Genomic DNA, 56,651 nt, shown 5'->3' with positions numbered 1-56,651 from the left:
AGGCGATGCTGGAACGCGCCCCGGGTCCGGCGCAGCATCCGACGTTCCGGTCGCACGGCGCCACCACCGAGGCCGTCGCCGAGCGCACCTATCTGCAGGAGTGGCACTTCTTCTTCGAGAACACGCGCCGCTGGCGGGATCTGCGCAAGATCACGATCGCGCAGGTGCAGGGCAACGCGATCTCGGCGGGCCTGATGCTGATCTGGGCCTGCGACCTGATCGTCGCGGCCGACAACGCGAAGTTCAGCGACGTCGTCGGGGTCCGGATGGGCATGCCCGGCGTCGAGTATTACGCCCACCCCTGGGAATTCGGTGCCCGCAAGGCCAAAGAGCTTCTGCTGACCGGGGATTCGATCGACGCCGAAGAGGCCTACCGGCTCGGCATGGTGTCGAAGATCTTCGCGCGCGACGAACTCGAGGACAAGACACTCGAGTTCGCCAGGCGTATCGCCGAGCGCCCGACGATGGCCGCGCTGCTGATCAAGGACTCGGTCAACGCCGCCGCCGACGCGATGGGTTTCACCGAGGCCCTGCGCCACGCGTTCCACATCCACGAACTCGGCCACGCCCACTGGGCCGCGCACAACGAGAACCGCTATCCGGTCGGCCTGCCGCCGAACGTGCCGGACTGGCGCACCCTGGGCCCGCCGAAGCCGGCCCGCCGCGACGAGCCGTGACGTATAACTAGAACCTGTTTCAGTCGGGCGAGAGGGGCTGCGGTGGAGTTGTCGTTGACGGGCCGGACCGTGCTGGTCACCGGCGGGGGCAGCGGGATCGGCAAAGGGGTGGCCGCCGCGGTGGTCGCCGCGGGCGGTAACGCGATGCTCGTCGGCCGCAACGCCGACCGGTTGGCCGCCGCCGCCGACGAGATCACCGCCCACGGCGGTCCCGGCGCGGTGCGCTACGAACCCGCCGACGTCACCAACGAGGACGAAGTGGCCCGTGCCGTCGACGCGACCACCGCCTGGCACGGCACCCTCTACGGCGTCGTGCACTGCGCGGGCGGCAGCGAGACGATCGGTCCGATCACCCAGATCGACTCCGAGCTGTGGCGGCGCACCGTCGACCTGAACATCAACGGCACGATGTACGTCCTCAAGCATTCGGCGCGCGAGATGGTCCGCGGCGGCGGCGGATCGTTCATCGGCATCTCCTCGATCGCCGCGAGCAACACCCACCGCTGGTTCGGGGCCTACGGCGTGTCCAAGGCCGGCATCGACCACATGATGCAGTTGGCTGCCGACGAACTCGGCGCCTCCTGGGTGCGGGTCAACTGCATCCGGCCCGGGCTGATCCGCACCGAACTCGTCGCACCCGTGCTCGAGTCGCCCGAGCTCAGCTCCGACTACGCGGCCTGCACCCCGCTGCCCCGCCCCGGCGAGGTCACCGACATCGCGAACGCGTCGCTGTTCCTGCTCAGCGACGCCTCGAGCTTCATCACCGGCCAGGTGATCAACGTCGACGGTGGGCAGTTGGTCCGGCGCGGCCCGGACTACTCCTCGATGCTCGAACCGCTGTTCGGCGCGGAGGGGCTGCGCGGCGTCGTCGCGACCTGAGGGTCGGGTGTTCGGACCCGCCAGCTTGTAACGTCGAGCCCGTGGTGACCCTGGACCGGTTGGTCAATGTGCTGGGTAGCTACGGCGTGCGCCTGCGCTTCTGCCCGATCCCGCGCTCCAAGGAGCTGGGCAGCGTGGTGATGCACGAGGTCAGCGGAACCCGCACCGTGACCGGCGACGTGCTGATGGCCATCGGCGCCCGCTCGGTCGCCGAGGCGCTGCAGTGGGCGGTGGCCGCCCGCGCGGTGGTGGTGCTGCTGCGCGACGAGGGCGCCACCGAAAGCACATTCGCGGGGATGGGCGAGGGTGTGGCCGTCATGGTCGTCGACCCGTCGGTGTCGTGGAGCGAACTGGCCGCGGTCGTCTACGGGCTGGTTCTCGAGGGGCGTGAAACCGAATCCGGCCGCGGCCCAACGGATCTGTTCGCGCTCGCCGACAGCCTCGCCGAGATGACCGGCGGCGCAGTGACCATCGAGGACCCGCTGTCGCGGGTGCTGGCGTACTCCTCGATGCAGGAGAACGCCGACGCGGCCCGCGTCGCGACGATCATGGACCGGCAGGCGCCCGAAGAGTTGCGCGAATTCTTCCGGCAGCGAGGGGTGTTCGAACACCTCGCGGACTCCGACGAACCGGTGTTCGTCGCCCCCGACGAGGAGCACGGGCTGTCCGGCCGGATGGCCGTCGCCGTGCGCTCCGGCCGCGAACTGATGGGGTCGGTGTGGGTGTCGTGCCCGAAACCGTTGCGCGGCACCGAACTCGCATCGCTGGCCGACGGAGCCCGCACCGTCGCGCTGCATCTGCTGCGGTCGCGAGCCAGCGCCGATCTGGAACGTCAGGTCGAGTCGGACATGGTGCTGCGTCTGCTCGACGGTCGCGCCGACGCGGCCGCGGCGGCCAGCCGGCTCGGGCTGCCGCTGGCGCCGATGCGGGTGATCGCGGTGCAGGCCTCCCTGGGACACGACCGCGACGCCGCCCTGCTGCTCGCGTTCGAGCGCGCCACCACCGGCTTCGGGTGGTCACGACCGGGCCGAAGCGCGTTGGCGGGCGCGACCATCTACACGCTGCTGCCCGGTGAGCAGGCCGCGGTGGCGCGCAAGTGGGTGGCCGGGCTGCGGGCCGCGCTGCCGGACCGGGTCACCGTGCTGGCCGGGATCAGCAAGCCCGCCGTCGTGACCGATCTGCCCGCGGCGCGTCAGGAGGCCGACGAGTGCCTGGCACTGCACGAGCTGGGCTCGTCGACGGTGCCGCCCGCCTACGACGAGTCGTGGGACGAGATCCTGCTGCAGCGGTTGCGCACCGCGGCCCAGTCGGGCCGCACCCCCGACCGCGGCCCGGTCGCCGAACTGCGCCGCCACGACCGCGAGCACGACACCGAGTACGCCGCGACGCTGCGGGCGTGGCTGGAAGCGCTCGGTGACCCCACGCAGGCCGGGCACCGGCTGGGCGTGCACGAGAACACCGTGCGGTACCGGCTGCGCAAGATGGCCGAGTTGACCGATCTGCCGCTCGACGACGCCCGCAAACGGCTCGCGATGATGATCGAACTGGCCGCCACCGACCCGGACTGAGCGCTTCGGCAGCACAAAGCACCAGGTCAGCGGTTTGTCGGATCCGCACAACGACCGCAGCCCGCCTTGTTCTGAGCGGGCAACCCGATTTCGCATCCGTCGACCACCATCGAAGTAACGAGCAATTCAACGATGGAGGGATGCGTAATGGTCGGCGGCGATCGGATCGACGGCGGCCCGCGGTCGGCAATCGTGATCGGCGCCGGCATCGTCGGGTTGTCGACGGCGTGGTTCCTGCAGGAACGCGGCGTCGACGTGACGGTCCTGGACCGCAACGGCGTGGCCGCCGGCGCCTCGTGGGGCAACGCCGGGTGGGTGTCGCCGACCCTGACGATCCCGCTGAACGCCCCGTCGGTGCTGCGCTACGGCTTGCGGTCGCTGAGCGATCGCAACGCGCCGCTGCACATCCCGATGACCGTCGACAGCGCGCTGTGGAAGTTCCTGGCCCAGTTCGCCGCGAACTGCCGCACCTCGGTGTGGACCAAGGCGGTCGAAGCCAACGTGCCGCTCAACGAGGAGTGCATCGAGGCCTACGACGTGCTGATCGCCAACGGCGTCGACGCGCCGGTCACCGACGCGCCGATCACCGCGATCTTCCGCACCCCGCACGACGCCGAACACATGATGCGTGAGCTGCGGGCCCTCGAGCGGGCCGGACAGAACGTGTTCGTCACCGGCCTGTCCGGTGAGGCGCTGCGCGAGCAGGTGCCGCTGGCGTCGCGCGCGATCACCGCCGGCATCAACATCAACAACCAGCGCTTCGTCGACCCCGGCCGCTTCGTGCAGGCGCTCGGGCGCGCCGTCGAAGAGCGCGGCGCCTCGATCCTGCGCCAGGACGTGCGCGGTGTCTTCAGCCCCGGCAGCGGGGTCGTCGTCGAGACCTACAGCGGCGAGTCGCTGACCGCCGACGCCGTGGTGGTCGCCACCGGCGCATGGCTGTCCCGGCTGACCGGACGGCGGCTGCGGGTGCCGGTCGCCTCCGGGCGCGGGTACTCGTTCACCGTTCCTGTGGACCGGCCCATCCCGGGCCCGATCTACCTGCCCGACGTCCGCGTGGCGTGCACCCCCTACCAGGGCGCGCTGCGGGTGGCGGGCACGATGGAGTTCCGCGACCCGCACGAACCGGTGATCTCCGAGCGCATCGGCGCGATCGTCGCCTCGGCCAGCCCGCTGCTCGACGGTGTGCGCTGGGCCGAACGCACCGACGTCTGGGTCGGGCCGCGGCCCGTCACGCCCGACGGCCGGGCGCTGATCGGCGAGATGTCGCGCAACGTCTACGTCGCCGGCGGCCACGGGATGTGGGGCCTGGCGCACGGACCCGTCACCGGTCGCCTGCTCGCCGAGCAGATCACCACCGGTAAACAACCCGAGGCGCTGCGGCCCTTCGACCCGCTGCGCCGCGCAATCGCCTGACGCGCCCGCACGACGGGCACCGCGAGTCGTCAGGGGCGGTGTACAGCCCCCGGTGCAGCCCCACCGGTGACCCCGCCCCTGACGGCATTCCCCCCTTTTTCCGAAAGGACTTTCAACCGATGCTGATGACCACCACCGAACCCGTCTGGATGACCCGGCGCGCCTACATCCACCTGCAGGCCGAACTCGCCAGCCTGCAGGCCGAGCAGCGCCGGGAGTTGCCCGACGACGTCGCCGCCGAGCGCATCCGCCGCGTCGAGAATCTGCTGGAGAACGCGATCGTCGACGAGGATCCGACCGATGACGGCGTCGCCGAACCGGGCATGGTGGTCTCGGTGCGCTACGACGACACCGGCGACACCGAGACGTTTCTGCTGGGCATCCGTGGTGCGGAGGCCGCCGATATCGAGGTGTACTCGCCGCAGTCATCGCTGGGCGCCGCGATCGCCGGTGCCCGACCAGGCGAGCGCCGCGACTACGTCACCAGGGACGGCCGCACCCTGCGGGTCACGTTGCTGGCGGCCAAACCGTACTCATTGGCCTTCGAACCGGCGCCCCGCCGGACCCTGGCTGGACTTTGATGAAAGGACCCAAAATGACCAGTGCCCAACGTATCTGGCTGTCCCCAACAGCCTACGAACGCCTGCAGCAGGAACTCACAACGTTGCGTGAACTGTGCGCCAACGAACCGGGCGGCGACAGCTCCGATGAGAACCTCACCGCGATCAAGCGGGCCCGCCAGAGCCGCATCCAGCAGATCCACGATCTGCTGATCAACGCCGTGGTGGGGGAGGATCCGCCGGACGACGGCGTCGCTGAACCGGGCATGGTGGTCTCGGTGCGCTACGACGACACCGGCGAGACCGAGACGTTCCTGCTCGGCGTGCGCGGCGCCGAGCACGGCGACATCGAGGTCTACTCGGTCCAATCTCCGTTGGGCTCAGCGATTCTCGGTGCGCGTCCGGGTGAACAACGCACCTACCGGTTGCCCAGCGGCGCCGAACTGTCGGTCACGGTGCTGGCCGCCGTCCCGTACGGCATGCACACCGCCGAAGCCAACGGCTGACGCCCGATCAGGGGTGGACCAGAGAAAGGTTCGCGAAACGGCTTTCTGTGCGCGCCCTCGGTTCGTAGACTGAGGCAGCACGACCCGTCACCATTCGTGGAAGGGGGGTCAGTTGACTGCCGAAGCGATCCAGGGTCCACCCCTGACGGTTCGCCGCCCGTTCCCGGCCCGACTCGGGCCCAAGGGCAACATCATCTACAAGCTCGTCACCACCACCGATCACAAGCTGATCGGGATCATGTACGTGGTCACGTGCTTCGTGTTCTTCTTCATCGGCGGGCTGATGGCGTTGTTCATCCGCGCCGAACTCGCGTCCCCAGGCCTGCAGTTCCTGTCCAACGAGCAGTACAACCAGCTGTTCACCATGCACGGCACGGTGATGCTGCTGTTCTACGCCACCCCGATCGTGTTCGGCTTCGCCAACCTGGTGCTGCCCCTGCAGATCGGCGCGCCCGACGTGGCGTTCCCGCGGCTGAACGCGTTCTCCTTCTGGTTGTTCCTCTTCGGCGGGTTGATCGCGATCGCCGGGTTCATCACCCCGGGCGGCGCTGCCGACTTCGGCTGGACCGCCTACGCCCCGCTCAGCGACGCCATCCACTCACCCGGCGCGGGCGGTGACCTGTGGATCATGGGCCTGGCCGTCGCCGGTCTGGGCACCATCCTCGGCGGCGTCAACATGATCACCACCGTCGTGTGCATGCGGGCCCCCGGGATGACGATGTTCCGGATGCCGATCTTCACCTGGAACATCCTGGTCACCTCGATCCTGGTGCTGCTGGCGTTCCCGATCCTGACCGCCGCGCTGCTCGCGCTGGCCGCCGACCGTCACCTGGGCGCGCACATCTACGACCCCGCCAACGGTGGGCCGCTGCTGTATCAGCACCTGTTCTGGTTCTTCGGCCATCCCGAGGTGTACATCGTCGCGCTGCCGTTCTTCGGCATCGTCACCGAGATCTTCCCGGTGTTCAGCCGCAAGCCGATCTTCGGCTACACCACGCTGATCTACGCCACCTTCGGCATCGCGGGTCTGTCGATGGTGGTGTGGGCGCACCACATGTTCGCCACCGGCGCGGTGCTGCTGCCGTTCTTCGCGTTCACCACCTATCTGATCGCGGTGCCGACCGGGATCAAGTTCTTCAACTGGATCGGCACGATGTGGAAGGGGCAGTTGACGTTCGAGACGCCGATGCTGTTCTCCATCGGGTTCCTCGTCACGTTCCTGCTCGGCGGCCTCACCGGTGTCATGCTGGCCAGCCCGCCGCTGGACTTCCACGTCACCGACTCCTACTTCGTCGTCGCGCACTTCCACTACGTGCTGTTCGGCACGATCGTGTTCGCCACGTACGCCGGCATCTACTTCTGGTTCCCGAAGATGACCGGGCGGCTGCTCGACGAGCGGCTGGGCAAGCTGCATTTCTGGCTGACGCTGATCGGCTTCCACACCACGTTCCTGGTGCAGCACTGGCTCGGCAACGAGGGTATGCCCCGCCGCTACGCCGACTACCTGGCGACCGACGGCTTCATCGGGTTGAACGTGGTGTCGACGATCGGTGCGTTCATCCTCGGCATCTCGGTGCTGCCGTTCACCTGGAACGTGTTCAAGAGCTGGCGCTACGGCGAACCGGTCACCGTCGACGATCCGTGGGGTTACGGCAACTCGCTGGAGTGGGCCACGTCGTGCCCGCCGCCGCGGCACAACTTCACCGAGCTGCCGCGGATCCGTTCCGAGCGGCCCGCGTTCGAGCTGCACTATCCGCACATGGTGGACCGGATGCGCGCCGAATCCCACATCGGCAGGCACGCCACCGCAGGTGAGGGCGCGGGGCTGCGCACCGAACCCGACCGCAGCAGCTGATCCGGGGTTGTTCGCCGCGAACAACCCCGACCACCTTTTTGTTCGCCGCGGGCAAGCCCGCCGGCGCCCGTCGCTGCGACAATGGAGTTGTCATCGAGAACGTCGTGCGCCCAGCGGATCTGACTCAGCGGGCGCTTCTTCCGAAAGACATTTCGACGTCGACACCGGCTTCACGGCCGAGTTAGGAATCGTCAACATGCGTAAACAGATTGGATTATGGACCAGCTGGGCCGCCCTGGTGGTCGGCATCAGCGCCGTGGTCGCGGGCTTCACCGTGACCTCCACCCGACTGGGGCACAACCTGGTCGTTTCCTTCGCCGTGTTCATCACGTTCTTCGCCGCCCTGTCGCTGCTGGCCCGCACGCGCACCAACGGCTTCTGGGGCCTGGTCACTTTGGGCCTCGGTATGACGATGGTGCCGTTCCTGGGCGCGGGCTTCACCCCTGACCCGGGTGCGGCGTGGACCGGTGTCATCGCCGGACCGCTGGCCCTGATCCTGGGCGCGACCGGCTGGGTCACCGGACGACCGCCGACGGTCGCCGGGATCAGCCACTGGGGCAGCCGCGAGGCGCAACAGGGCACGCTCGAGAAGTGGCTGTCCGGCGCGGGTTTCGTCACCGGTCTGGCCGCCGTGCTGTTCGGTGTCATCCTGGGTGCCTCGACGGCGACGATCGCGGTCACGGCCGGCCTGGGCGTGTTCCTGATGGTGGTGTCGGTGTGGGCATGGCTGGCGGCCGACCCCACCCGCGACTACTTCATGGTCGCCACCGTCGGCTTCGCGCTGTTCCTCGCACCGACCGTCGCCGGGTACGGGCACGAACCCGCGGCGTGGGCGGCCTGGGTTCCCGGTCTGATCGCCGCGGTGCTGGGTGTGACCGGCTACCTGCGTGGCGACACCCGCGACCGCCGGACCGACCTGCGGGAAAGCGCTGCCGAGCGCTACCGCCGCACCTACCGGGCGGCGCGCCCGGCCTGATTTAAGAGACCGACGACTCGGTGTCGAACGACGTCACGATGGCCTCGACCGGCGACCGCCAGGTCAGCCCGAGGTCACGTAACGTCGCCGAGTCGTCGGTCGGGGTGGCCGCGGTGAGCAGCAGCGCCGCCTCGTACGTGAGCCCGTCACCGAGGTCGACGACGTTCGACAGCGCCTCACCGAAGCGGCTCAAGGCCCGAAAAGCGCCCTGGCTGAGCGGGATTCGCCGGAACCGCCGGTTCGAGCCGCGCTCCAGCGCGGCGATCATGTCGTCGAACGCGATCAGCTCACCGCCGCACACGTAGCGGCGCGGCCCGCGGCCCGGCGTCATCAGCGCCACATGGACATCGGCGACGTCGCGCACGTCGATCATCTGCATACCGCCGCGCAACCGCGGCGCGACCCCCATCCGCACCAGCGGGCCCCACCCGCGTTCGGTCACCCCGGGCGCGGTGTGGAAGGCCGGGCCGACCACGCTCGACGGGTAGGTGACCACCACCGGGGCCCCCTGCTCCTGCAGGCGTCGCGCCACCCGGTCGGCGTACGCCTTGGTCTGCGCGTACGGGCTGCGTCCCGGGGTGGTCGGGGTGTCGGGGCCGATCACCCCGTCCGGCGGCGGGAACAGCGCGCTGTAGCTGCTGACCGACACGACCGGGTCCAGCCCGGCGGCCACCGCCCGGGTCAGCACCGCCTCGGTGGCGTGGGCGTTGACCTCCCACATCAGCGCGGTACGCCGCTTGTCGGTCCCGACCACACCGGCGCCGTGCAGCACCGCGTCACAGCCGTCGAGCAGCGCGTCGACCGTCGCGGTCTGGCGGATGTCGCCGCTGCGCGTCTCGACATCGCCGATCTCGGCGAGCCGGTCGAGTATCGGAGCGCCCTGCGCGTCGGGGCCGACGAGCAGGCGCACGCGGTGCCCGGCGACCAGCAGCGCACGCACACAGTGCGCGCCGACGTAACCGGTGCCACCGGTGACGGCGATCAACATGGGTTCACCTCGGATCGATTGAGGCGCCGATCGTATCGAAGTGCCCGCGCCGGTCGGTCGGCTACTGCGGCAGGTGCTCGCGGCAGTAGGCGTAGAGCGCGAGCCCGCCGAAGTTCACGACGTCCTCGCGTGACCACTTCTTCTCGGCCTTCTGGATCAGCTGCAGCGCCGCATCGGTGGTCCCGCCGTTGTTGAGCAGATCGCAGGTCCGGTGCGCCAGGTCGAGAGTCTTCGCGTCGTCCTTGACCGGGATGCCGCGCTCGCCGAGGGCGCTCAGAAACGCCTGGTCGATCTGCTGCTGGGTCTGGCCGGCCGCCGGTGCGGCCACTGCGGTGGCAGCGACGACCGCGAACAGTGCCGCGGCCAGAAAACGCCTCGTGTCCATGTGCTTCTCCCAGGGTGCCCGACCCGGCGAAAGCGTACGCCCTAGGTCATCTCGGCCGCACGATGTACGGCGTTCACGATGCCCTGATAGCCGGTGCACCGGCAGAAGTTGCCGGACAGCCCTTCGCGGATCTCCTCGTCGGTCGGCTTGGGGTTGTCGCGCAGCAGCGCGGTGATCGAGGTGACGAAACCCGGTGTGCAGAACCCGCACTGCAGGCCGTGGCATTCGCGCATCGCGGCCTGCACCGGCGACAGTTCGCCGTCGGGTCCGCCGATGCCCTCGACCGTGGTGACCTCCATACCGTCGGCCTGCACGGCGAACACCAGACAGCCGCGCACGGCGTCGCCGTCGAGCAGCACCGTGCAGGCGCCGCAGGCGCCGTGCTCGCAGCCGAGATGCGTTCCGGTCAGACCGCACTTCTCGCGCAGGAAGTCCGCGAGCGTCAGTCGCGGCTCCACGGTCGCGGCGTACGTGCGCCCGTTGACCGTGACTTCGACCGGCATGTCATGCATCGGTTGCCTCCGTGATGGCTGATGTCCAGGCCCGGGCGACCATGGTGGCCCCGACCTTGGCGCGGTAGGTCGCCGACCCCTGCAGGTCGGACGGGATGTCGTCCAGACCGGCCAGCGCGAGCCGCCCGATCTCCTCGGCGCTGATGTCACCGGCCGGCCGGCCGGTGACCGCTTCCTCGGCGGCGGTGCCGCGCAGCGGGGTGGACCCCAGTCCCAGCAGCCCGATACCGCAGCGGGTGACGCGGTCGTCGTCGTCGAGTTCGACCGCGACCGCGGCACCGGCTATCGCGAAATCGCCGTGCCTGCGGGCGAATTCCTCGAGCCCGAAGCCTGATCTCGCACCGCGGACCGGGAAGTTCACCGCGGTCAGCAGCTCGCCGGGCGCCAGCGCGGTCTCCCACAGCCCGGTGAAGAAATCCCTGGCCGCGATCTGGCGCGAACCGGTCGAGGACAGCGCCTCCATGGTCGCGTCCAACGCGAGCGCGACCGCTGCGTACTCGGCGGCCGGGTCGGCGTGTGCGATCGCGCCGCCCAGCGTGCCCCGGGTGCGGATCTGGAAGTGCCCGATGTGCGGGGTGGCCATCGTCAGCAGCGGAACCGATTCGGCCACTTCGTCGTCCATGCCCACGAATGCGTGCGGTGCGCCGGCGGCGACGCGGACGGCGCCGTCGACGAGGTCGATGCTGCGCAGTTCGTCGATGCGCGAGATGTCGATGAGGTTCTCGAAATAGGTCAGCCGCATCGCCAGCATCGGCACCAGGCTCTGACCACCGGCGAGGATCTTCGCGTCGTCGCCGAGTTCGGCGAGCAGGTCCACCGCCTCCTTGGCCGAGTCGGGCCGGTGGTAGGCGAACGGGGCGGCCTTCATGACAGCGTGTTCACAAGCCGCGCCAGCACGGCCTGCAGATCGTCGGCGAGCACCGCGGCCGGCGCCTTCTTGCGTCGGCGCCCGATCAGGATCCCGACCGCCACACCGCCGGCGACCGCGGCCACGACCGGTGCGGCCCGCTTGGCCAGCGGCAGCGCCACCACCTTGACCATGTCGATGGAATCGGAGGCCGCGGGTTGTGCTGTGGCGGCAGCGGTTTCGGCGGTCGGCGCGGTGGTCGCACCGGCCGCGCCCGTCGGGGCGGCGTCGCCGAGCACGCTGGCCTCCAGCGATTTGGCGAACTGGCCGATCAGGCTGGATGCCACGTCGGCGAGCACGCCGCGGCCGAACTGGGCGGCCTTACCCGAGATGGTCAGATCGGTGTTGATGACCACGCTGGTCGAGTCGCCCTCATCCTTGAGTTGGGCGGTGACGATCGCGGCGGCGTTGCCGTTGCCGCGCGTCTCCTTGCCCTCGGCGCGCAACACCACCCGCTGTGCGGCCGCGTCCTTCTCCTGAAACGCGGCAACACCCTTGTAGGACACCGTGATCGGGCCGACCTTGACCTTGACCGCACCGGTGAACTCGTCGCCGTCGACCGACAGCAGGGTGGCGCCGGGCAGGCACGGGGCGACCCGCTCCACGTCGGTCAGCACCTCCCACGTCTTGGCGGCCGGTACTGCGACCCGGAACTCGTTGTTCAACTCCATGTTTGATCCATCCTCGATCGTTACTTCCGGGCTTGCTCGATCGCCTCGACGATCGCGGCAGGGCTGGCGGGCAGGCGGGTGATCGTCACACCCAGGGGAGCGAGTGCGTCGTTGATGGCGTTGATGACCGCGGGCGTGGCACCGATCGCGCCGCCCTCGCCGACGCCCTTGTAGCCGCCGACACCGGGCCCCGGAATCTCGACGTGGCCGTACTCGATCGGCGGCACCTCGGTGGCCGTCGGCAGCAGGTAGTCGACGAACGTGCTCGACAGCGGGTTGCCGTCGGCGTCGTAGACCATGTCCTCGAGCAGCGCCCCGCCGATGCCCTGCACGGTGCCGCCGGCGATCTGGCCCTCGACGACGTTCGGATTGATCATCGGGCCGACGTCCTCGCTGACGATGTAGCGGGTCAGCGTCACCCGGCCGGTTTCGATGTCGACCTCGCACGTGCACGCGTGTGTGGCGTTGGCCCAGTGGATCATCGCCTCCAGCGGTGAGGCGAACCGCGCGGTCGCCTCCAGCGACGACGAGACTCCCGGCGGCAACTGCTGCGGCTCGTAGTAGGCGCGGTAGGCCAGGTCGGCGAAACTCACGCTCTTGTCCGGGTTTCCGGCCGCCACCGCGTGCGAGCCGGTCAGCTCCACCTCGGCCTCGTCGACCTCCAGCCGCGGTGCGGCCATCGCGATGATCTGCCTGCGCAGCATCGCGCCCGCCTCGGCGACCGCACCCGCGGTCATCGGGCCGCTGCGGCTGCCCTGGGTGCCCGCACCGTACGGGGTGACCGCGGTGTCGCCCTGGATCGTCGACACGTCGGCGATGTCGGCGCCCAGCGCGTCGGCGGTCAACTGCACGACGGTGGTCTCCAGGCTGTTGCCGGTCGACCCGCCGTTGACGTAGACGTTGATCTTGCCGGTGGGCTCCATCCGGATGGTGCAGCCCTCGGTGCCCAGGTGTCCGGTCGCGGCGCCGGTCGGTTCGATGTAGGCCGAGAAGCCCAGCCCGATGTAGCGGCCCTCGGCCAGCGCGTCGGCCTGCTCCTTGCGGAAGCCCTCGTGGTCGAGGATCTTGACGGCCTGCTCGAACGTGTCGGCCGGCGCGACATGGTCATACGGCATGCCGTTGGGGTTGAAGTACGGCATTTCGTCGCCGCGCAGGATGTTGCGGCGGCGCAGTTCGACCGGGTCGATGCCCACCTTGCGGGCGGCGATGTCGAAAAGCACTTCGCGAGCCAGGGTTTCGTACTGCCACGGTCCGCGGTAGGCCGCGAGCCCGGCGGTGTTGGAGAACACCGTCTTGTAGTTGAAGCTCGCCTTGGGCACCCGGTACGGGCCGGGGAAGAACATGCCGACCGCCGCGGTGGTCAGCACCGGGTACGGGGTCGGGTAGGCACCGATGTCGTAGGCGAAGTCGATGTCGACGGCCAGGATCGCGCCTTCGTCGTCGAGCGCCATCCGCACGTTGCCGTCGACGTGGCGGGCCTGCCCGGCCGACATCAGGTTCTCGCGGCGGTCCTCGATCCACTTCAGCGGCGCGGACACCTTGCGCGCGGCGAGCATGATGCACATGTCCTCGCGCATCGGCACGACCTTCTGGCCGAACCCGCCGCCGGTGTCGCGCATGATGACCCGCACGTTGTGGGCGGGGATACCGAGCAGGCGCGCGCAGAACGCCCGCAGTTCGTGCGGGGTCTGCGTGGACGCCCACATCGTGAGTTCCTCGGTGGCCGCGGTCCATTCGACCACCAGGCCGCGGCACTCGATCGGAACGGGCGCGTAGATCTGCTGATAGACGTTGGCCGACGCGACGTGCGCGGCGTTGGCGAACGTCTCCTCGTCCGGCGGCGCGCCGCCCATCCCGCCGGCGACGTTGTCGGGATACGCGTCGTGCACCACCACCGAGGACCCGACGGCCTGGGTGAAGTCGGCGACCGCGGGCAGCGGTTCGTAGTCGACCTCGACGGCCTCGACGGCGTCCTCGGCCAGATAGCGGCTGTCGGCGACGACGAGCGCGACCGGATCGCCGACGAATTTCGCCTCGCCCTCGGCCAGCGGCGGCCGCGGGGTGTCGGGGATGTCCTTGCCCGCCACCGCGTGCCAGGCCTCTTTGACGTCGGGGTTCAGATCGGCGGCGGTGAACACCGCGTGCACGCCGGGCATCGCGAGCGCGGCCGATGCGTCGATGTTCGTGATCCGGGCGCGCGCGAACGGACTGCGCACGAAGCAGGCGTGCAGCATGCCGGGCCGCACGACGTCGTCGACGAAGGTGCCGTGCCCGGTCAGAAGCCGGTTGTCCTCGATGCGTGGAACGCGTGTCCCCGCGTAGCGGGTCGCGACCTTCTCCGCAGAAGCAGAAGTCACCCGATCACCCTTCCTGGCCGTGTAAAGAGTGACGTTATCGCATTCGAGAACGACATTTCCACAATCGCTGTCTCATCCGCATCAGCGTTCGTGGTGGATGCGGCCATCGGTCTCGCTCAGCGGCCGGCCGCCGCCGCCCCACCGGCGCGCGATGATCTCGGCGGCGATCGACACCGCGGTCTCCTCCGGGGTCCGCGCGCCGAGGTCCAATCCGATCGGACTGCTCAGCCGGCTCAGTTCGGCGTCGCCGAGACCGGCCTCGCGCAACCGCTGCATGCGGTCCTCGTGGGTGCGCCTCGATCCCATCACCCCGATGTAGCCGACCTCGGGCAGGCGCAGCGCGACCTCGAGCACCGGAACGTCGAATTTCGGGTCGTGGGTCAGCACGCAGATCGCGGTGCGCGCGTCGATCGCGCCCCGCTCGGCCTGCGCGGCCAGGTAGCGGTGCGGCCAGTCGACGACGACGTCCTCGGCGCCGGGGAACCGCGCCGGGGTCGCGAACACCGGCCGCGCATCGCACACCGTCACCCGGTATCCCAAGAGCGCCGCCTGCTGGGTCAACGCGCTCGCGAAGTCGATGGCCCCGAAGATCAGCATCCGCGGCGCGGGCGCATAACCGGCGACGAACACCTCCATCCCGGACTCCTGGCGCTGGCCGTCGGGGCCGTAGGACAACACGCCGGTGCGGCCCGCCGCCAGCAGGCCGCGCGCGTCGTCGACGACCGCGGCGTCAGCGCGCGCAGACCCCAGCGAGCCGTCCGCGGTGTCGGGACCCAGCACCAGACGCCGGCCGACGCGGTCCGGGTCGGGGTGCGCGATGACGGTCGCGACCGCGGTCGGCCGGTGGGCGGCGATGTCGTCGGCGACGGCCCCCAACTGCGGGAACGTGTCGCGCGAGACCGCTTCGACGAACACGTCGATGATGCCGCCGCACGTGAGCCCGACGGCGAACGCGTCGTCGTCGCTGATGCCGTAGCGCTGGATCTGCGGCCGGCCCGACTCCGCCACCTCGGTGGCGAGTTCATAGACCGCGCCCTCCACACAGCCGCCGGACACCGAACCCGCGACCGTGCCGTCGGGGGCGACGACCATGGCCGCCCCGGGCGGGCGCGGCGCGGAACGGATCGTGCGCACGACGGTGGCCACACCGGCGGTGCCGCCGCCGCTCCACACGGCCAGCAAATCGTCGAGCACGTCGCGCACGCTCGCAGTCTAAGCCCGCGGCGCTAAGCGAGTGCTCAGCGCACGTCGAACTCGATCGGCACCGACGCGGGGCCGGTGACGCCGACGACGGGTTTCCACGTCGCGGGCGCGGCCCGGCGCAGGTTGCGCATCTGCCCGGCCATCACCGCCAGCGCCTCGGCCAGTTCGCGCCGCGCGAGGTTGGCGCCGAGGCAGTAGTGCGGCCCCGCCCCGAAGGTCTGCATCGGAGCCGCGGCCCGCCTCGTGATGTCGAGTGTGTCGGGCTCGTCGTAGACGGCCGGGTCGCGGTTGGCGCCGGCCGTGTTGCACAGCACGAAGGTGCCGGCCGCGATGGGCACACCGGCGTACTCGACGTCCTCGGTCGTCATCCGCATCGTCCCGAACACGACAGGGTAGAACCGCATCAGCTCCTCGACGGCGTTCATCGCGAGCTCGGGGTGTTCGGCCAGCAGCTCCCACTGGTCGGGGTGGTCGCACAGCACGTCGACCGCGGCCGCCAGCTGGTTGCGGGTGGTGTCGGTGCCGGCCATCAGGATCCCGGCGGCCAGCATCCGCAGCTCCTCGATCGTCAACCGGTCACCGTCGTCCTCGGCGCGGATCAACTCGGAGATGAGGTCGTCGCTCAGCGACGTGCGACGGTCGGCGACCATCCCGTCGATGTAGTCGTCGAGCTCACCCCACGACGCCAGGATCAACGGTTCGTCCTCGGCGACGTTCCACCCGAACAGCTTGAAGACGTCGTCGGCCCAGCCGGAGAACAACTTCGAGTCCTCGCTCGGCGCGCCCAGCAGTTCGGCGATCACCGGCACCGGATACGGGCGGGCGACGTCCTCGACCACCTCGCAGCGGCCGACCGGCAGCAGCGGTTCGACCAGCCCGGTGATGATGCCGGTGATGGTGCGCTCGAGCCGCTTGACCGACCGCGGCGTGAACGCCTTGCACACCAGCCGGCGCAACCGGCCGTGGTCCTCGCCGTCGAGGCCCAGCAGGCTGGTGACCGCGCGGTCCCACAACTGCCCCGACGTGATGCCTTGGGCCTCCAACCCGAGCCCGCGCGGCACGCACATCCGCGGGTCGCGCAGCGCGGCGTGCACGACCTCGTAGGTCAGCAACTCCAAGCCGTGCGCCCCTTGGGCCACTGCCGCCGTCCGGCGCGCCCGCGCGATGCGGCGGTGGGCTTCGTGGGCGTCCGGCGCGTCCTCATAGGACAGGGCCGGCAGATCGATGACGGCGGCGCTCATGGTGACCTCCTCGGATCACCTCGATGCTCGGATCACGACCGGGGAGCGGACTAGCGTAGGGGACTACTCCACCGGGAAGAGGACGCGATGTTGGCACGTCTGGCCGCCGCGGCGGCCCTCGGGCTCGCGGCGCTGGTGACCGCGCAACCGGCGGCGGCGGCGCCGGAGTTGGTCGACGTCCGAGATGTGGTGCCCGACGCGATCACCGACCTGCGCTACGCCACGGCCGACAACTTCGTCGGCGAGCGCATGTACCCCGTCGATGCGCGGTGTCTGGTGGATGCGTCGATGGCGCCGCGACTGCGCGCCGCCGCGGACGTGCTGCGCAGCGGCGGTGAGGTGCTGGTGTTCTGGGACTGCTACCGCCCACACGAGGTGCAGGTGCGGATGTACGAGGTGGTCAGCGAACCGGGCTGGGTGTCGCGGCCCGGCCCCTACGCCAAGAGCCACGAGGCGGGTCTGTCGGTCGACGTGACCCTGGCCCGCGACGGCGAACCGGTGGACATGGGCACCGGCTTCGACGAATTCGTCCCGCGCGCAAACGCTTACGCGACCGACGGGGTGAGCGCCGCGGCGCAGGCGAACCGCGCCCGGCTGCGCGACGCGATGGCCGCGGGCGGGCTGTCGGTCTACCGGGGCGAGTGGTGGCACTTCGACGCGCCCGGCGCGTACACGCCGCGCCCGATCCTCGATGCGCCGCTGAACTGAGCCGCGTCAGGCGGCCGTCGGGTCGGCGGTGACCACCTGGCAGTAGTGGCAGAGGTTCGGCCCGAGCGTCGGATAACCACATCCGCCGCAAACAGCGACCGCGGTCGTCTCATCGGCTTCGAGCATGCCGGTCATGTACCCCGCCGCTGGCGAATCAATCCCAAATCCGGGACGAGTTTGCAAAGCTGCCCTACGACATGGCTACGACTGCAGCGCTCCCGGTCGAGACCGCCACCCACAGCCCCCGCCGGGCGTGGGTGGCCGTCATCCTGCTCGCCGTCGTCGGCACCCTGAACTACGCCGACCGGTTCCTGCCCGCGGTGCTCGCCGAGCCCATCCGTGAAGACCTGGCGCTGTCGGACACCGCGCTCGGCGTCATCAACGGTTTCGGCTTCCTCGCCGTGTACGCGGTGCTGGGCCTGGTGATCGCCCGGTTCGCCGACCGCGGGTCGTTCGGTCTGGTGATCTCGACCTGTCTGACCCTGTGGGGCGCGATGACCATGCTCGGCGGCGCGGTCCAGTCGGGTTTCCAGCTCGCGCTGACCCGCGTCGGCGTCGCCGTCGGCGAGGCAGGCAGCACCCCGGCCGCACACGCCTACGTGGCGCGCAACTTCGCCCCCGACCGCCGCGCCGCGCCGCTGGCCGTGATCACGCTGGCGATCCCGTTGGCCAGCGCGGCCAGCCTCCTCGGCGGCGGTCTGCTGGCCCAATCCCTGGGCTGGCGAACGGCTTTCGTGGTGATGGGGGCGATCAGCGTGCTGTTCGCCCCGCTGGTGCTGATCGCGCTGGGCCGCAGGCAGTCGATGCCCGCGGCCCCCGCCCAGCCGGGCCTGGCGAGCGCCACCGAGTTGCTGCGCAAACCGAGCTTCGTCGTGATCGTCTGCGGCGCGGCGTGCATCTCGGTCGCCGGCTACTCCCTGACCGCGTTCGCCCCGGCATATCTGGTGCGGGCCCGCGGAATGGATCTGGGCGAGGTCGGCGTGCAGTACGGGCTCGCCAGCGGGCTGACCGGCATCCTCGGCCTGCTGGTCGTCGGGCGCATCGCCGACCGGTTGTCGGCGCGGGACCCGCGCTGGGCGCTGTGGCTGGTGGCCGCGGTGACCGCCGCGATGTTGCCGTTCTCGGCCCTGGCCTTCACCGTCGGCAGCCAGACCCTCTGCATCTGGTTCATCTCGCTGAGCTATGTCGTCGGAACCGCCTACATGGCGCCGTCGATCGCGGCGATCCAGCGCCTGGCGCGCGTCGAGCAGCGCGCGACCGCGTCGGCGATCTTCCTGTTCTTCAGCGCGATCGTCGGCTCGGCGGGCCCGTTTCTCACCGGGGTGTTCAGCGACGCGCTCAAGGCCGAGCTCGGGGCGGAGTCGCTGGGCCGGGCGCTGCTGATCGTGCCGGTGCTCCAGGTCGTCGCGATCATCTGCTACCTGGTCGCCAGCGGGCGCTTCACCCGGGAGATGGTCGACACCGAGTGAGCTGGCCCGGACCGGGCTGTTTACTCTTTCGTTGATATCGATCAGCAAAGGAGAGATAGATGGCGCAGTTTCTCGCCCTGCAGGGCTCGGCGCATCAGACTCATCAGTCGGCGGCGTACGAGCTCCAGGACGGCGTGGACATCGAGAAGCTCGCGCAGGAACTCTCGAGCGCGGTGACACTGGACCGGGTGGTCCCGGTGCCGGCGGTGCTCCCGCAGAACAAGGGCCGGCGCCAGAAGGTCACGCTCTACGTCCGCCCGGCGGCGTGGGGGCTGTGGACCTTCTACGAGCTGTCCGAGGAAGACCAGCGCCAGATGCTCAAGGAGAACCCGCTGCTGAACGCGCTCATCCAGGGCGCCGCCCAGCAGGGCCAGGCCCGGCCGGGGGGCCAGCAGAACCCGCTGTTCGGTCAGCAGTAAGGGCGGAGTGCGGCCAGTACCGCGGCGGGCCCGTCGCCGCATGACGTAGCTTCGGCTCGTGGCCGCGCTGATGAACCGCCAGATCGTGTTGCGTCGCAGACCCGTCGGGCTGGTCGCGCCCGAGGACACCGAGCTGATCAGCGCACCGGCACCCGAACCCGCGGACGGCGAGGCGCTGGTGCGCACCACCTACATCGGCATCGACGCGGCGGCGCGCACGTGGCTCAACGACCAGCCGGGCTATCTGCCGCCGGTGCAGCTCGGCGAGGTCATCAGGGCGGCGGGCATCGGCGAGGTGGTGGCGTCCCGCTGCGACGCCTACGCCGTCGGCGACGTCGTGACCACGCTGACCGGGTTCCAGGAGTACGTGATCAGCCGCGACGACATCTTCACCACCCCGGTGCCCGGCCCCGACGTCGACCAGCTCGCCGTGATGTCGGTGTACGGGCCGACCGGGGCCACGGCCTACTTCGGGATGATGGGCATCGGCAAGCCGCAGGCCGGTGAGACGGTCGTGGTGTCGGCGGCAGCCGGGGCGACCGGCTCGGTGGCGGGCCAGATCGCCAAGATCGCCGGCGCCCGGGTCGTCGGTATCGCGGGCGGGCCGCGGAAATGCCGGGCCGTGGTCGACGACTTCGGTTTCGACGCCTGCATCGACTACCGCGGCGACGATCTCGCGGCCGCCCTCAAACAGCACTGCCCCAAGGGCGTCGACGTGTACTTCGACAACGTCGGCGGGCCGATCCTCGACGCGGTGCTCGGCTGGCTGGCCCACAAGGCCCGGGTCGTGTTGTGCGGCGTCATCTCCAGCTACCTGACCGGCGAGCACCCGGGCCCGGCCAACTACGTCAACCTGCTGTCGAAGACCGCGCTGATGCAGGGCTTCAACGCGCTCGACGAGTGGGGCCGCTTCGACGAGGCGTTCGGGCCGCTGCGGCAATGGGCGCAGGAGGGGCGGCTGGTGCACCGGCAGACCATCTTCGAGGGCATCGAGTCGTGCGTCGACGCGATGAACGGCCTGTTCACCGGCGCCAACATCGGCAAGATGCTGGTCAAGGTCAGCGAACCGAGTAGCGGCTAGGCGCCGCGCCGAGGGGTTGAGTGCTTTCGGATCGGGGTATGTCGTCGCTTGTCAACGCGGACAATCTTGAGGAGTACGTGCATGAGCGCTCGCCGATTCGCTCGAATGGTAGGTGTGACCGCTGCTTTCGGGGCGTTGGTGAGCGCACCCGTGCCCCTCGCGGCGGCCCAGCCGCCGCCGGCGTGTCCGGACGTGCAGGTGGTGTTCGCCCGCGGCACCGGTGAACCCGTCGGTGTCGGCGGGATCGGGCAGTCGTTCGTCGACGCGGTCCGCGCGCAGGCCGCGCCCCGCTCGGTCGACGTGTACGCGGTGAACTATCCGGCCAGCGGCGACTTCAACAACCGCATCCAGTTCGCGCGCACCGTCGTCGACGGCATCCGCGATGCCGCGGGCAAGGTCGAGTCGACCGCGGCGGCGTGCCCGGACACCCGGATCGTGCTCGGCGGATTCTCCCAGGGCGCCGCCGTGGCCGGGTTCGTCACCGCCGCGGAGATCCCGGCCGAGATCCCGCCCGAGTACCGCGAGTTCATCCCCGACCCGATGCCCACCGAGGTGGCCGACCACGTCGCGGCGGTCGTGCTGTTGGGCAAACCGTCCACGCAGTTCCTGCGCGACATCGGGGCCCCGCCGATCGTGATCGGCCCGTCGTACGCCGGCAAGACCCTGGACCTGTGCGCGGAGGGCGACACGATCTGCAACGGCGCACCGGCCGGCGGCCCGAGTTTCGCGCACGCCTCCTACGGATTCAACGGTATGACCAACGAGGGCGCGGCGTACGCGGTGGCCCGGTTGTCACCGGACGGTCCCGCCGCCGAGCCGGCTCCGGCGGCGGCCGCGGCGCCCGCACGCTGATGCTCTAGTACGCTTCGCCGGGTGAGCACGCCGAAAGCCCGCGCGCGCTGGATGCGTGGCGGACTCGTCGGTGTCTGCTCGACGGTCATGACGGCGCTCGCGCACACAGTCCCCGGTGCGGGCCTGCCGAGCGGTTCGGGACTGGCGGTCGTCCTGCTGGTCTGCGGCACGGTCGGCGCGGCGGTGTCCCGCATCACGCTCGAGGACCGGCGTGCCCGGCTCAGCGTGGTCGCCGCTGCGCTCGGCGTCGCGCAGGCGCTGGGGCACATCGTGCTCTGGCTCGGCGGCGGCCATCATCACTCCGCGGCGCCACTCGGGCTGACCCCGGCGATGACGGCCGCGCATCTCGGCGCCGCCGTCGTGCTGGGCGCGGCGATCGTCGCGGTCGAATACCTCTACGTCGTCTGTGCATCCGTGCTGCAGTGGCTGCGGCTGTTCGCGACATCGGGCGTACGGCCCCCCGTCCGCAAATCGCGCCGCGCCACGAAAGTCGTCGTCGCCCAGCGGATCTGGGTGGCTTCCGGGCTGGGTATGCGCGCCCCGCCGGTGAGGTGTGCGACGGCCTAGCCGTCGCCTCGTGAGCAATGGTCCGCGGCTGCCCGGCCGCGGACGGCCGCCGTCTGCGGCCCTTCCGATGACCTCAATCCCCGGTGCGCGAACGGCTTTCGCGCACCCCGCGCGAAAGACCCTGTCATGACGACCACCCCTGAGAAAACCCCGCAGCGGCAGCGCCCGCGCGGGATGCGGCCGCTGCTGGCGCGGCTGCACTTCTACGCCGGCGTCTTCGTCGGCCCGTTCATCCTGATCGCCGCCGTGACCGGCCTGCTGTACGCGGTGATCCCGCAGATCGACAACGCGGTTCACCGCCACGAACTCAAGGTCGATCAGGTCGGTGAACAGCGGCTCCCGCTGGCCGACCAGTTGCACGCGGCCCGCGCCGCGCATCCCGAAGGCGCGGTGGTGACGATCCGTCCGCCCGCCGCCGCCGACGAGACCACCCAGGTGCGGCTGGCCGTCGACGACGTGCCACCCGACTATGCGCGCACGGTGTTCGTCGACCCGTACACCGGAGAGGTCCGTGGCGCGTTGACCACCTACGGACAGTGGATGCCGGTGCGGGCGTGGTTCGACGAACTGCACCGCAACCTGCATCTCGGTGCTCTCGGCCGCAACTACAGCGAGCTCGCGGCCAGTTGGTTGTGGGTGATCGCGCTGGCCGGCACGGTGCTGTGGTGCCTGCACCGCCGGGACACCAAGAAATTGCGGCGCCTGGCTCTGCCGGACCGCTCGGCCGATGGCCGCCGCCGGACGCTGTCCTGGCACGGCGCGGTCGGGGTGTGGATCGTCGTTGCGCTGCTGGGCCTTTCGGTCACCGGGATCACGTGGTCGCGGTATGGGGGAGAGACCGTCAACCTGTTGCAGGAGAGGTTGAACACGACCGCGCCTGCGGTGGACACAGCGCTGCCGTCGGCATCGGCCGCTGGTGCGCTCGCCGGTGCCGACGTGGCGTACCGGGGTGCGATCGACGCCGGGTTGGCCGGGCCGATGTGGATGTCCCCGCCGGCCGCGAGCGGTGAGGGCTGGCTGGTCGAGGAGAACAAGCGGGACTGGCCGACGCGTTACGACGCGGTGTCCGTCGACCCGGACACCGGTGTGATCACCGACCGGGTGGACTTCGCCGACTGGCCGCTGCTGGCGAAGCTGACGAACTGGGCGATCGACGCCCACATGGGTGTCCTGTTCGGCTGGCCGAATCAGATCCTGTTGGCGCTCACCGCGATCGGACTGATCACCGTGATCGTCCGCGGCTACGTGATGTGGTGGCGGCGTCGTCCCACCCGGGGTTCGGCCTGGGCGACCGGGCGACCGCCGCTGCGGGGCGCGCTACGCACCCTGCATCCGGCCGCGATCGCGGTGCTCGCCGTGTTCGTGGTGGCGCTGGGTTGGGCGTTGCCGCTGTTCGGGCTCAGCCTCGTGGCATTCCTGGCGGTCGACCTCGTCGTCGGGGCCGTCAAACAACGCAGAACCACCTCTGAGGAGACCAAAACCGATGCATAGCAGAGATATCAGCTTGTTCGTGCTATTTCTCACGGTCGCGGCCACTGTCGGCTGCACGACCCACGGGCAACACGACGAAGCGTCGATGGCGAGCACGGTCACCATTGCCGATCAGTGGGCGAGCTCGGCGGACTCCGGGATGGCCGCGGTGTTCGGCACCTTCACCAACACCGGACACCACGACGCCCGCGTGGTGTCGGGTTACTCGGATGTGGCCGAACGAGTCGAGGTGCACGAGGTTTCCGCGGGCACTGACGGCGCAAAGACGATGCGGCCTAAGGAGGGCGGGTTGGTGATCCCCGCAGACGGCTCGCACGACCTGGTTCCCGGCGGCGACCACCTGATGCTGATGGACCTCAAACAGCCGCTGCCGCCGGGTTCGGAGGTGGCGCTGAGCGTCGAGTTCGAAGACGGGTCGACGCTGCCCGTCACCGCCCAGGTACGCGACTTCGCCGGCGCCGACGAGGAATACCAGCCTTCGACGGGCGGTTCGGGGCCGCACCGCGATCATGGCTGAGCGGCCATCCCGGGGGCAGCTCCGGCTCAACCGGCGGCGCCTCTTCGCGGGCAGCGCGGCTGTGGTGGCGGCCGGCGCGACTCTCACGCAGTGCAGCATCGCCCGGTCCTCGGTGACCCAGGAGCTGTCCGACTCGGCGGTCGAACCGTTCCACGGCAGGCACCAGGCCGGCATCACGACCGCGCCGCAAGCCCACGCGCTGTTCGTCGCACTGGACCTCGCGCCGGCACCCGGCCGTGGCCCTCGGGACGCGCTGGCGGCGGTGCTCAAGCTGTGGACCTCGGACGCGGCCCGGTTGACGCAGGGGCGGGCCGCCCTGGCCGACACCGAACCCGAGCTGGCGCAGCGACCGGCCCGGCTCACCGTCACGGTCGGCCTCGGCCCGCGACTGTTCGACAGGATCGCGCTGGGGCACCGTCGTCCGCGAGCCGCTGCCGAACCGCCGGGCTTCGCCACCGACCGGCTTGAACCGCAGTGGTGTGGCGGTGACCTGCTGCTACAGATCTGCGCCGACGATCCGATCACGCTCGCGCACACCAGTCGGGTGCTGTTGAAGAACGTCCGCACCATGACCACCGTGCGTTGGCGGCAGACCGGATTCCGCAACGCGGCCGGCGGCCGCGGGGGCAGCATGCGCAACCTGATGGGACAGATCGACGGGACTGTCAACATCACCGACGCCGCGGGCTTCGACCGGCACGTCTGGCATGACGGCGAAGACCAGCCCTGGTTCGCCGGCGGGACCATCCTGGTGCTGCGCCGGATCCGCGCCGAGATGGACACGTGGGACGAAATCGACCGTGCCAGCAAGGAACTCGCCGTCGGTCGCCGCCTGGATACCGGTGCGCCGCTCACCGGGAGTTCGGAATTCGACGAACCCGATTTCGCCGCCACCGATAGGGGCATTCCGGTCATCCCGCCGAACTCCCACATCGCAGTGGCCCGGCACCGCAGCGACGACGAACGGTTCCTCCGTCGCCCGTACAACTACGACGACGCTCCGCCGACCGGGCGCACCACCGACAGCGGGTTGATCTTCGCGACCTATCAGCGGGATCCCGCAGCGCAGTTCACCCCGGTGCAGCGGCGACTTGCCGAAGCCGACGCGCTCAACGAGTGGATCACGACGATCGGGTCGGCGACGTTCGCGATCCTGCCCGGCGTCGACGACGATGGCTATCTCGGCGAATCACTGCTGGGGTAGCGAGTTCTGGCCTGCGTTTGTCACTCACTCGATGACGATCAGCAGATCGTCACCCTCGACTTGTGAGGTCTTCGCGACCGCCACCCGGGTGACCTCGCCCGTCGTGGGAGCGGTGATGGAAGCCTCCATCTTCATCGCTTCGATGGTGCCGATGGTCTGGCCGGCCTGCACATGGTCACCCTGTGCGACGGTCATGGTTACCACCCCGGCGAACGGTGCGGCGACATGGCGGGGATCGGTGCGGTCGGCCTTCTCGGCGGCGGGACGGTCGGCGACGATGGACCGGTCGCGTACCACGACGGGTCTGAGCTGGCCGTTGAGGAGGCACATCACGGTGCGCATGCCCCGTTCGTCGGGGTCTGAGACGGCCTCCAACCCGATCAGCAGTTCGACACCACGCTCGAGCAGCACCCGGTGCTCCTCGCCGTGGCGCAACCCGTAGAAGAATTGGTTCGCCGACAACCGGGAGGTGTCACCGTACTGCGCGCGGTGGGCCTCGTACTCTTTCGTCGGTCCCGGGAACAGCAGCCGGTTGAGTGCCGCGCGCCGTAGCTCACCAGGCGCGCAGAGCAGCTTCCGATCGACGTCCGAGAGCTGTCGTTCGCCGGGGGGCGGCGGTCTGCCTTCGAGTGCGCGGGTACGCAGCGGCTCCGGCCAGCCACCGGCAGGCTCGCCGAGTTCACCGCGCAGAAAACCGATCACGCTGTCGGGGATGTCGAGACGGGCAGGTTCGTGCACGAACTCCTCCGCGGTCATCCCGGCGCCTGCCAGCGCGAGTGCCAGATCACCGACGACCTTGCTCGACGGGGTGACCTTCACGAGCCGTCCGAGCACGCGGTCTGCGTCGGCGTAGTTGGCCTCGATGTCCTCGAAGTGGTCGCCGAGCCCGAGCGCAAGGGCCTGCTGGCGCAGATTGGACAGTTGCCCGCCCGGGATCTCGTGGCGGTAGACCCGCCCCGTCGGCGCCGGTGGTCCGGCCGCGGCGACATCGAACGGCGTGTACACCTTGCGCAACGCCGCCCAGTACGGCTCGAGGTCGCAGACCGCCGGTAACGACATGCCGGTGTCGAACTCTGTGTGCGCGGCGGCCGCCACGATCGAGCTCAACGCGGGCTGGCTGGTGGTGCCGGCCAGCGGCGCGGCCGCTCCGTCGACCGCGGACGCGCCCGCCTGCCATGCCGAGACGTAGGTGGCCAGCTGGCCCCCCGGAGTGTCGTGGGTGTGAACGTGCACCGGTAGGTCGAATCGGGTTCGCAGTGCGGTCACCAATGTGTGGGCGGCCTGAGGCCTGAGCAGTCCGGCCATGTCTTTGATCGCCAGGATGTGGGCGCCGGCCTCGACGATCTGCTCTGCGAGCTTCAGGTAGTAGTCCAGGGTGTAGAGGTCCTCACCGGGATCGGACAGATCGCCGGTGTAGGACATCGCGACTTCGGCGACTGCCACGTCGGTCTCGCGCACCGCGTCGATCGCGGGGCGCATCGACTCGACGTTGTTCAGCGCGTCGAAGATGCGAAAGATGTCGATGCCCGTGCGGGTGGCCTCGTCCACGAATGCGAACGTGACCTCCTCGGGATAGGGGGTGTAACCGACGGTGTTTCGTCCGCGCAGCAGCATCTGCAGACATATGTTGGGCACCGCAGCGCGCAGCGCCGCCAGCCGCTGCCATGGATCTTCCTTGAGGAATCGCAGCGCGACGTCGTAGGTCGCCCCGCCCCAGCACTCCAGCGAGAGCAGCTCGGGTGTCATCCTCGCGACGTACGGGGCCACGGCCAGCAACCCGCTGGTGCGAACCCGCGTCGCGAGCAGCGACTGGTGGGCGTCGCGGAACGTGGTGTCGGTGACACCGACCGGCTTGGAGTCGCGCAACCACGCGGCGAAGCCCTCGGGGCCCAGCGCAAGTAACCGCTGCCGACTGCCGTCAGGAGGCGGTGCGCTCAGGTCGACGCCGGGTAGTTTGTCGTGTGGATAAACCGGCGACGGCCGGTCTCCGTGAGGTTTGTTCACGGTCACGTCCGCCAGGTAGTGGAGAATCCGTGAACCGCGGTCCGCCGGTGTGTTGGCGGTGAGGAGTTCCGGGCGTTCGTCGATGAAAGACGTCGTGAGGTGACCTGATCGGAAGTCGTCGTCATCCAGAACCGCTTGCAGGAACGGGATGTTCGTCGAGACACCGCGGATCCGGAACTCCGCCAGAGCCCGGCGCGCCCGCGACACCGCGGTGGTCGAATCGAGGCCGCGGCAGGTCAGCTTGACCAGCATCGAGTCGAAATGCGCGCTGATCTCCGCACCGAGGTGCGTGCCGCCGTCCAGTCGGACACCGGCACCGCCCGGTGAGCGGTATCCGGTGATCCGGCCGGTGTCGGGCCGGAAGCCATTGGCGGGATCCTCGGTGGTGATCCGGCATTGCAGCGCGGCGCCGCGAATGCGGATGGCGCCTTGGTTCAGGCCGAGGTCCGACAGCCGCTCGCCGGCGGCGAGACGCAACTGCGACCCCACCAGATCGACATCGGTGATCTCCTCGGTCACCGTGTGCTCCACCTGGATTCGCGGATTGCACTCGATGAAGACATGCCGGCCGCGGTCGTCGACGAGGAACTCGACGGTGCCGGCGCAGAAGTAGCCGATGTGGCGGGCGAAGGTGACGGCGTCCGCGCAGATTCGGTCCCGCAGTGATTCAGACAGGTTCGGCGCGGGAGCGAGTTCGACAACCTTCTGGTGTCGGCGCTGCACGCTGCAGTCGCGTTCGAAGAGGTGCACGACGTCGCCGGACCGGTCGGCGAGGATCTGCACCTCGATGTGCCGGGGGTGAAGTACCGCCTGCTCGAGATACACCGCCGGGTCGCCGAACGCCGATTCTGCTTCACGCGAGGCAATTTCGACTGCTTCGCGTAGTAGCGTCGCATCGGCCACGCGGCGCATCCCGCGCCCGCCGCCACCCGACACCGCCTTGACGAAAAGCGGGAACTCCATGCTTTCGGCGGCGGCGACCAGATCGTCGACCGACGTGGAAGGCGGGGACGACGCAAGTACCGGCAGTCCGGCCTCGCGCGCGGCCGCGACAGCGCGGCTCTTGTCGCCGGTCAACTCGAGCACGTGCGCACCGGGTCCAACGAAGGTGATCCCGGCCTGCGCACACGCGGTCGCGAGGCGGGGATTCTCCGACAGGAAGCCGTATCCCGGGTAGACGGCGTCGGCACCGGCGAGTTGGGCCACCCGGATGATCTCGTCGACCGAGAGGTACGCCCTGACCGGGTGACCCGGTTCGCCGATCTGGTATGACTCGTCGGCCTTGAGCCGATGCGGTGAATTGCGGTCCTCGTGTGAGTACACCGCGACTGTCGCCACACCCATCTCGTAGGCGGCGCGGAATGCGCGGATTGCGATCTCGCCCCGGTTGGCGACGAGCAGCTTGGTGATGCGCTTGTCAGTCAAGAGAGCGCTGCGGTTGGCCCGAGTATTCGCTCAGGGGGCGGATCAACGCGTTGGACGCCGCTTGCTCCATGATGTGTGCGGTCCACCCGGTGATGCGACTCATGACGAACAGCGGGGTGAACATCGGGATGTCGAAATCCATCAGGTAATACGCGGGCCCGGTGGGAAAGTCGAGGTTGGGCTTGATGCCGGTGGTGGCGAACATCGCGCGCTCGAGTACCTCGTAGATGTCGAGCCAGCGCTGCCCGTCGCGGACGGCGGCCACCCGCACCAGGGCGTCCTTCATGGTGGGCACCCGCGAGTCGCCGTTCTTGTAGACGCGGTGGCCGAAGCCCATCACCTTCTCCTTGCGCGATAGCTTGCCGTGCAACCACTCCGCGGCATGCTCAGCAGACCCGATCTCGAGCATGTCGTGCATGACGGCCTCGTTCGCCCCGCCGTGCAGGGAGCCCTTGAGTGCCCCGATCGCGGCGGTCACCGCGCTGTAGATGTCGGACTGCGTTGAGGTCACGACGCGGGCAGCGAAGGTCGATGCGTTGAAGCTGTGCTCGGCGTAGAGCACCATCGACTGTTCGAACGCCTCGACGATCGCGGGCTCGGGCACTTCGCCGAAGCACATGTTGAGAAAGTTCTGCGCGTAGCCGAGTTGGCTGTGCGGCGGGACCGGCGGCAGACCCTGGCGGCGCCGCATGTCGGCAGCGACGATCGTCGGCAGCACCGCGAACATGCGCAGCGACTTGGCGTAGTTGGCCGGCTCGGTGCTGTCGTCCTCCTGCGGATCCTCCGCGCCGAGGTAGCTGATCGCGGTGCGCACCACATCCATCGGGTGGCAGCTGTCGGGCAGCTTCGCCAGCAGCGAGTACATCGAGCGGTCGACGCGTCTGGACGCGCGCTCGCGCTGACAGAACAAGGCGAGTTCGTGGTCGGAGGGCAGTTCACCGTGCCAGAGAAGGTAGGCCACCTGCTCGAACGAGCAGCGCGTGGCCAGATCCTGGACGGGATAGCCGCGGTAGGTGAGGCTGTTGGTCTCCGGAACCACCTTCGAGATCGCGGTGGTGTCCACGACGACGCCGGCCAGGCCCTTGTGGATGCGAGGGGCATCCGGTGCGGTGGTGGTAGTCATGTCCTCACGTCCTGTAGGTCGAAGTTGTAGATGTCGGAGTCGAATTGGTTGAAGTCGGCGTAGCGCAGCAGTTCGTAGAGTCGACTTCGATGCTGCATGCTCTGCAAGAGACCGGATTGTGTTCCGGCGGAGTGGACTTCGCGCAGTCCGAGTTCGACGGCGTGCATCGCCAGCCGCAGCGCGGTGACGGGGTAGATCACGACGTTGTAGCCGATGGCGGCGAGCCGGTCCGCGTTGATGAGTTCGGACTTGCCGAATTCGGTCATGTTGGCCAGCAGCGGGATGTCGACGGCGGCGCGGAAGCGCTCGAAATCCGCCGGTGCGGCCAGCGCTTCGGTGAAGATCAGGTCCGCGCCGGCATCGGCGTAGGCGCGGGCCCGGTCGATGGCCGATCCGATGCCTTCGACACCGGCGGCGTCGGTGCGGGCGCAGATCACGAAGTTCGCGTCCCGACGGGCAGTGACCGCGGCGCGGATCCGCTTGACCATCTCCGCGGTGGACACGACCGCCTTGCCGTCGAGGTGTCCGCAACGCTTCGGGTTGACCTGATCCTCCAAATGACAGCCGGCCAGGCCGGCGTCCTCGAGCAATGTCACGGTGCGCGCCACGTTCATCGGCTCACCGAACCCGGTGTCGGCGTCGATCAGTGTCGGAAGCTCTGTGGCCGAGGCGATCTGGGCGCCACGGGAGGCGACCTCGGTCAGGGTGGTCAGACCGATGTCGGGCAACCCCAGGTCGGCGGACAGGACGGCCCCGGAGACGTAGACGCCGTCGAAGCCGATCTCCGCGATCACTTTCGCGACCAGTGGTGAGAATGCGCCGGGGTAGCGCTGCAGCCGCCCGGATGTCAGGCCGGCGCGGAACCGTTCTCGCTTCTGTGCTGCCGGCGTGCGGGCACCCAGGAGTCCGCTCACCGGAAGATTCCTGACGGGATGGTCGGAGCCTTGTCGAGCACCGTCGAGTCGATCCTCACGTTGAGCGCAGCCAGCCCACCGGGTTTGAGGCTTGCGACATCTTCGACTGCGGTCAGGAATCGTTGCTGCTCAGCCGGTTCCACGACACCGTCGGCCAATGTCGTGAACTTGTTCCGGTACTGCTCCCGGGCGAAGGGCCGGACGCCGAGTGGGTGCGCGTCGGCGACGGCGATCTCATCGGTGATGACCTCGCCGCTCTCGAGGGTGATCACGGCCCTGGCCCCGAACGCCTTCTCGGCGGGGTCGTTCGAGTGATAGCGGCGCGTCCACTCCGGGTCCTCGACGGTCGAGATCTTGCGCCAGAGGTCGATCGTGTCCGGGCGGTGTGAGCGTTCGGGGGCGTACGAATGCTCGTGGTGCCAGGCGCCGTCCTGCAAGGCGACCGCGAAGATGTACATCACCGAGTGGTCCAGGGTCTCCCGCGACGCGTCGGGATCGAACTTCTGCGGGTCGTTGCTGCCTGTTCCGATCACCACGTGGGTGTGGTGGCTGGTGTGCAGCACCACGGTGGCGATCTGTTCCAGATCGCCGATCCGGTCGCGCAGTCGGCGGGCGAGGTCGATCAGGGCCTGGCTCTGGTACTCCGCGGAGTGTTCCTTGGTGTAGCTGTCCAGGATCGCCCGCTTGGGTTCACCGGGCCCCGGCAGCGGCACCCGGTAGGTGTGCTCCGGTCCGGAGAGCAGCCATGCGATGACGCCGTCCTCGCCCTCCCAGATCGGGGCAGGTGCGCCCTCTCCGCGCATCGCCCGGTCGACCGCTTCGATGGCGACCTTGCCGGCGTGGGCCGGTGCGTACGCCTTCCAGCTGGAGATCAGGCCCTTGCGCGACTGCCGGGTGGCGGTGGTCAGGTGCAATGCCTGCCCGATCGCCGAGTAGATGGTCTCCGGATCCAACCTCAGCATGGTGCCGATGCCGGCGGCGACCGACGGACCGAGATGGGCGACATGGTCGATCTTGTGCTCGTGCAGGCAGATGCCGCGCACCAGGTTGATCTGGATCTCGTATGCGGTGGCAAGGCCGCGGATCAGATCGGAGCCTCTGACGCCGAGTTGCTGCGCGACCGCGACGAGTGGCGGGATGTTGTCGCCGGGATGGGAGTAGTCGGCCGCCAGGAAGGTGTCGTGATAGTCGAGCTCGCGTACGGCGACCCCGTTGGCCCATGCCGCCCACTCCGGCGAGTACTTGCCGTCGATGCCGAACACGGTCGCGCCGTTGCGCGTCGGATGCGCCTGCGCCTGAACCCGGGCGACCGTCACCGGCCGTCGGAGCACGGAGGCGGCCGAGACGGCGGCGTTGTCGATGATGCGGTTCACCACCATCTCGGCGGTGTCCGCCTCGACCGGCACCGGGTCCGCGGCGACCTGGGCGATCTTCCAAGCGAGGTGCTCGGATCGTGGGAAGTCCTCGGCGCTGCGGCGGGTACGGACGTCGTGAAGTTGCATGATCCGCACCGTACGCATAGGCGGTTGACGGAAAAAGTCCCTGTAAGTGCGTAATTTTGTGTCCTGAGGCTCAGGGTTTTGCGAAGATTGTGTAAAGCGTTTGGTCTAGCGTGGTGTCCGGTGGCCAAGACCTTTGTCGGTGCTCGACTGCGTCGCCTGCGGGAGGAGCAGGGGCTGACGCAGGTGGCACTGGCGCGTGCCCTCGACCTGTCGACCAGCTACGTCAACCAGCTCGAGAACGATCAGCGCCCGGTCACCGTCCCGGTGTTGTTGGCGCTGACCGATCGGTTCGGTCTGCCGGCGAACTTCTTCGCTCCGGACTCGGACGCCCGATTGGTCTCGGATCTGCGCGAAATCCTCGCCGACACGTCGGCGACCGCGGCTCAGATCGAGGAACTGGTGGCCCGAATGCCCGCAGTCGGGCAGACGCTGGTGTCTCTGCATCGGCGAATGTTCGACGCCACAACCGAGGTCGAGGCCATGCACAGCAGAGCCAACCTCGACGCGGTTCCGCCGTTACCCCAGCCGATGCCGTTCGAAGAGGTCCGCGATTTCTTCTACGACCGGAACAACTACATCGCCGAATTGGATCTGGCCGCCGAGGATCTCTTCATGCGGCGTTCTCTGCGTGTCGGCGGACTCGATGAACAGCTGGCCGGGTTGATGGCCGAGGAACTCGGAATCAACGTCGTCGTGGACGACGGAACGCATCCCGGTGCCCTCGGGCCGAATGTCAAAAGGTCGTACCGGGCCGACAGCGGCGTCCTCTACGTCGCCCGGTGGTTGCTACCGGGGCAGCGGGCGTTCCAGCTCGCCACGCAACTGGCGCTACTGACGCAGTCGGATCTGATCTCGGCGATCATCTCGACCGACGACCAGCTCAGCGCGGAAGCGCGTGAGGTGGCCCGGATCGGATTGGCGAACTATTTCGCCGGTGCCCTGCTGTTGCCCTACCGCACGTTCTTGGCCGCCGCCGAGGAACTGCGCTATGACATCGACCGGTTGGCCCGGCGATTCGAGGTCGGCTTCGAAACCATCTGCCATCGGTTGTCCACGCTGCAGCGGCCGGACCTGCGCGGTGTGCCGTTCATCTTCGTCCGCACCGACCACGCCGGAAACATCTCAAAGCGTCAGTCCGCCACGGCTTTCCACTTCTCACGCGTCGGCGGAAACTGTCCGCTCTGGGTTGTCCACCACGCCTTCTCCCGCCCGGGCGAGTTCATCACCCAGGTGGCGGAAATGCCGGACGGCCGCAAGTACTTCTGGATCGCACGCACCACGTCGTCCAACCCCAGCCGGTTTCGGGGCCCGCACAAGCGGTTTGCCATCGGCCTCGGCTGCGACCTCGCGCACGCCGGGAAGCTCGTCTACTCGGCAGGTATCGATGTCGCGGACCCCGACGCGGCGGTGCCGATCGGCGCGGGTTGCAAGATCTGTGACCGATCGGCATGTCCGCAACGCGCGTTCCCCTACATCGGACGGCCCGTGCACGTTGATCCCCACGCGAGCAGTGACCTACCGTACCCGCCCGCACTGTAGCTATTTCGACGCGATCAACGCCGCCCGGGCCAGCGTCTCCTCGGCCATTTTGACGTGCGCGGCATCCACCAGCACGCCCTCGACGCCGACCGCACCGCGGCCGTTCGCCTCCGCCTCCCGGTAGGCGGCCACATTACGCTCGGCCAGCGCGATCTGGTCCGGTGTAGGCGCATACACCGAGTTGGCGATCGGAACCTGGTCGGGATGGATGGCCCACTTTCCGGTGTAGCCCATCAGCGCCGACCGTTGCGCGTCCCTCTCGTACCCCGCCAGGTTGCCGAAGTCCGGGTAGGGCGAGTCGATCGCGTCGATGCCGGCGATGCGAGCGGCCACGATGACTTTGTTGCGGGCGTACGCCCAGAAGTCACCGACATACTCACCCAGCGGATCGAAGTTGGTGTCCACCCGCGCGCCCTGGGACAGCGAGAAGTCACCGACCCCGAAGATCAGAGCGTCGAGCCGCGAACTTGCGGTGGCGATGGCTTCGGCGTTGGCCAGCCCTTCCACCTCTTCGATCAGCACCTCGAGCCGGATCCGGTTGTCCAGCCCGAGTTTCGATTCCAGCTGGGTCAGCAGCACGTCGACCCACCAGACGTCGCGTGCCGTGCGGGCCTTGGGGATCACGACGGTGTCGAGGTTGCGACCCGCATGCGTGACCACCTCGATCAGATCGTCGTGACACCACGGGGTGTCGAGGCCGTTGATGCGGATTGCGCGCGCTGTGCTGCCCCAGTCGATCTCGTTGAGCGCCGTGATCGCCTTGGCGCGTGACTGTACTTTGAAGGCCGGTGGTACCGCGTCCTCCAAATCGAGGAACACCAGGTCCGCACCGCTTCCGGCGGCCTTGTTGAACATGTGGTCGTTACTTGCGGGCAGCGCCAGTTCGGAACGGCGGAGCAGGTTGGTCATCGATGTTCTTTCGTGGTCAGAGCACGCCGTCGGCGCGCAGTTGTGCGATGTCGGACACGGACATGTCGAGCAGTTCGCCGTACACCTCGGCGTTGTGTTCACCCAGGCGCGGCCCGAGATGGCCGATTCGGCCGGTGGCTGACGAGAACCGCGGGACCGGTGCTTGCACGGTCACCGCACCCAGCTCGGCGTCGTCGACCGATACGAACACCTCCCGGTGTTTGAGTTGTTCGTCGGCGATCAGATCGGTGATGTCGTAGACCGGTGCGGCCGCCACCTCCTGCGCCTCGAACACGGCCATCGCCTCGGACAGCGTTTTGGTGGCGACCCAGTCGGCGACCACCTCGTCGACTTCCCGGGCCCGCGCCAGGCGGCGTTGCGGGTCTGAGAAGTCGGCGTCGGTGACCAGGTCGTCGCGTCCGATGGCGCGAAACACCCGCAGCGCCAACGCCGGTGAACTTCCTGACATCGCCAGCCACTTGCCGTCGGCAGTGCGGTAGGTGTTGCGCGGTGCGGAGATGTCCCAGCGGTTCCCGGCCCGTTCGGGGACCAGTCCCAGTTGGTCGTAGCCCAACAGCGTCTGCTCCAACAGCCTGGCCAGCGGGTCGATCAGGTTGACGTCGATCAACTGGCCCGGCGCCCCGTGCACGTCGCGGTGGTAGAGCGCCATCATCACCGCGTAGGCGGCGTTGAGCGACGCCACACCGTCGGCGAGCATGAACGGCGGCAGCGTCGGCGGGCCGCCGGCCTCTCCCGTGATGTGGGCGAAACCGCTCATCGCCTCGCCGAGCGTGCCGAACCCCGGACGCTCGCTCTTCGGCCCGGTCAGCCCGTAACCGGTGATGTGAAGCATCACGATCCGCTCGTTGACCGCGCGCAGGCTCTCGTAGTCGAGACCCCATTTCTGCAGGGTCTGCGGGCGGGTGTTGACCACGACGACGTCCGCCTGCTCGGCGAGTCGGCGTGCGATTGCCTGTCCGTCGGCGCTGCGCAGGTTCAAGGTGATCGACCTCTTGTTGCGGGACAGGGACTTCCACATGAGTCCCACGCCGTTGCGCTGGTTCCCCCAGGTGCGAATCGGATCGCCGTACTTCGGATCCTCGACCTTTATCACCTCGGCACCGAACTCGCCCAGGTAGGTTGCCGCCAGCGGGGCGGCCGCGAGCGTCGCGAACTCGAGGACCCGCAGACCGTCGAGCATCACGCCGGAACCCTGGCGGGGGGCCGCTGCAGCCCGAGGTGTCCGCGCAACGTCGACGACTCGTACCGCGTACGGAACAAGCCCCGTCGTTGTAACTGCGGAACGACCATCCGGACGACATCCTCGAACGCACCCGGTAAATGCGTTGCGGCGAGCACGAACCCGTCACAGGCGCCGCCGGTGAACCACTCGGCCATCTGATCGGCGACCTGTTCGCCCGTGCCCACGAAACGGGGGCCCTGCAGCAGGGTGGCGCGGTGGCCGGCGAGGTCGCGCACCGTGACCGTGTCACCGCCGATGTGGGTGCGCAGATTCTGTACCAGGCCGCGGATCCCCGACACCGACGCAATCAGCTCGTCGGTCACCGGATCGTCGAGGTCGTGCTGGGCGAAGTCGTAATTCATCAACTCCGACAGCAGGGTGAGCGAGGCCATCGGGTGCACCAGGTCGTTGAGGAACATCGCCTCGCGTTCCTTGGCGTGTGACTCCGTCTCGCCGACCACGGCATAGGCCATCGGGCAGATGCGCACCGCATCCGGGTCGCGTCCGGCGTCGGCGATCCGAGCCTTCTGATCGGCGTAGTGCTCACGGGCCACCTGAAGGCCAGGGTCACCGGTGAAGATCAATTCGGCCCAGCGCGATGCGAATTCACGACCGCGACCGGACGAGCCGGCCTGGATGATCACGGGACGTCCCTGCGGCGTCCTGGGAACGGTCAGCGGACCGCGGGCGGAGAAGTACTGGCCGACGTGGCCGAGCTCGTGCACCTTCGCCGGATCCGCATACTGACCTGAGGCCCGATCGTGCAGCACCGCATCGTCCTCCCAGGTGTCCCACAGGCCGGTCACTACGTCGAGGAACTCGTCGGCGCGGTCATAGCGTTCGTTGTGGCCGAGGTGGCTGTCAACGCCGAAGTTCTGCGCCTCGCTGTCGTTGACCGACGTCACGACGTTCCACGCGGCGCGGCCGCCGGACAGATGGTCGAGGGTCGCGAAAGTCCGCGCGACGTGGAACGGGGCGTAGTACGTGGTCGAGTACGTCGCGCCGAGGCCGATGTGCGACGTGGTCTGCGCCAACACCCCGAGCACCACGCCGAGGTCCAGCTTCACCGGGCGCGCACCGTAGCGGGCGGCTTCGGCGACTGAACCGCCGTATATGCCCGGCATGGCCAGCCGGTCGTCGAAGAACATCAGATCGAAACAGCCCTCTTCCAGTTGCCGGCCGATCTTGGCGTAGTAGGAGGCGTCGAGATAGCCGTGTTCGGTGGCGGGATGGCGCCAGGATCCGGCGTAGACCGAGGTGCTGCCGGCTTGCATGAAGGCGACAAGCGCCATCTGGTCGGTGCGAGTCATAGTGCTGAAAGTTAACATGTGATATATCAGATTTCAAATGTGGGGTGTCTGACCTGTTAAAGTCGCTACATGACAGGTTCGGTGGACATCGCCGGCACCGTCCGGGAACGGGCGGCGCGCGAGTTGCGGGACCGCATCCTCACCGGTGTCCTCGCGCCAGGCACGCGGATCGACCTCGACGCGATCACCGAAGAGTTCGCGACCAGCCGCACACCGGTACGGGAAGCGTTGCTGGAGCTCTCTTTTGAGGGGTTGGTGCGCGTCGCGCCGCGCAGCGGCATCACAGTCATCGGCATCAGCCCGCGCGATGTGCAGGACAGCTTCACGATTTTGGGGGTGCTCACCGGTCAGGCTGCCGCGTGGGCGGCCGAACGGGTTTCGGTCGAGGAGCTCACCCATCTGCGCCAACTCGCCGCCGACGTCGCTGCGCGGTCGGGCGACGAAGCGATCGGGGAAGCCAACTGGCGGTTCCATCAGGAAATTCACCGTGCCGCGCACTCGCCGCGGTTGCTGACCCAGATCCGGCAGGCCGCGCGCGTCGTGCCGACCAACTTCCTCACCGTTTTCCCCGAACACGAAAAGCACTCGTTGTCCGAGCATGAGGATCTGCTGGCCGCACTGGCGAGCCGCGACTCCGACTCCGCGCGCGAGATCGCCGAACACCATGTGCTCGAAGCCGGTCGATCCCTGGCTGACTGGCTGGACAGCCGGAAGATGTAGGCTGGCCGCGCAGCTGGTTTGCCGACGGCGCGATCTCACGACGAGGTGGTGCCGTCTGCACCGAGCACTGCACGCCGGTTCGGGTGTGGTGCGAGAGGGAACCCGGTGAGAATCCGGGACTGTCCCGCAGCGGTATGCAGGAACGACCGCCGTCATAAGGCACTGGCCCACGGGCTGGGAAGCGACGGCCACTAGGTGCACGAGATCTCGTGCGGGCCTGCGAGTCCGAAGACCTGCCAGTTGTACCGGGCGCGCCGCGTCCGGTGGTTCATCGCCTCGTGGAACGGGCTGTGGCCGAAGCGGTCAGCCTTGGCTCGACCGTGTCGGTGCAGTCCTCTTGGCGGTGGCCATCCGCTGTACCGATGAGGACGTCGCCATGACCGCACAACCATTCACCGCCACCATCCTCGGGTCGCCGCGCATCGGCCCGAACCGCGAACTCAAACGAGCCGTCGAGAAGTACTGGGCCGGCGCCACCGGGCGAGACGAACTCGAATCCGTGGCCGCAAAGTTGCGCCGCGAGACCTGGGAGGCGCTCGCCGCGGCGGGCCTGGATTCGATTCCGGTGAACACCTTTTCCTATTACGACCAGGTGCTCGACACCGCGGTCATGGTCGGTGCGCTGCCGGCGCGCTTCGGGAAGGTCGCCGACGGACTCGACCGCTATTTCGCCGCCGCGCGGGGCAACGACGAGATCGCGCCGCTCGAGATGACCAAATGGTTCGACACCAACTACCACTACATCGTGCCCGAGATCGGTCCGGATACCCGCTTCGAACTCGATCCGTCGAAGGTTCTCGGTGAACTCGAAGAAGCGCGCGCTCAAGGTATTCCGGCCCGACCGGTGATCATCGGACCGGTCACCTTCCTGGCGCTGAGCAAGGCGGTCGACGGTGCGGGTGCGCCGCTCGACCGACTCGCCGAATTGACCGTCGCGTACGGCGAACTGCTGCAGATTCTCGCCGAGCGCGGCGCCGAGTGGGTACAGATCGATGAACCCGTCCTGGCCACCGACATCATCGGCAACGCCGCGGAACTCGCCGAGCGCACCTACGCGTCGCTCGGGCGACTGACCGACCGGCCGGCGATCTTGGTGGCCACCTACTTCGGCGAGCTCACCGATGCGCTCCCCGCGCTGGCACGCACCCCGGTCGAGGCGATCGGTGTGGACCTGGTCAGCGGCGACGGCCGGTCCGCGGTCTCTGCCGTTCCCGAGCTGACTGACAAGCTGCTCGTGGCCGGTGTCGTGGACGGGCGCAATGTCTGGCGTACGGACCTCGAGGCGGCCCTCGAAACGCTGACGACGCTCCAGGGCTCGGTGCGGCGCCTCGCGGTCTCGACATCGTGCTCGACGTTGCACGTGCCCTACACGCTCGATGCCGAGCCGGACATGGATGCCGCGTTACGCAGCTGGCTGGCATTCGGCTTCGAGAAGGTGACCGAGGTGGTCGCGCTGGCACGGGGACTGAAGAATGGCAGCCAGGCCATCGCCGGTGAGATCGTCGCCTCGAATGCCGCCGTCGTGTCGCGTCGGTCAGATCCGAGGCTGAACAACGAGTCTGTGCGCGCCCGGATTTCGTCCCTCGCAGCGTCGGGCACCGGGCGCGGACCCGCCGGCCGGCGCCGTGCGGCGCAGCAGGCCCGGCTCGAGCTGCCTGCGCTGCCCACCACCACCATCGGCTCGTATCCGCAGACGTCGGCGATCCGGGTGGCGCGAGCGGATCTGCGAACCGGCAAGATCGATGCGGCCGAATACGAGCGACGGATGAAGGGCGAGATCGCCGATGTGATCCGGCTGCAGGAGGAGCTGGGGCTCGACGTACTCGTCCACGGTGAGCCCGAGCGCAACGACATGGTCCAGTACTTCGCCGAGCAACTCGAAGGATTCTTCGCGACGCAGAACGGCTGGGTGCAGTCCTACGGCAGTCGGTGCGTTCGCCCGCCGATCCTCTACGGCGACGTCAGCAGGCCGGAACCGATGACGGTGGCGTGGATTACGCACGCGCAGTCGCTGACCGACAAACCGGTCAAGGGCATGCTCACCGGGCCGGTCACGATCCTCGCTTGGTCGTTCGTGCGTGACGATCAGCCGCTGGCGGAGACGGCGGAGCAGGTGGCGTTGGCCATCCGCGATGAGACGGTCGATCTGGAGTCAGCGGGAATCGCGATCATTCAGGTCGACGAACCCGCCCTGCGCGAACTCCTGCCCCTGCGGAGCAAGGACAAAGAGGCCTACCTGCGGTGGGCGGTCGACGCGTTCCGCTTGGCGACCTCGGGCGTCGCCGACTCGACGCAAATCCACACGCATCTGTGCTATTCGGAGTTCGGTGAGGTCATCGGCGCCATCGCGGACCTCGATGCCGACGTGACCTCGATCGAGGCGGCTCGGTCGCACATGGAGGTGCTCGGCGACCTCAACGCCGCCGGTTTCACCAACAGCGTCGGCCCCGGTGTCTACGACATCCATTCACCACGGGTTCCCGCGGTCTCCGAGATGGCCGCCGCGCTACGCGAAGCGCTCAACGCGGTGCCCGCAGAGCGCCTCTGGGTCAATCCGGATTGCGGACTGAAGACGCGACGGACAGAGGAAGTGGTGGCGTCGCTGCGGAACCTCGTGGCCGCGGCCAAGGAGGTTCGAGCCAAGGAGGTTCAGGGCACGGCGGACTAGAACGGGCTGCTGTTCTGCTGCCAGCGCGCCTCTTCGGGCCGGGGGCCGAAGCGCCGGATGTAATCCTCGTGTATGGCCGCGTCCTTCTGACGCTTGATCACGTCGACCAGGTTCTGGTCGAGACCGTGCTGGGCGAGGCGGTGCCTGCGCCAGATCTTGTTGAGCGCCAACGCCATCAGGACTGCCCAGATGAAGATGGGCGCGGTCATCTCGAATCGCACGTAGAACGAGGTGGGTAGCAGCCAGATCGGTGCGAGGATCAGCAGCGGCGGGATCGCCATCCGGATCATGTGCCTGCGCAACGCGCCGGGACCCGCGAGGTCGTTGGCCACCCAGTCCCGCATCGAGTCGGGCAGCCGGCGTCCGTAGGAGTAGGTGATGTACTGAAAGAGGTTGGGGCGGACGTCAGACACGATGCTCCTTGTTGTTGTCGAGTGCACCCGCGGCGCGGGCGGCGGTGTTCACGCGCGTGAGCGCGTTGCGAAGATCTTCCAGTTCCTCGAGGTCGACACCCAGGCGGTCGACCACCGCGGGCGGAATCTGCAGGGCCCGCTCACGCAACCGCATCCCGGCCGCGGTGAGGCGCACGTCGGTGGCGCGTTCGTCGCCTGCGCGGCGGGACCGCGTGATCAGGCCCAGCGATTCGAGTCGCTTGAGCATCGGCGACAGTGTCGCCGAGTCGACCTGCAGCGCGGCAGCGATGTCCTTGACCGACAGCGGCGCACCGGATGTCGTGTCGCCGGTGGCGATCTTCTCGTGATCCCACAGCGCGAGCATCACCAGGTACTGAGGGTGGGTGAGGCCCAGCGGTTCGAGCAGGGGCCGGTAGACCGCGAGCACGGCCCGGTTGGTGACCGCCAACGCGAAGCAGACCTGCTGTTCGAGTGCCAGCGGGTCGATATCGGTGGGCAGCGAGGAAGTCACAAAACCATCGTGCCCTAATTGTTAGGGCCCTAGCAATGTCGTTTCTGTCACATCGGTTTGGCCGGTTCGCCGCGCGGAGACCCCTTCGGCATGGGAACACCGAATGACCCGCCCGCGACGCCGGTCGATGCCACCAAAGCGACCGCCGAGCAGCGTGAACTGCAGGACGAACTCGACCACCGCGACGACGATCCCGACGCGCCGGGCAGGCATCAGGACCGCCACGCCGTCGCCGACGAGATCTGATTTGGGCGGCAGCGGCCGAAGCGAGTAGATTAGGTAGTCTAATAAATCTGCTTCGACTGGAAGGTTCCGATGACCCGCACCGACAACGACACGTGGGATCTGGCGTCGAGCGTCGGGGCCACCGCCACCGCGGTCGCCACGTCACGCGCGCTGGCGTCCCGCGGCCCGCAACCGCTGCTCGACGATCCATGGGCCGAGTCGCTGGTCCGTGCGGTCGGCATCGAGAACCTGGTCGCGATGCTCGACGACGATCGCGCCGACCCGGCCACCCGGCGGACGATGAACGAGCAGGTGGCCGTGCGGACCCGGTTCTTCGACGACTTCCTCGTCGAGGCCGCGGCGTCCGGCATCCGGCAGGCGGTGATCCTGGCCTCGGGCCTGGACACCCGTGCCTACCGGTTGCCGTGGCCGTCGGGCACGGTGGTCTACGAGATCGACCAACCAGATGTGCTCGAGTTCAAGGCCCGGCAGATGGCGACATTGGGGGCCGAGTGCCCGTGCGCGCACCGGGCGATCGGCATCGATCTGCGCGACGACTGGGTCGCTGCCCTGGCCGCCGCTGGACACGACGCCGGACGCCCGACCGCCTGGATCGCCGAGGGATTGCTGATCTACCTACCGGGAGAGGCGCAGGACCGCCTCTTCGGCTGCGTCACCGCGCGGTCGGCGAGCGGCAGTCGCATCGCCACCGAACAGATGGATCTGCAGAGCCTGCCGGCGGACTGGGCCGAGCGGCTCACCGAGCGGTCGCGTCGCACCGGCTCGGACCTCGACCTGGGCGCGCTCTTCTACATGGGCGAAAGGAACGCGCCCGCCGAATACCTGACGGGGTGCGGGTGGCGGGTGAGCGTGCTACCGGCGAAAAACGCCTACGCCGCGCACGGATTCGACTACCCCGACGACGAACTGGCGTGGTACGGCGAATCGGCCGGATATCTGACCGCGAACCTGGGCTGAACCCGCCCCGGGTCAGCGCGGAACTCCCAGCGCGATGACGGCGGCATCGTCTCTGAGACCGCGGCCGAAACTGGTCAACAGCTCGCACATGGCGTCGACGATCTGCTCAGCGGTGGCCGGCGCATGCGATCGCACGAACCGCAGCAGGGCGCCCTCGTCGTCGTAGCGGCGCCGCCCCACACCGGTGCCGGCCTCGGTCAGCCCGTCGGTGTAGAGCACCAGGGTGTCGCCGGGCGACAGGTGGAAACGGTGAGAGACGAAGCGCGGGTTGTGATTCACGCCGACCGCCTGCCCGCCGACGGTGTCGGCGTAATAGGCCGCACCGTCGGACACGATCAGCAGCGGCGGCGGGTGCCCGCCGCTGGCCAACTCGACGTCGAAGCCGTCACCGCTGGGGGTGACGTGTCCGTCGATCACGGTGCACAACCGGTTGGCGCGGATGTTCTGCTCCTGCATCAGCACCGAGTTGAGCACCTCCAGCACTTTGACCGGATCGTGATCGGCCACTGCGGCCGAGCGCAGCACATAGCGCGTCAGCCCGGCGACGACGGCCGCGTCGACGCCCTTGCCCGCGACGTCGCCGAGAAAGAATCCCCACGTCGAACGCGTCAGCGGGAACAGGTCGTAGAAGTCGCCGCCCACGTCGTCGTCGGAGGCGGTGTGGTAGTACGCGGCGGCGTCCAGGCCGGGCGGGGGAGAAAGGTGCGGGGGAAGCAGTGAGCGGCGCAGGGTTTCGGCGAAGGCCTGCACGCGGCTGCGTTCAGTCTCGGCATTCTGCCGCTGCGCCAACAACTCTCGCTCGTAGGCCCGCCGGTCGCCGGCGTCGACCGCGGTGATACGCAACAGTTCGGGCTGCCCGTCGGCGCCGATTTTGAGGTTGGCGGTCAGGATGATCGGCAGCCGGCGGCCGTCGGCGGCGGTCAGGTCGACCGTGACCCCGTCGAGTTTGCCGTTCATCCGCAGCAGTGCCCGGAAGTGAGTGTCGAAGTGGATGCGCCCGCCGACGGTGAGGAGATCGGTGATCATCTTGCCGCGCAACGCATCCGGGTCGTAGCCGAGCCACCGGCTCAGCGTCGCGTTGGACCGCAGGATGCGACCGTTGGGCTCGGCGATCAGGTGACCGCACGGCGCGTTCTCCCAGTGGTCCTCGACGTCGGTCATACCGCTGTGGCGAACTCCGCGATCGCGTCGGCGGTGATTTCGGGATCGCTGACGTGCGGGCAGTGTCCGGTGGCGTCGAGGGTGACCAGTCGGCTGTCGGGCACGTGCTCGTGCACGTAACGGCCGACGTCACGGGGTGCGATCGCGTCCTCGGTGCATTCGATGACGAGGGTCGGCACACCGATCTTCGGAAGGTCGGCGCGGTTGTCGGACAGGAACGTGGTCCTGGCGAACGAGCGGGCGCGGTCGGGATCGGTGCGGCAGAACGAGGCCTCCAGTTCCTCGCTCAGTTCGGGGCGCTCCGGATGGCCCATGATCACCGGTGCCATCGCGTGCGACCAGCCGAGGTAGTTGAGGTCCATCGAGTCCAGTAGTTCGTCGATGTCCGCGCGGGAGAACCCGCCGCGGTAGCCGTCGTCGTCGATATAGCGCGGTGACGGGGTGAGCATCACCAGCTTCGCGAACCGGGACGGCTCTTTGATCACCGCGAGCGCGCCGATCATCGACGCCACCGAGTGCCCGACCAGGATCACGTCGCGCAGGTCGAGTTCGCGCACGAGGTCGACGATGTCGTCGGCGTACCCGTCGAGCGACGCGTACTTCGCCCCGTCCCAGGCCTGCGGGTCCGAGGCCCCGGAACCGACGTGATCGAACAGCACGATGCGGAAGTCGGATTCCAGCCGGTCGACGACCAGGCGCCACAGGTTCTGGTCGCATCCGAACCCGTGGGCCAGCAACAGGAGCGGGCCCTCGGCACGGCCAACAATCTTGATGTTGTTCCGAGTCCAAGCACTCACGATCAGCAGCTTAGGCATCTCGGTCCGTGCGCCGCTGCCGACATGGTGCACGACGCCGATCGTCGGCCCGTCGTAGAAGGGCCGCACTGTCGCATGTGCCCGACCCTACGAATGGACGCCGGCAACCAGCCGCGTAGTCCGCGCCTACGGTGGAGCCCCCTGTCGGGATCGAACCGACGCGCTCCCGCTTACAAGGCGGGTGCTCTACCACTGAGCTAAGGAGGCCTGCGGGCTCCGAGTTTATCCGGTCGGCGGTCCGGGGAACTCCGCTGCCCGTGACTGTCAAGGACGATCTGCTCAACGATTTCCCGCACGTCTATCCCGGCCTGGCGCGCCCCGAGGTCGAACAACTGCTCACGCTGCTCGACAAGAGCGCGAGCACCGGGGGCGGGTTCGGCATGAGCATCGCCGCCGCGCTCAAACCGCTCGTGCCCGACATCGCGAGCCGGCTCGAGTCCTACAAGCAGTCCGACGTCAACGACTACGTCCGGATGCTGCGCGGCGCCACCGTGCTGCTGCTGCAGCGCTGGCAACCCGAAGATCAGCCGCCGCCGCCCGAGAGCGTCGCCGACGAGGTCGCCGCCCTCGAGGCCTGAGTCACTCTTCGACGTCGATGATCCGCTGCGACGTCACGCTGCGCGACGACCGGGCGCGCGGCCGCCGGCCCGGAAGCGGAATCCGGTCGGCGATGTTGCTCAACGGGTTGACCACCTGGCTGAGCGTCACCACCGCCTCGTGCAGCGCGTCGATCGTCGGCGCCAGCGCCTCCAGCCCGGGCGCCAGCCGGTTCAGCGTGTCGGCCACGTCGGCGAGCTTGAGCAGCGGCCCGTCCGGGTCGGTCAACGTGTCGAGCAGTCCACCTTCGGCGAGCAACCGGTCGGCCACCCCGTCCTCGCGCAGCACCCGCTCGATCAGGCCGTCGTTGGCCAGCAGCTGATCGGCCAGCCCGCCCGGCGCGATCACCCGCGACAGCGCGCCGTCCTCGGTGGTCATCCGGTCGACCAGCCCGCCCTCGGCCATCACCTGGTCCATCAGCCCACCGGGGGCCACCGCCCGCGCGACCGCACCGTTCTCCGCGGTCATCCGGTCCAGCAGGCCACCCTCGGTGGTCAGCTGGTCGATCAGCCCACCCGGCCGCAGCAGTCGGTCCAGCGGGCCGTTGGGCGCCAGCGCCCGCCCGAGCGGCGCGTCGTCGTCCATCAGACGGGCCAGCCGGTTCGCCCGCTCGACCGCGTCGTTGAGCCCCAGCATGTTGGCGAAAGATGCCGACCCGGCGCCCTCGGCGGCCGTCGTCTCGCCCAGCGTCCGCTGCGCCATCCCCACCGCACCGGTGGCCATCGCCAGCCCTACGTCGGCGACCGCCAGCGCGGCGCGGGCCGGGGCGGTCGCGATGTCGGTCAGGGCTTTGCCGAGGTTCATCGCCTCAGTCTATGGATCGCACAAGGCCAAACTCACAGGAACTTGACAGCGACTATGCAGCATCATTACAAGCCTGGCGGCAGACAGTAGGGGAATGGCGATGCCTGCGTTACCCGAGAACACCCCCGAGGCCAAGGTCCTCGTCGTGGACGACGAAACCAACATCGTCGAGCTTCTCGCCGTCAGCCTCAAATTCCAGGGCTTCGAGGTCCACACCGCCTCCAACGGCCCGGCCGCGCTCGACAAGGCCCGTGAAGTCCGTCCCGACGCGGTGATCCTCGACGTGATGATGCCCGGCATGGACGGTTTCGGGCTGCTGCGCCGGCTGCGCGCCGACGGTATCGACGCGCCCGCGCTGTTCCTCACCGCCCGCGACTCCCTGCAGGACAAGATCGCGGGCCTGACGCTGGGCGGAGACGACTACGTCACCAAACCCTTCAGCCTCGAGGAAGTGGTCGCGCGGCTGCGGGTGATCCTGCGCCGCACCGGCCGCGGCGTCGAGGAGCCCCGCAACTCCCGGCTGTCGTTCGCCGACATCGAACTCGACGAGGACACCCACGAGGTGTGGAAGGCCGGTCAGCCGGTCTCGTTGTCGCCCACCGAGTTCACGCTGCTGCGGTACTTCATCATCAACGCCGGCACCGTGCTGTCGAAGCCCAAGATCCTCGATCACGTCTGGCGCTACGACTTCGGCGGCGACGTCAATGTCGTCGAGTCCTACGTGTCCTACCTGCGCCGCAAGATCGACACCGGCGAGAAGCGGCTGCTGCACACACTGCGCGGCGTCGGCTACGTGTTGCGCGAGCCGCGATGACTGTGCGCCCGCGCGGCACACAATAGGCAGATGGGCACCGTGGGTGGGCGCGGCGTGCCGCTGCGCGTGGCGCTGGTGGCGGCCACCCTCGTGCTGGTGGCCTGCGGGCTGCTGGCCTCGGGAATCGCGGTCACCTCGATTCTGCGGCACACCCTGAGCAACCGCGTCGACCAGGAACTGCTCGACGCGTCGCGCGGGTGGGCGGCGCAGACGCCGCAGGGCATGCCCGCCCGCCCGGTCGAGGGGCCGAACCCGACGCGTCCGCCGTCGAACTTCTACGTCCGCGGCGTCGGCCCGGACGGACGCACGTGGATGGCCGTCAACGACCGCGACGCCGAACCCGACCTGCCCGCCGACAACGACGTCGGTCCCGTCCCGGTGACCATCGGATCGGCCGACGACTCCGGTGTGCTGTGGCGTGCGATGACCGTGCGCGGACCCGGCGGCGAGCTGATGACAGTCGCGATCGATCTGAGCGACGTGCAGATGACCGTGCGGGAGCTGACGTACGCGCAGGTCGGGATCGGGCTCGCCGTCCTGCTGGTCCTCGGCGTGGCCGGCTACGCGGTGGTGCACCGCAGCCTGCGCCCGCTCGTCGAAGTCGAGCGGACGGCGGCCGCGATCGCCGCCGGCGAGTTGGACCGCCGGGTGCCGCAGCGCGATCCGCGCACCGAGGTCGGTCGACTTTCGTTGGCGCTCAACGGGATGCTGTCGCAGATCCAGACGGCGATGGCGGCATCGGAGTCCTCGGCCGAGGCGGCACGCCGCTCCGAGGAACGGATGCGACGGTTCATCACCGACGCCAGCCACGAGCTGCGCACCCCGCTGACGACCATCCGCGGCTTCGCCGAGCTGTACCGCCAGGGCGCGGCCCGTGACATCGAGATGCTGATGAGCCGGATCGAGAGCGAGTCGAGCCGGATGGGTCTGCTGGTCGAGGACCTGCTGCTGCTGGCCCGCCTCGACGCGCAGCGGCCGTTGGAGCGCCGCCCCGTCGACCTGCTGACCCTGGCCGCCGACGCCGTGCACGACGCGCGTTCGATCGCGCCGAAGCGGGCCATCACGCTGGAGGTGCTCGACGGGCCCGGCACCCCGGAGGTCCTCGGCGACGAGGCCCGGCTGCGTCAGGTGCTGGGCAACCTGATGGCCAACGCGTTGCAGCACACACCCGAGACCGCCGGGGTGACGGTGCGCGTCGGCACCGCAGACGGGCGCGCGGTGCTCGAGGTGTGCGACGCAGGCCCCGGCATGACCACCGAGGACGCGCAGCGGGTCTTCGAGCGTTTCTACCGGGCCGACTCGTCACGGACCCGCGCCAGCGGTGGCACCGGGCTGGGGCTGTCGATCGTCGACTCGCTGGTGCACGCGCACGGCGGCACCGTCAGGGTGACCACGGCGCCCGGGAATGGCTGCACGTTCACGGTGAGCCTGCCGCGCATCGCCGACCTGTCGGAGACCGAGGCGCCGGCTCAGGTCAACTGAGCCAGCGCGTCCTTGATCTTGGCCTGCGCCTCGTCGAGCGATTCCGGCGCCGGGTTCTGATCGGCGTTGGCGAAGCCGAAGTCGGCCAGGTCGCTGGTCGGGAAGACGTGCACGTGCAGATGCGGCACCTCGAGGCCGGCGATGATCACCCCGGCCCGCTCGGCGGGGAACGCCTTGACCACGGCCTTGCCGATCAACTGCGCCACCTCCATGACGCGGCCGAACACCGCGGGCTCGATGTCCTGCCAGTTGTCGATCTCCGCGCGGGGGACGACGAGGGTGTGGCCCTGGGTGATCGGCGCGATCGTCAGGAAGGCGACGACGTCGTCGTCCTCGTAGACGAAGCGGCCGGGCAGTTCTCCGTTGATGATCTTGGTGAAGACGGTCGCCATGGGTTCGAGCATTCCAGGACGGCGGTGTGCGCGCCGACCGGGGGTGGCGGCATGACGACACCGACCACGACGGGCCACTGAGGACGAAGCCCCCGGCATCAGGGCGGGCCAGTCAGCGGCGACTTCGAAAGGCCCTGTCCGATAAAGCATTTCAGATCAAGTCACTTCAAGTATTAGTTAACACGTTGTCATACAGTCGGTCTCGTTGAAGCTGGCGGACTCAACAACGAAAGCTGTTGTCGATAACCGGTTCTCATGTATGTGCCGTGTCTTGACGTTATCCGCCCGGTAGGCGGGGTGCCGGCCGAGTTCTTGCTCGAGACAGCTAACACGGCAGCGAACGGTGCGTGGAATCATCCCTCCTGAGGGCGTGCCACCCACCAGGGCGACAAAAGTTTGCTATTTGCCCACTGCGGGCCGGTGCTTTTACGGCCTAGCGCGGCTCCGGCCAATATCAACGGACCCGTCAATCATAGGCGATTAACTGAAGATTCCGATCCAATGATCTAGATCTAGGGCGTTCAACAGCGGAAATGTCCCCACTGTACCTGTACGGCGTTTGATCGGGGTTTTGCTGAGCCGACGCCGGGTGCTTGCCAAGCGCAGAACATCGGCGGTGCTCAGCCCGCAGTTATCGCTTTGCCATGGTTTTGGTGTCATAGTCATTGACGAACGGCGTTCCTGATCTATCGGGAGGCCGTGCTAGGCGAACACTGAGACGCAGCAAACTCCGAGAGGGAGCGGACTTGCTGCCGTGCCGACACGCGACCGTGCCGAAGCCGCTGCGGTTGACGAACGCGTACCCGTGCGGGTTATCGGAATGAGCGGGGGGAATCTTCGATGACGCTGGCGACAAGAACGCGCGTCCGGTCACTGCACCGGATCGCCGCCGACCACACAGAGTGGTGGATAGCCGCTGCAACTGCGGTAATCTCGATCGTTGCTCTGATCTATGTTCACCACCGGGGCAATATCGTCGGATACGGCGACGCTGCCTCCCATCTGCAGATCGCGCGGCGAGTCCTGGACAGCCCCACCTCCGGTTTCGCCCAGCTCGGCAGCGTATGGCTACCGCTGCAGCACCTCCTGATGCTGCCGTTCGTCTGGTACTCGCCGCTGTTCTACAGCGGGATTGCCGGAAGCGTTGTCAGTATGGCGAGCTACATCCTGGCATGCGTCTACCTCTACCGCATCGTCCACGGACTGACGAACGGAAATCGCGTCGCCGCGGTCGCGGGCGTGCTTGTTTTCGCGCTGAACCCGAATATCGTTTACATGCAGAGCGTTCCGATGGCGGAACTCCTGTTCTTCGCGACGACCGCGGCGACATTGTTCTACCTGCAGGCGTGGATCCAGACCGAGCGCAAGGCGTACCTTTTCGCCGCCGCATTCGCCTGCGCATTCGGCGTCCTGACCCGCTATGAGTCCTGGCTCATGACGATGTTGGGCTTCACCGTCATCGTCCTGATCGTCGCGCTGAAGCGCTACGACAGGACGAAGACCGAAGGCTCGGTGCTCGGCTTCATCTTCATCGCCTGGGCCCCGGTCATCGGGTGGCTGGGCTGGAACTGGCTGATCATGGGTCACCCCATGTACTTCCAGATGGGCGAGTACGCGATGTCGGCGCTGTGGGTCGACCCGAACGACCCTTCGGTCGGGGACCTGCTCACCGCAGTGAAGACCTACTGGTACGCGGTCGTGCACAATCTCGGCCTTCCGATCGTCGTCGCCATGCTCGTCGGTCTCGGCGCCATCCTCGCCCGCAGGCGCCGACTCGACTCGCTTCCGGTGCTCAGTCTGGCCGCGCTGCCGGTGTTCTTCACCTGGGCCGTCTACAGCGGAACCCGACCGATGAACGTCACAGAGACCAGCGGTTACCTGTACAACCTGCGCTTCGGTCTGGTCGTGGCGCTGCTCGCCGCCGTCGCGATCGGATACTTGGTCAGCACGCTGCCGTCGCCGGCCAGGCTGCCTTCCGCCGTGGCGACGGCGGTGCTGGCCGTCGCTGTCGCCACCGGCGGCGTCATCACGGTCGCCGAAACGCAAACGGGGGTGGCCCGGGCAGTCACCGACGGCCGCAGCGAGGTCTCCGCATTCTTGCGCGAGCACTATGACGGCGGCCTGATCCTGCAGGAGTCATTCGACAACGAGACCGTGCTCTTTCACGCGAAGATCCCGCTCCGCAACCACATCTATGAGGGCAGTTACCGACTTTGGGAACCCGCTCTCGCCTTCCCGGCCGCGAACCACATCAAGTGGATCGTGATGCGCGGCGGCCGAAAGCCCGACAAGGTCCACCAGGCGCTTTCCGGATCGGAGCGACTCGAAGGATATCGACTCGTGTATCGCAACGACGAGTACTTCGTCTACAGCAGGGGGTGAGGTGGTGAGGCAGACATCTGAGCGGTTGGTCACTCGTGGACAGGGCGTGACGTTCTACATCTTGTTGTTCGTCGCGGGCGTCATGGTGGTCAAGTGGCCACTGATCGCCAAAGTGGCTGTGTGGGCGGGAATCCTGTTCTTTGCGGTGTTCGTCGGGTTCAAGATGGTGCTCTGGTTCGAGTCGAACCGGCACCGGTTCCCGATCTATGCGTTGCCGAGTCCTGACGACCCGGACCTGCCTCTGTACACAGTGTGGGTTCCGCTGTTCCGGGAAGGACCCGCGCTGCCCGGGCTGCTCAACGGTCTGGCCGACCTGCACTACCCGAAGGACAAACTGCAGGTTCTGCTGCTGCTCGAAGAACAACAACGCGATCCGGAGACGCACGCGGCGGTGGCAAGCCGCGAGCTGCCGGACTACGTGTCGGTGGTCGTCGTACCGGCGGTCGCGCCCTTCGGTAAGCCCAAGGCGCTCAACGCAGGTCTGGCCGTGACCGAAGGCGAATTCGGGGTCATCTACGACGCCGAGGACCGCCCGGAACCTGACCAGCTGCTGAAGGCGGTCGGTCGCTTCCGGTCTTCGGGGCCGTCGCTGGGTTGCCTGCAGGCGCGACTGCACTTCAGCAACGGGACGAGCAGTTGGACGTCGCGAATGATGTGGGTGGAGTACATCATTCACTTCGAGTGGGTCCTGCGCGGAATCGACAAGATCGGTCTGGTGATCCCGTTGGGCGGCACATCGAACCACTTCCGGGTGGAGGCGCTCAGGAGCATCGCCTATGACAAGTCCGTGCTCCCGGCGGGTGCGGAGGGCATCGGCGCCTGGGATCCGTGGAACCTCACCGAGGACGCCGAGATCGCCGGAGCGTTGACCTGCGCCGGCTACGACATCGAACTGTTCGACTCTGTGACCTACGAGGTCGCATCGCGTCGGCTGCGGGTGGCGATCCCGCAGCGGAGCAGGTGGCAGAAGGGTTACACCCAGACCGGGCTCGCCTATCTGCGCTCACCCTGGCGGACCTCCCGCAACATGGGCGTGGTGCGCTGGTTCTTCTACACCTTCTTCCTGCTCGGCACGCCCACCAGCATCCTGTTGAGCACGCTGTCGTGGATACTCACGATCGCGTATTTCTGCACGCGCTCAACGGCGATCGAGCAGTTGTTCCCGGCGCCGTTGTTCTATCTCGGCGTAATACTGCTGGTTTTCGGCAACTTCGCGTTGTTCGTCCAGCACATCATCGCCGCGTATCACCGCGACGGGTACTGCACGATCAAGTGGTTGCTGCTCCTGCCGGTCTGGCAGCAACTGGCCACGGTGTCGGTTCTCGTCGCATGGAAGCAGTTGCTCCAGAAGGGGAAACGTCACTTCTGGGCCAAGACCGAGCACGTCGAGGATCTCGACACCAGGGATGGTGTCGACGACGACGTTCCTGAACTGGTACCGCCGGGCCGTGTCATACCGATACCGCTCGCTGAAGCACGTCCAGCCACGGAAAGTGGGTGAGGGGCCCCATGATCTCGACGAACAAGAAATCAGTCGGCTACGCGCGATACATCGGACGGGTGGGGGCGTTGGCGGTGGCGCTGGGTATCGGCGGCGCGGTCGCGACCGCGCCCGCTGTGGCCTGGGCGGACGACGCCTCCGACAACTCGGCCGCATCGGCCGGGGGCGCCGATGAGTCGTCGGCGTCGCCGGGTCCCGGCTCGTCCGCGACCAACCCCTCCACCCCGGGCTCGCCGTCCGAAACCCCCACCGACGGCGAGTCCGGGGCCCCCCAGAAGGATCCGGACCCACCGACCTCACCCTCGAGTGCCGCCATCGACGAACCGGCGGTGATCGTGCGCAGTTCCGGCGGTGCGCATACCACCGACGCCGATGATTCCGCCCAGGCGCCACCGGAGGATGAACCGCCGGTACGGACCAAGAAGAAGTCCGGCCCGCGGCAGCTCGCGCCCACACGGTCGCAGCCGCCGCAACCCCGTGTCGCAGAATCGATCCCGCAGGTGCACAAGCGATCCGTCCGCACCACCGCGGTAGCCGAGACCGTCGCTGCGCGAGAAGAGATACACGCCCCTACGGTCCCCGTCACCGTTCAACGTGGTCACCCGGCGAACGACCGGCCGGCGCCCGCGGCGGACGGCACCCCCTCACTTGAAGTAGCGTCGAGTTCTGCCGAGGTGGTCGGTCTGCTCGGCGGGAACCCAGCGCCGGTATGGGATCGAGGTCCGATGCGGGCCCTTGCCGACATGATGTGGGCGGCAGTCGGTTGGGCGCGCCGACAAGTCGACGACTGGTTTCCACACCTCGCGCCGCGCGCCGCCGTGACTCCTGTCGCGGCCGCTGTAGAACCGACGACGACGTCGGTCTCCTTCGAAACCAGCCCGCGGATCGGCGAGACGCAAGGTGCCGTGTTGGTGCCCATCGTCCGCACGGGGGATCTGAACCGGGTGACCATCGTCGAGTACGGAATCACCGCCGACACCGCCACGGCCGGCGTGGACTATCTCGGCACAAGCGGGACGGTCACGATGGACGTCGGAGTGCAACGCGTCTATGTCTCCGTGCCGATCATCGACGACACCTCACCCGAGCCGACCGAGACATTCGTGGTTTCGATCGTCAACGTCGAGGGCGGCACACTGTTGTTCCCGCGAACGGCGCGCATCGAGATCCTCGACGACGAGAACCCCGTCGTCGACCCCACAGCGCCGCCGCTGACGTCGGACTACGTGGTCACCGAGGAGGTCGTGATCTCCGGTAGCGTGACGCAACCCTTGTCGTTCGAGTTCTCCCGGCATGACCCGTCGCTGATCTATGTCGCCGAAAAGGGCGGAACCATCAAAGTATTCGACATCGGGTCCGGCAACAAGGTCTCCACCTTCGTCGACATCAGCGCAAAAGTGAACAACATCCAGGACCGTGGCCTGATGGACATTGCGCTGCACCCGAATTTCGGGCAGCCGGTGCCGCCCGGCGCGCCCGAGCACAACTATCTCTACGCGTTCTACGTTGTCGACCCCCCGCAGACCGCCGGCCAGCCCGCGGGCACGAACGCGGGACCCGACGGCGGCGGCAACCGCTTCGCCTATCTGGTGCGGTTCACCGCCGACGCGGCGACCAACTACACCACCGCGGTGCCCGGCAGCGAAGTGATCATGCTCGGCGGCGTCGGCGTCTCGCTCCAGGACATCAGCGGCGCCGGAGCCGTCGACAGCACCAGCGACATCAGCCTGCCCGAATCCGGTCTGGACCCCGCCACCGGCGAGTACGTCGACGACTACATCAAAGTGGACTCCCGCAGCCACGCCGGCGGATCACTGGCGTTCGGGCCGGACGGCGCGCTCTACGTCTCGATCGGCGACGGCACGTCCTTCGATGTCGTCGATCCGCGAAGCGTCAGCGTGCAGAACCTGGACAGCCTATCCGGGAAGATACTGCGGATCGACCCGGTCACGGGTCTGGGCCTGCCGGACAATCCGTTCGTGCAAGCCGGTGACGACCTGGACACCAACCGCGCCAAGGTCTATCAGCTGGGTCTGCGCAACCCCTTCTCCATCGGATTCGCCGCTGACGGGCGCCTGTTCATCACGAACACCGGCTGGTTCAGCTGGGAGGAGATCGAAAGTGGGTACGCCGGAGCGAACTTCGGCTGGCCCTACTTCGAAGGCGGCGACAACGACGTCCTGCTCCCGACAGTCGGATATCAGGAACTGCCCGGCGCGTCGGCGTTCTACGCGGCCGTCGGCAGCGGTGCCGTCACGGTCACACCGGCCTACCGGGCGTTCTCCCACGACGAGAACGCCCCGGGTTATCAAGTCGGCGCCATCGTGGGCGTGCCGACCGTCGCCTACACCGGAACGCGCTACCCGGCAGAGTTCCAGAACAGCCTGTTCTTCACCGACGTCAACGACGGAGAGGTGTACATCGTCGACGTCAACGACCGCAGCAAGGTCACGTTCCTCTACCAGAGCCAGACCGCGCCTGTCGCCTTCAGCCAGGGGCCGGACGGATACATGTACGTGGCGAACCTCTACGGAGACAGGATCACCCGACTGATCATCGAACCGAAACCACCCGCCCCGGCGGTGGGCTTTGTCCCGCGGGGGAGTGCGGGTGTGGTCGATGGTGGGTTCGTGTTGACGTCGGGGGCGCATCAGGCGGGCACGGTGATGTCGCAGGGCCGCATCGATGTGCGGCAGGACTTCACGTTGGGTTTCGAGGTGAATCTGGGTGACAGTGACGGCGGCGCCGATGGGGTGGCGGTGGTGTTGCACAACGACGCGCGTGGGGTCGAGGCGGTCGGTATCCACGGCACGGGGCTCGGTGTCGGCGGTATCGCCGACGGGCTGGCCATCGAGTTCGACACCTATTACAGCAGTGCGTTGAATCTGGTCGAGTCCAGCATGCCCGGTGTGGAGATCGCCGACGATCACACCGGATTCGTCGGCACCGACACCGGTTTCGCGTCGACGCCGGTGGCGCTGCCCGATCTGGAGGACGGGGACTGGCATGCGGTGGTGGTGCACTGGGATGCGGATGCTCAGACGCTGAGCTACACCCTGGACGGCCAGGCCATGGGCACGCTGAACTCCGACATCGTCACCGAGTTCCTCGGCGGCTCGGATTTCGCCCATATCGGTATCGGCGCGGGCACCGGATCGCTGACCAACCCCCACGCCGTCCGCGGCATCACCATCACCGCCACCGCCGAAGGGCAGCCCCCGGCGAACACCCCGCCGCTGGCGGTGGCCGATACAGCGACGACGGCCGCGGACACCGCGGTCACCATCACCGTGCTCGGCAACGACAGCGACCCCGACGGCGACCCGCTCACCGTCAGCGCCGTGACGAATGTCGTGGGCGGCAGCACCACGATCAACGCCGACAACACGGTGACCTTCACCCCGACTGCCGGGTTCAGCGGTGCCGGCGGTTTCACCTACTCGGTCTCCGACGGGACCGCGACCGGCACCGCGCCGGTCGTCGTCACGGTCACCGCGGCACCCGATGCCGTGGGCTTCGTCCCGCGGGGGAGTGCGGGTGTGGTCGATGGTGGGTTCGTGTTGACGTCGGGGGCGCATCAGGCGGGCACGGTGATGTCGCAGGGCCGCATCGATGTGCGGCAGGACTTCACGTTGGGTTTCGAGGTGAATCTGGGTGACAGTGACGGCGGCGCCGATGGGGTGGCGGTGGTGTTGCACAACGACGCGCGTGGGGTCGAGGCGGTCGGTATCCACGGCACGGGGCTCGGTGTCGGCGGTATCGCCGACGGGCTGGCCATCGAGTTCGACACCTATTACAGCAGTGCGTTGAATCTGGTCGAGTCCAGCATGCCCGGTGTGGAGATCGCCGACGATCACACCGGATTCGTCGGCACCGACACCGGTTTCGCGTCGACGCCGGTGGCGCTGCCCGATCTGGAGGACGGGGACTGGCATGCGGTGGTGGTGCACTGGGATGCGGATGCTCAGACGCTGAGCTACACCCTGGACGGCCAGGCCATGGGCACGCTGAACTCCGACATCGTCACCGAGTTCCTCGGCGGCTCGGATTTCGCCCATATCGGTATCGGCGCGGGCACCGGATCGCTGACCAACCCCCACGCCGTCCGCGGCATCACCATCACCGCCACCGCCGAAGTCGTGGCGGTCTAGGCGCTCCCGCCGAGCTTGTCGTGCAGTTCGGCGACCGTCCACGGCGGACTGTCGTGGTGATC

The 56,651-nt window shown here is 68.3% G+C and carries 52 protein-coding genes, 1 tRNA gene and 1 riboswitch (2 of these 54 only partly in view); of the genes, 28 read left to right on the top strand and 25 right to left on the bottom strand.

The features are described from left to right. The 8 genes from BHQ18_RS11865 to BHQ18_RS11830 all read left to right on the top strand — a co-directional run. On the top strand, positions 1–677 hold the 3' portion of the coding sequence (locus BHQ18_RS11865; protein WP_069413798.1) for an enoyl-CoA hydratase. The gene continues 256 nt to the left of window position 1, outside the view; 677 of the gene's 933 nt are visible here — the last part of the coding sequence; its start codon lies off the left edge, out of view; the stop codon is at positions 675–677. Between the two features lie 42 nt (positions 678–719). Beyond that, the gene (locus BHQ18_RS11860) at positions 720–1,556 is read left to right on the top strand and encodes an SDR family oxidoreductase (protein WP_069413797.1); all 837 of its coding nucleotides are present in this window, start codon (positions 720–722) and stop codon (positions 1,554–1,556) included. 41 nt (positions 1,557–1,597) lie between these two features. After that, positions 1,598–3,124 carry a PucR family transcriptional regulator gene (locus BHQ18_RS11855; protein WP_069413796.1) on the top strand — a complete coding sequence of 509 codons (1,527 nt, stop codon included), beginning with the start codon at positions 1,598–1,600 and terminating at the stop codon, positions 3,122–3,124. A 147-nt stretch (positions 3,125–3,271) separates the two neighbouring features. After that, positions 3,272–4,537 (top strand): NAD(P)/FAD-dependent oxidoreductase, encoded by a 1,266-nt coding sequence (locus BHQ18_RS11850; protein WP_069413795.1) that lies wholly within the window; start codon positions 3,272–3,274, stop codon positions 4,535–4,537. 125 nt (positions 4,538–4,662) lie between these two features. Continuing rightward, positions 4,663–5,118, top strand: coding sequence for a GreA/GreB family elongation factor (locus tag BHQ18_RS11845; protein ID WP_069413908.1), 456 nt, complete (start codon positions 4,663–4,665; stop codon positions 5,116–5,118). A gap of 14 nt (positions 5,119–5,132) precedes the next feature. After that, entirely contained in the window at positions 5,133–5,603 is a 471-nt protein-coding gene (locus BHQ18_RS11840; protein WP_069413907.1) for a GreA/GreB family elongation factor, read from the top strand. A gap of 112 nt (positions 5,604–5,715) precedes the next feature. After that, positions 5,716–7,458 (top strand): aa3-type cytochrome oxidase subunit I, encoded by a 1,743-nt coding sequence (gene ctaD / locus BHQ18_RS11835; RefSeq protein WP_069413794.1) that lies wholly within the window; start codon positions 5,716–5,718, stop codon positions 7,456–7,458. 196 nt (positions 7,459–7,654) lie between these two features. Further along, entirely contained in the window at positions 7,655–8,434 is a 780-nt protein-coding gene (locus BHQ18_RS11830) for a hypothetical protein (protein WP_131815676.1), read from the top strand. A 1-nt stretch (position 8,435) separates the two neighbouring features. On the opposite strand, the gene BHQ18_RS11825 is transcribed toward BHQ18_RS11830, so the two are convergent. The 8 genes from BHQ18_RS11825 to BHQ18_RS11790 form a co-directional block, all read right to left on the bottom strand. After that, entirely contained in the window at positions 8,436–9,422 is a 987-nt protein-coding gene (locus BHQ18_RS11825; RefSeq protein ID WP_069413793.1) for an NAD-dependent epimerase/dehydratase family protein, read from the bottom strand. A 61-nt stretch (positions 9,423–9,483) separates the two neighbouring features. Beyond that, complete coding sequence (locus BHQ18_RS11820) at positions 9,484–9,807, bottom strand: DUF732 domain-containing protein (RefSeq protein ID WP_069413792.1); 324 nt, start codon at positions 9,805–9,807, stop codon at positions 9,484–9,486. A 41-nt stretch (positions 9,808–9,848) separates the two neighbouring features. Beyond that, the gene (locus BHQ18_RS11815) at positions 9,849–10,319 is read right to left on the bottom strand and encodes a (2Fe-2S)-binding protein (protein WP_069413791.1); all 471 of its coding nucleotides are present in this window, start codon (positions 10,317–10,319) and stop codon (positions 9,849–9,851) included. Beyond that, positions 10,312–11,187, bottom strand: coding sequence for an FAD binding domain-containing protein (locus tag BHQ18_RS11810; RefSeq protein WP_069413790.1), 876 nt, complete (start codon positions 11,185–11,187; stop codon positions 10,312–10,314). The genes BHQ18_RS11815 and BHQ18_RS11810 overlap by 8 nt, the downstream gene beginning before the upstream one ends. Then, the gene (locus BHQ18_RS11805; RefSeq protein ID WP_069413789.1) at positions 11,184–11,897 is read right to left on the bottom strand and encodes an SRPBCC family protein; all 714 of its coding nucleotides are present in this window, start codon (positions 11,895–11,897) and stop codon (positions 11,184–11,186) included. Before BHQ18_RS11805 ends, BHQ18_RS11810 begins: the two co-directional genes overlap by 4 nt. Before the next feature lie 20 nt (positions 11,898–11,917). After that, the gene (locus BHQ18_RS11800; RefSeq protein ID WP_069413788.1) at positions 11,918–14,254 is read right to left on the bottom strand and encodes a xanthine dehydrogenase family protein molybdopterin-binding subunit; all 2,337 of its coding nucleotides are present in this window, start codon (positions 14,252–14,254) and stop codon (positions 11,918–11,920) included. Between the two features lie 81 nt (positions 14,255–14,335). Next, positions 14,336–15,457 (bottom strand): XdhC family protein, encoded by a 1,122-nt coding sequence (locus BHQ18_RS11795; RefSeq protein WP_069413787.1) that lies wholly within the window; start codon positions 15,455–15,457, stop codon positions 14,336–14,338. Between the two features lie 35 nt (positions 15,458–15,492). Further along, a complete protein-coding gene (locus tag BHQ18_RS11790; RefSeq protein WP_069413786.1) occupies positions 15,493–16,698 on the bottom strand; it encodes a cytochrome P450 in 1,206 nt (401 codons plus the stop codon). Between the two features lie 87 nt (positions 16,699–16,785). On the opposite strand from BHQ18_RS11790, the gene BHQ18_RS11785 reads away from it, so the two are divergent. After that, positions 16,786–17,406: a M15 family metallopeptidase gene (locus tag BHQ18_RS11785; RefSeq protein ID WP_069413785.1), complete on the top strand. Its 621-nt coding sequence runs from the start codon at positions 16,786–16,788 to the stop codon at positions 17,404–17,406. Positions 17,407–17,412: 6 nt separating this feature from the next. Here the strand turns inward: BHQ18_RS11785 and BHQ18_RS30750 are convergent, their stop codons facing one another. Then, complete coding sequence (locus tag BHQ18_RS30750; protein WP_264010290.1) at positions 17,413–17,541, bottom strand: hypothetical protein; 129 nt, start codon at positions 17,539–17,541, stop codon at positions 17,413–17,415. A 62-nt stretch (positions 17,542–17,603) separates the two neighbouring features. On the opposite strand from BHQ18_RS30750, the gene BHQ18_RS11780 reads away from it, so the two are divergent. The 8 genes from BHQ18_RS11780 (at position 17,604) to BHQ18_RS11745 (ending at position 25,006) form a co-directional block, all read left to right on the top strand. Then, the gene (locus BHQ18_RS11780) at positions 17,604–18,875 is read left to right on the top strand and encodes a spinster family MFS transporter (RefSeq protein WP_069413784.1); all 1,272 of its coding nucleotides are present in this window, start codon (positions 17,604–17,606) and stop codon (positions 18,873–18,875) included. Positions 18,876–18,934: 59 nt separating this feature from the next. Beyond that, positions 18,935–19,294, top strand: a complete 360-nt coding sequence (locus BHQ18_RS11775) for a hypothetical protein (RefSeq protein ID WP_069413783.1) — start codon at positions 18,935–18,937, stop codon at positions 19,292–19,294. A gap of 58 nt (positions 19,295–19,352) precedes the next feature. Then, positions 19,353–20,375 (top strand): NADP-dependent oxidoreductase, encoded by a 1,023-nt coding sequence (locus BHQ18_RS11770; RefSeq protein ID WP_109789265.1) that lies wholly within the window; start codon positions 19,353–19,355, stop codon positions 20,373–20,375. 81 nt (positions 20,376–20,456) lie between these two features. Continuing rightward, complete coding sequence (locus BHQ18_RS11765; RefSeq protein WP_069413782.1) at positions 20,457–21,227, top strand: cutinase family protein; 771 nt, start codon at positions 20,457–20,459, stop codon at positions 21,225–21,227. Positions 21,228–21,248: 21 nt separating this feature from the next. Beyond that, a complete protein-coding gene (locus BHQ18_RS11760) occupies positions 21,249–21,794 on the top strand; it encodes a hypothetical protein (RefSeq protein ID WP_069413781.1) in 546 nt (181 codons plus the stop codon). Between the two features lie 126 nt (positions 21,795–21,920). Next, on the top strand, positions 21,921–23,285 hold the full coding sequence (locus BHQ18_RS11755) for a PepSY-associated TM helix domain-containing protein (RefSeq protein WP_069413780.1): 1,365 nt from the start codon (positions 21,921–21,923) through the stop codon (positions 23,283–23,285). Beyond that, a complete protein-coding gene (locus tag BHQ18_RS11750) occupies positions 23,278–23,802 on the top strand; it encodes a copper chaperone PCu(A)C (RefSeq protein ID WP_069413779.1) in 525 nt (174 codons plus the stop codon). Before BHQ18_RS11755 ends, BHQ18_RS11750 begins: the two co-directional genes overlap by 8 nt. Further along, entirely contained in the window at positions 23,795–25,006 is a 1,212-nt protein-coding gene (locus tag BHQ18_RS11745; RefSeq protein ID WP_069413778.1) for a Dyp-type peroxidase, read from the top strand. Before BHQ18_RS11750 ends, BHQ18_RS11745 begins: the two co-directional genes overlap by 8 nt. 24 nt (positions 25,007–25,030) lie before the next feature. On the opposite strand, the gene BHQ18_RS11740 is transcribed toward BHQ18_RS11745, so the two are convergent. The 4 genes from BHQ18_RS11740 to prpD are packed head-to-tail and all read right to left on the bottom strand — an operon-like array spanning position 25,031 to position 31,974. Further along, a complete protein-coding gene (locus tag BHQ18_RS11740; RefSeq protein WP_069413777.1) occupies positions 25,031–28,435 on the bottom strand; it encodes a pyruvate carboxylase in 3,405 nt (1,134 codons plus the stop codon). Beyond that, positions 28,428–29,558, bottom strand: a complete 1,131-nt coding sequence (locus BHQ18_RS11735; RefSeq protein WP_069413776.1) for a bifunctional 2-methylcitrate synthase/citrate synthase — start codon at positions 29,556–29,558, stop codon at positions 28,428–28,430. Before BHQ18_RS11735 ends, BHQ18_RS11740 begins: the two co-directional genes overlap by 8 nt. Then, complete coding sequence (gene prpB, locus BHQ18_RS11730) at positions 29,555–30,472, bottom strand: methylisocitrate lyase (protein WP_069413775.1); 918 nt, start codon at positions 30,470–30,472, stop codon at positions 29,555–29,557. Before prpB ends, BHQ18_RS11735 begins: the two co-directional genes overlap by 4 nt. Beyond that, positions 30,469–31,974, bottom strand: coding sequence for a 2-methylcitrate dehydratase PrpD (gene prpD / locus BHQ18_RS11725; protein WP_205866080.1), 1,506 nt, complete (start codon positions 31,972–31,974; stop codon positions 30,469–30,471). Before prpD ends, prpB begins: the two co-directional genes overlap by 4 nt. 120 nt (positions 31,975–32,094) lie before the next feature. Here prpD and BHQ18_RS11720 point away from each other — a divergent pair, with 120 nt between their 5' ends. After that, positions 32,095–33,513 (top strand): short-chain fatty acyl-CoA regulator family protein, encoded by a 1,419-nt coding sequence (locus BHQ18_RS11720; RefSeq protein WP_069413774.1) that lies wholly within the window; start codon positions 32,095–32,097, stop codon positions 33,511–33,513. Here BHQ18_RS11720 and BHQ18_RS11715 read toward each other — a convergent pair whose 3' ends face one another. From BHQ18_RS11715 to BHQ18_RS11705, 3 genes are read right to left on the bottom strand one after another with little or no spacing between them, the layout of a single operon-like run. Beyond that, on the bottom strand, positions 33,514–34,422 hold the full coding sequence (locus BHQ18_RS11715) for an HpcH/HpaI aldolase/citrate lyase family protein (protein WP_069413773.1): 909 nt from the start codon (positions 34,420–34,422) through the stop codon (positions 33,514–33,516). It abuts the gene before it with no gap. 16 nt (positions 34,423–34,438) lie between these two features. Beyond that, positions 34,439–35,623 (bottom strand): CaiB/BaiF CoA transferase family protein, encoded by a 1,185-nt coding sequence (locus tag BHQ18_RS11710; RefSeq protein WP_069413772.1) that lies wholly within the window; start codon positions 35,621–35,623, stop codon positions 34,439–34,441. After that, a complete protein-coding gene (locus BHQ18_RS11705) occupies positions 35,623–36,975 on the bottom strand; it encodes an LLM class flavin-dependent oxidoreductase (protein ID WP_069413771.1) in 1,353 nt (450 codons plus the stop codon). Before BHQ18_RS11705 ends, BHQ18_RS11710 begins: the two co-directional genes overlap by 1 nt. 69 nt (positions 36,976–37,044) lie before the next feature. Here BHQ18_RS11705 and BHQ18_RS11700 point away from each other — a divergent pair, with 69 nt between their 5' ends. Next, positions 37,045–37,695: a GntR family transcriptional regulator gene (locus BHQ18_RS11700; protein WP_069413770.1), complete on the top strand. Its 651-nt coding sequence runs from the start codon at positions 37,045–37,047 to the stop codon at positions 37,693–37,695. Between the two features lie 64 nt (positions 37,696–37,759). Beyond that, positions 37,760–37,950, top strand: a riboswitch (cobalamin riboswitch). A 121-nt stretch (positions 37,951–38,071) separates the two neighbouring features. After that, positions 38,072–40,363: a 5-methyltetrahydropteroyltriglutamate--homocysteine S-methyltransferase gene (gene metE / locus BHQ18_RS11695; protein WP_069413903.1), complete on the top strand. Its 2,292-nt coding sequence runs from the start codon at positions 38,072–38,074 to the stop codon at positions 40,361–40,363. Here the strand turns inward: metE and BHQ18_RS11690 are convergent. Together BHQ18_RS11690 and BHQ18_RS11685 are read right to left on the bottom strand one after the other, a co-directional pair. Next, a complete protein-coding gene (locus BHQ18_RS11690; protein WP_069413769.1) occupies positions 40,360–40,776 on the bottom strand; it encodes a DUF5313 domain-containing protein in 417 nt (138 codons plus the stop codon). The two genes, metE and BHQ18_RS11690, sit on opposite strands and share 4 nt — an antisense overlap. Continuing rightward, positions 40,769–41,287, bottom strand: coding sequence for a MarR family winged helix-turn-helix transcriptional regulator (locus BHQ18_RS11685; protein ID WP_069413768.1), 519 nt, complete (start codon positions 41,285–41,287; stop codon positions 40,769–40,771). The genes BHQ18_RS11690 and BHQ18_RS11685 overlap by 8 nt, the downstream gene beginning before the upstream one ends. Before the next feature lie 90 nt (positions 41,288–41,377). Here BHQ18_RS11685 and BHQ18_RS30095 point away from each other — a divergent pair, with 90 nt between their 5' ends. Together BHQ18_RS30095 and BHQ18_RS11680 are read left to right on the top strand one after the other, a co-directional pair. Next, positions 41,378–41,533 carry a hypothetical protein gene (locus BHQ18_RS30095; protein ID WP_165614551.1) on the top strand — a complete coding sequence of 52 codons (156 nt, stop codon included), beginning with the start codon at positions 41,378–41,380 and terminating at the stop codon, positions 41,531–41,533. 69 nt (positions 41,534–41,602) lie between these two features. Then, positions 41,603–42,490: an SAM-dependent methyltransferase gene (locus BHQ18_RS11680; protein WP_069413767.1), complete on the top strand. Its 888-nt coding sequence runs from the start codon at positions 41,603–41,605 to the stop codon at positions 42,488–42,490. 12 nt (positions 42,491–42,502) lie between these two features. On the opposite strand, the gene BHQ18_RS11675 is transcribed toward BHQ18_RS11680, so the two are convergent. The 3 genes from BHQ18_RS11675 to BHQ18_RS11665 form a co-directional block, all read right to left on the bottom strand. After that, positions 42,503–43,651, bottom strand: a complete 1,149-nt coding sequence (locus tag BHQ18_RS11675) for a SpoIIE family protein phosphatase (protein WP_069413766.1) — start codon at positions 43,649–43,651, stop codon at positions 42,503–42,505. Beyond that, positions 43,648–44,448, bottom strand: coding sequence for an alpha/beta fold hydrolase (locus tag BHQ18_RS11670; RefSeq protein ID WP_109789270.1), 801 nt, complete (start codon positions 44,446–44,448; stop codon positions 43,648–43,650). The genes BHQ18_RS11675 and BHQ18_RS11670 overlap by 4 nt, the downstream gene beginning before the upstream one ends. A gap of 150 nt (positions 44,449–44,598) precedes the next feature. Then, a tRNA-Thr gene (locus BHQ18_RS11665) sits at positions 44,599–44,673 on the bottom strand. Between the two features lie 50 nt (positions 44,674–44,723). On the opposite strand from BHQ18_RS11665, the gene BHQ18_RS11660 reads away from it, so the two are divergent. Beyond that, positions 44,724–45,044, top strand: coding sequence for a hypothetical protein (locus BHQ18_RS11660; RefSeq protein ID WP_069413765.1), 321 nt, complete (start codon positions 44,724–44,726; stop codon positions 45,042–45,044). Position 45,045: 1 nt separating this feature from the next. Here BHQ18_RS11660 and BHQ18_RS11655 read toward each other — a convergent pair whose 3' ends face one another. After that, complete coding sequence (locus tag BHQ18_RS11655) at positions 45,046–45,867, bottom strand: hypothetical protein (RefSeq protein ID WP_069413764.1); 822 nt, start codon at positions 45,865–45,867, stop codon at positions 45,046–45,048. A 94-nt stretch (positions 45,868–45,961) separates the two neighbouring features. On the opposite strand from BHQ18_RS11655, the gene BHQ18_RS11650 reads away from it, so the two are divergent. Then, the gene (locus BHQ18_RS11650; protein ID WP_069413763.1) at positions 45,962–46,681 is read left to right on the top strand and encodes a response regulator transcription factor; all 720 of its coding nucleotides are present in this window, start codon (positions 45,962–45,964) and stop codon (positions 46,679–46,681) included. Positions 46,682–46,711: 30 nt separating this feature from the next. Continuing rightward, positions 46,712–48,163, top strand: coding sequence for a sensor histidine kinase (locus tag BHQ18_RS11645; RefSeq protein WP_109789264.1), 1,452 nt, complete (start codon positions 46,712–46,714; stop codon positions 48,161–48,163). On the opposite strand, the gene BHQ18_RS11640 is transcribed toward BHQ18_RS11645, so the two are convergent. Continuing rightward, positions 48,151–48,555, bottom strand: a complete 405-nt coding sequence (locus BHQ18_RS11640; RefSeq protein ID WP_069413900.1) for an HIT family protein — start codon at positions 48,553–48,555, stop codon at positions 48,151–48,153. The genes BHQ18_RS11645 and BHQ18_RS11640 overlap by 13 nt on opposite strands. An 840-nt stretch (positions 48,556–49,395) precedes the next feature. Between BHQ18_RS11640 and BHQ18_RS11635 the strand changes: the two genes are divergently transcribed. Both BHQ18_RS11635 and BHQ18_RS11630 read left to right on the top strand, forming a co-directional pair. Then, positions 49,396–50,937 (top strand): glycosyltransferase family 39 protein, encoded by a 1,542-nt coding sequence (locus BHQ18_RS11635; RefSeq protein ID WP_069413762.1) that lies wholly within the window; start codon positions 49,396–49,398, stop codon positions 50,935–50,937. 4 nt (positions 50,938–50,941) lie between these two features. Continuing rightward, positions 50,942–52,438 (top strand): glycosyltransferase, encoded by a 1,497-nt coding sequence (locus tag BHQ18_RS11630; RefSeq protein WP_131815675.1) that lies wholly within the window; start codon positions 50,942–50,944, stop codon positions 52,436–52,438. Positions 52,439–52,475: 37 nt separating this feature from the next. Here the strand turns inward: BHQ18_RS11630 and BHQ18_RS29870 are convergent, their stop codons facing one another. Further along, complete coding sequence (locus BHQ18_RS29870; protein WP_131815674.1) at positions 52,476–52,802, bottom strand: hypothetical protein; 327 nt, start codon at positions 52,800–52,802, stop codon at positions 52,476–52,478. Positions 52,803–53,163: 361 nt separating this feature from the next. On the opposite strand from BHQ18_RS29870, the gene BHQ18_RS11625 reads away from it, so the two are divergent. Continuing rightward, positions 53,164–56,589: a lectin-like domain-containing protein gene (locus tag BHQ18_RS11625; RefSeq protein WP_131815673.1), complete on the top strand. Its 3,426-nt coding sequence runs from the start codon at positions 53,164–53,166 to the stop codon at positions 56,587–56,589. Here BHQ18_RS11625 and BHQ18_RS11620 read toward each other — a convergent pair. Further along, positions 56,586–56,651, bottom strand: partial view of an SDR family NAD(P)-dependent oxidoreductase gene (locus tag BHQ18_RS11620; protein WP_069413759.1) — the final stretch only. 804 nt of this gene lie beyond the right edge of the window; only the last 66 of its 870 coding nucleotides appear in the window; its start codon lies off the right edge, out of view; the stop codon is at positions 56,586–56,588. The genes BHQ18_RS11625 and BHQ18_RS11620 overlap by 4 nt on opposite strands.

The sequence above is a fragment of the Mycolicibacterium flavescens genome (assembly GCF_001722335.1).
In the GTDB taxonomy this organism is placed as follows: domain Bacteria; phylum Actinomycetota; class Actinomycetes; order Mycobacteriales; family Mycobacteriaceae; genus Mycobacterium; species Mycobacterium flavescens.
The sequence above is the reverse complement of the archived record's forward strand: the minus strand, read 5'-3'. Positions and strand labels throughout refer to the sequence as shown.

Excerpts from the sequence above, each read along its gene's own strand:
- BHQ18_RS11790 (WP_069413786.1), bottom strand. The coding sequence starts at position 16,698 with ATGAGCGCCGCCGTCATCGATCTGCCGGCCCTGTCCTATGAGGACGCG.
- BHQ18_RS11785 (WP_069413785.1), top strand. The coding sequence starts at position 16,786 with ATGTTGGCACGTCTGGCCGCCGCGGCGGCCCTCGGGCTCGCGGCGCTG.
- BHQ18_RS30750 (WP_264010290.1), bottom strand. The coding sequence starts at position 17,541 with ATGACCGGCATGCTCGAAGCCGATGAGACGACCGCGGTCGCTGTTTGC.
- BHQ18_RS11650 (WP_069413763.1), top strand. The coding sequence starts at position 45,962 with ATGGCGATGCCTGCGTTACCCGAGAACACCCCCGAGGCCAAGGTCCTC.
- BHQ18_RS11645 (WP_109789264.1), top strand. The coding sequence starts at position 46,712 with ATGGGCACCGTGGGTGGGCGCGGCGTGCCGCTGCGCGTGGCGCTGGTG.
- BHQ18_RS11625 (WP_131815673.1), top strand. The coding sequence starts at position 53,164 with ATGCGGGCCCTTGCCGACATGATGTGGGCGGCAGTCGGTTGGGCGCGC.
- BHQ18_RS11705 (WP_069413771.1), bottom strand. The coding sequence starts at position 36,975 with ATGACTCGCACCGACCAGATGGCGCTTGTCGCCTTCATGCAAGCCGGC.
- BHQ18_RS11680 (WP_069413767.1), top strand. The coding sequence starts at position 41,603 with ATGACCCGCACCGACAACGACACGTGGGATCTGGCGTCGAGCGTCGGG.
- BHQ18_RS11755 (WP_069413780.1), top strand. The coding sequence starts at position 21,921 with ATGACGACCACCCCTGAGAAAACCCCGCAGCGGCAGCGCCCGCGCGGG.
- BHQ18_RS11640 (WP_069413900.1), bottom strand. The coding sequence starts at position 48,555 with ATGGCGACCGTCTTCACCAAGATCATCAACGGAGAACTGCCCGGCCGC.
- BHQ18_RS11735 (WP_069413776.1), bottom strand. The coding sequence starts at position 29,558 with ATGACTACCACCACCGCACCGGATGCCCCTCGCATCCACAAGGGCCTG.
- BHQ18_RS11810 (WP_069413790.1), bottom strand. The coding sequence starts at position 11,187 with ATGAAGGCCGCCCCGTTCGCCTACCACCGGCCCGACTCGGCCAAGGAG.
- BHQ18_RS11815 (WP_069413791.1), bottom strand. The coding sequence starts at position 10,319 with ATGCATGACATGCCGGTCGAAGTCACGGTCAACGGGCGCACGTACGCC.
- BHQ18_RS11825 (WP_069413793.1), bottom strand. The coding sequence starts at position 9,422 with ATGTTGATCGCCGTCACCGGTGGCACCGGTTACGTCGGCGCGCACTGT.
- BHQ18_RS11750 (WP_069413779.1), top strand. The coding sequence starts at position 23,278 with ATGCATAGCAGAGATATCAGCTTGTTCGTGCTATTTCTCACGGTCGCG.
- BHQ18_RS11805 (WP_069413789.1), bottom strand. The coding sequence starts at position 11,897 with ATGGAGTTGAACAACGAGTTCCGGGTCGCAGTACCGGCCGCCAAGACG.
- BHQ18_RS30095 (WP_165614551.1), top strand. The coding sequence starts at position 41,378 with ATGGGAACACCGAATGACCCGCCCGCGACGCCGGTCGATGCCACCAAA.
- BHQ18_RS11830 (WP_131815676.1), top strand. The coding sequence starts at position 7,655 with ATGCGTAAACAGATTGGATTATGGACCAGCTGGGCCGCCCTGGTGGTC.
- BHQ18_RS11820 (WP_069413792.1), bottom strand. The coding sequence starts at position 9,807 with ATGGACACGAGGCGTTTTCTGGCCGCGGCACTGTTCGCGGTCGTCGCT.
- BHQ18_RS11715 (WP_069413773.1), bottom strand. The coding sequence starts at position 34,422 with ATGACCAACCTGCTCCGCCGTTCCGAACTGGCGCTGCCCGCAAGTAAC.
- BHQ18_RS11635 (WP_069413762.1), top strand. The coding sequence starts at position 49,396 with ATGACGCTGGCGACAAGAACGCGCGTCCGGTCACTGCACCGGATCGCC.
- BHQ18_RS11655 (WP_069413764.1), bottom strand. The coding sequence starts at position 45,867 with ATGAACCTCGGCAAAGCCCTGACCGACATCGCGACCGCCCCGGCCCGC.
- metE (WP_069413903.1), top strand. The coding sequence starts at position 38,072 with ATGACCGCACAACCATTCACCGCCACCATCCTCGGGTCGCCGCGCATC.
- BHQ18_RS11675 (WP_069413766.1), bottom strand. The coding sequence starts at position 43,651 with ATGACCGACGTCGAGGACCACTGGGAGAACGCGCCGTGCGGTCACCTG.
- BHQ18_RS11850 (WP_069413795.1), top strand. The coding sequence starts at position 3,272 with ATGGTCGGCGGCGATCGGATCGACGGCGGCCCGCGGTCGGCAATCGTG.
- BHQ18_RS11765 (WP_069413782.1), top strand. The coding sequence starts at position 20,457 with ATGAGCGCTCGCCGATTCGCTCGAATGGTAGGTGTGACCGCTGCTTTC.
- BHQ18_RS11700 (WP_069413770.1), top strand. The coding sequence starts at position 37,045 with ATGACAGGTTCGGTGGACATCGCCGGCACCGTCCGGGAACGGGCGGCG.
- BHQ18_RS11845 (WP_069413908.1), top strand. The coding sequence starts at position 4,663 with ATGACCACCACCGAACCCGTCTGGATGACCCGGCGCGCCTACATCCAC.
- BHQ18_RS11745 (WP_069413778.1), top strand. The coding sequence starts at position 23,795 with ATGGCTGAGCGGCCATCCCGGGGGCAGCTCCGGCTCAACCGGCGGCGC.
- BHQ18_RS11710 (WP_069413772.1), bottom strand. The coding sequence starts at position 35,623 with ATGCTCGACGGTCTGCGGGTCCTCGAGTTCGCGACGCTCGCGGCCGCC.
- BHQ18_RS11840 (WP_069413907.1), top strand. The coding sequence starts at position 5,133 with ATGACCAGTGCCCAACGTATCTGGCTGTCCCCAACAGCCTACGAACGC.
- BHQ18_RS11775 (WP_069413783.1), top strand. The coding sequence starts at position 18,935 with ATGGCGCAGTTTCTCGCCCTGCAGGGCTCGGCGCATCAGACTCATCAG.
- BHQ18_RS11780 (WP_069413784.1), top strand. The coding sequence starts at position 17,604 with ATGGCTACGACTGCAGCGCTCCCGGTCGAGACCGCCACCCACAGCCCC.
- prpD (WP_205866080.1), bottom strand. The coding sequence starts at position 31,974 with ATGCAACTTCACGACGTCCGTACCCGCCGCAGCGCCGAGGACTTCCCA.